This window comes from Streptomyces sp. OZ13, from assembly GCF_052068155.1.
Classification (GTDB): domain Bacteria; phylum Actinomycetota; class Actinomycetes; order Streptomycetales; family Streptomycetaceae; genus Streptomyces.
The window spans coordinates 168,640-226,310 of the sequence record NZ_JBQHCZ010000007.1 but is presented as its reverse complement, the minus strand read 5'-3'; the positions used below and the strand labels follow the sequence as shown (position 1 = coordinate 226,310).

The window sequence follows — 57,671 nt, the reverse complement described above, 5'->3', positions numbered from 1 at the left end:
GGTCCCCGACGAAGTGCTTGCCGATCTCGGCCTGCTGGGAGAGCAGGGTGGGGACCTCCCGCAGGGTGCTCCGGATCCGCCGGGGATCGTAGAGGCCGGCCCACGGGGCCTTGACGGCGCAGATCAGGCCCGCCAGCAGCCGCCCCGCCAGCACGCCGCTGCTCATGCCCCAGCCGCCGAAACCCGTGGCGACATAGGTGTGCTCGGCACCCGGATGGAAGAGCCCGATCAGCGGCACGGTGTCGCTCGAGTCGTTGTCCTGCGCCGCCCAGCGGTACATGGTCTCCTCCACCGGGAAGTGCGTGTGCATCCACTCGTCGAGGCGTTCGATCCGCTCGGGGACGTCCACCGTGCCGGGGGTGAAGGTCTCCCCGGTCACGATCAGCAGCCGGCGGCCGTCGCCGAGCGGGGCCGTGCGCACCGACCGTTTGGCGCCTTCCTCGCAGATGTACATCCCGGCCGGGTCACGGTCGGCCGGCAGCGCCGCGGCCACCACCAGCTCGCGTCGTGGCGACATCCGGGCGAACAGCAGCGCCCGGTCGAACACGGGGAAGTGCGTGGCGATCACGACATCGCGCGCGGTCACCGTCCGGCCGCTTTCCGTGGTGAGCCGGCAGGGCGAGCCCTCGTGCAGTCCGGTGACCCGGGTCCGCTCGTAGATCCTGTTGCCGTAGGCGGTGAGGTCCCGTGCCAGACCGAGGAGGTACTTGCGCGGATGGAACTGTGCCTGCTCCTCCATCCGTACCGCTCCGGCGACGTCGAAGGGCAGCCCGGTGTCCTCGACGTACGAGGCATCCAGGCCCGCCTCCGCGGCGGCCTCGGCCTCCGCCCTGAGGGCGGAGCGCTGAGCGTCGTCCCGTGAGTAGACGTACGCGGGGCCGCGCTCGAACTCGCACGCGATGCCGAGCGCGGAGGAGACCTCGGCGACGCGTTCCACGGCCGCCTGCTGGGAGCGGGCGTAGAGCCGGGCCCCCTCGGGACCCCTGGTCCGGCGCAGCCGGTCGTAGATCAGGCCGTGCTGTGCCGTCACCTTCGCCGTGGTGAACCCCGTGACACCCGTCGCGATGCGGTCGGCCTCCAGCACCGCCACGGAGCGTCCGCCTTCCCGCGTCAGTTCCCACGCCGTGCTGAGCCCGGCGATGCCGCCGCCCACCACGGCCACGTCGACGGTGATGTCGTCGGTGAGCGGAGGGTGGTCGGTGGCCTCGGTGGTGCGGATCCAGTGCGAATCGGTCGTGCGCGGGTGCGTGGCCCCGGCCGTGCGCGGGGCAGGAGATTCGTTCGACATGCGGTCCGGGTGCCCGGCAACGGGCCGGCGAAGCCTGTCCGCCCCTCGTCGGGCGGGGGTGACTGACCGGAGGCGGAGGGGGTACCCGGGAGAGCAGAAATCCGGCGCCACAAATCCTGCCGGTACCGAACGGACAAGGAGGTGTCAGCCGTGGACACGCGGGCCGACACCGCAAGAACCACCGGTCGCATCCCGGAGAAGGAACGGATACGCACCTGCAGGCCCGCGGTCCTGCCCGGACGCGAATCCGACCGACAGGGGGAGAGCAACCCGGAAGCGAACATCTTCCGGGGCGAGGACTGAACCGACGGTCTGACAGCGTACGGAGGCGCCAGCCATGGACGGATCCGGACTCTCCGAACCGGAAAGGCTGATCCTCGCGGAGATCGAACAGGACCTGCGGGCCGACGAGTTCCTGGACCGGCGGCTGCGGACCATGAGTCCCGGACCGCCGCTCGCGCGGATGACCCACCGGTTCCGGTCGCACCTGCTCGCCGCCGGCGTGGGCGTGCTGGCGGCCCTGACGTTCGTCCTGTTCGCGATGGCGGCATCCACCTCGAAGCCCGTCCTGATCTGGGCGTTCGCCGCCACCTGGGCCCTGACCCTGGTCGGGCTGCTCACGCTCGTCTGCCGTTGGTCCAAGCGGCTGGCGCGGCGCGGCCGTGCCCGGGGCCGCCGGCGCGCGGGGCCGCCGTGATCGGTGACCGGCCATGGGGATAGCGAGGACCGGTCCCGGCAAGCGCCGGGAGACACCTCAACAACGACTGGACCGGCTGTGGGGCGAACTTCTCCGTGAGGTGAGGGTCGCCCTCGCCGGTGTCCAACTGCTGTTCGTCTTTCTGCTCGCCGTCGCCTTCACTCCGCTCTTCCCGCGTCTCGGCGAGGGCGACAGGCTCATGTACGTGGTGTGCCTGCTCCTCGGGGCGGCCGCCACCGGCCTGCTCACGGCGCCGGTGAGCATCCACCGTGTGGTCACCGGCCGCGGGATGAAGTACGAGGCGGTCAAGTGGGCCTCCCGGTTCACCATCGCGGGGCTGGCGATCCTGCTGTGCATGGTGGCCCTCGGTCTGCTGCTCGTGCTGCGCAACGTCACCGCGCTGAGCGACAGGACCGCTCTGATCCTGGACGTGACCGTCGTCGGCGGTCTCACTCTGTGCTGGCTGGTGCCGGCTGTCCTGATGCGTCGCGGGAGCCCCGCCTCGCCGGCGGGGCAGCGCGGGCAGGACGCCTCGGAGCCGAGCGGGCACGCGCCGCGGGAGGCGCGCCCGGGCAGCGACGAGTTCCACCGGCCCTGACGACGAGTACCGCCGACCCCGACGGGGCCGGCGGTACTCGTCGCTGGTGGGCCTCAGCCCCCGTGACCGCCACTGCCGAACGCGCCGCCGCTCTCGTCGGAGTCACGGGGCGGCTTGCTCTCGGGTGCGGGCCGGGAGCCCATGTTGCCGTAGCCGTGGAGCTCGTGAGGTGTCAGTCGCCCCGGCACCTCGTGTCCCTCGGAGAGATCGAACTCGTCGGGCTCCAGGCGGCTCTCGTAATGGGTCTGGTGATCGGGCCGCACCGGCTGCTCCTCGGGCCCCGGCGGGGCGTCGCGCCGCCGTCGCGCGCCGACCTGCCAGACCACGTAGACGAGCAGTACGAGAAGACCGACCACGATCAGTCCGAACACGATGACCGCGGGTGCTCCCTCTCCGGCCGCGAGGACAGTGGCGACGTCCCCCGCCGGCTCGTTGAAAGTGACCATGTCTACCGGGTACCCAATCTCGTCGGTATCACCGCCGGTGGGCGGCCGGACCCCCGAATGGACCCCCTGCTCAGGCGGCGGCCCGGCCCGCTCCGGTGAGGGCCTGAAGCAGTTCGTCCCGGCTCATCGAGGACCGGCCGGGGATGCCGAGGTCGGTGGCGCGGGCGTAGAGGTCCTTCTTGCTGAGCGCGGCCAGGTCCTCCTTCTTGCCGGCGCCCTTGCGGCGGCCGGTCCCGGCGCTTTTGGCCGCTCGGCGCCCTTGCTGCCCTTGGCGCCCTTCGTTTTGGTGCCCTTTGCGCGCCTGCCCTTCGCGGCTCCGCTGCGTGATCCGCCGCCCCGTCCCTCTCCGGAGCGCGCCCGCTCGACGCTGCGGTGCAGTGCCTCCATGAGGTCGACGACGTTGGTCGCTTCGGGAGGCCCGGCCTCCGCGACCACCTCGCGGCCCTCGAGCTTCGAGGCCACCAGCTCGCGCACCCGGTCCTCGTAGGTGTCGTGGTAGTCCTCGGGCTTCCACTCGACGCTGAGCGCCTCGATGAGTTTCTCGGCGGTGCTGAGCTCGCCGGGGCTGATCTTCTCGCGCCGGGGCAGGTCGAACTCCTGCCGCGGGTCCCTGATCTCGTCGGCGTAGTGCATGGTGTGCAGGACGAGCACCGACTCCTGCGCGCGCACCGCGGTCAGGTACTCCTTGCCGCGCATCGTGAGCGTCGCGATGCCGGCCTTCCGGGAACGGTCGAGGGCGCTGCGGAGCAGCTCGTAGACCTTGAAGTACTCCTTGCCGCGCGGGGCGAGATAGTACGTACGGTCGAAGTGGACGGGCTCGATGTCGGCCAGGTCCACGAATCCGCTGATGTCGACGACCTTGGAACGGCCGGGGGAGATGTCGTCGAGTTCGTCCGGTTCGACGACGACGTACTGGCCGTCGCCCATGTCGTAACCCTTGACGACGTCCTCGCTCTTGACCTCGCGGCCGGTGCGTTCGTTCACGCGCTTGTTGCGGATGCGGTCGCCGGTGCCGCGCTGGAGCTGGTGGAAGTGGACGGTGTGGTCGTCCGTCGCGGTGAAGAGACCCACGGGGAGGGTGACCAGTCCGAAGCTGAGCACCCCTGTCCACATCGCTCTGGCCATCGCCCTTCACCTCCGTGTCGCCACGCGGCCGCGAGGCCCCGGATCCAGTGTCCTCGTGCCACGGCCGAAGCCCCACCTGTGGCACACGGATGCGAATGTGTGTTCGAGGTCGCGATGTCGGCTGCGCCGGGGCGTGCCGGGTCGCGGGGCGCCGAGGATCAGCGGCCGCGCGGGGTGACCAGACCGGACTCGTAGGCGAGGACCACGAGTTGGGCGCGGTCACGGGCGTGGAGCTTGGCCATGGCCCGGTTGATGTGCGTCTTCGCGGTGAGCGGGCTGATCACCATGCGATCGGCGATCTGGTCGTTGGACAGACCCTGCGCCACCAGGGCGACGGCCTCGCGTTCGCGGTTGGTCAGCTCCTCCATCCCCGTGGCGGCGCCCGTGCCGGTGCCCGTGTGGAGCGGCTGGTCGACGTACCGGTTGATCAGCTTGCGGGTGATCGACGGTGCGAGCAGGGCGTCGCCGCGGGCCGCGACCCGTACGGCGTGGAGGAAGTCCTCCGGCACGATGTCCTTGACGAGGAATCCGGCCGCGCCGGCGCGCAGCGCCTCGAAGACGTACTCGTCGAAGCCGTAGTTGGTCAGGATGACGACGTGCACGCCGGCCAGGGCGGGGTCCGCGGCGATGCGCCGGGTCGCCTCGATGCCGTCGACGCCCGGCATCTGGATGTCGATGAGCGCGATGTCCGGCAGGTGCTCCCTGGCCAGAGCCACGCCCTCCAGCCCGTCGCCGGCCTCGCCGACCACCTCGATGTCGTCCTCGAGGTCGAGCAGGGCGCGGAAGCCGCTGCGCAGGAGCCGCTGGTCGTCGACCAGCAGGACACGGATCATGACGTCTGCTCCACGGGGAGTTCGGCCTGGACGGTGAAGCCGCCTTCGCCGCGCGGTCCGGCGCGCAGCCTGCCGCCGAGGGCGGTGACCCGTTCGCGCATGCCGAGCAGTCCGACGCCCGCGCCCGGTGCGGCGCCCGGTGCGGCCTTGCCGTCGTCGTCGATGCGTATCGCCAGGGCGTCCGGACGGCAGTCGATCCGGACGGACGCCGTGTCGGCGGCGGCATGCCGGGCGATGTTGGTGAGCGACTCCTGAACGATCCGGTAGACGGTCCGGCCCACCGCCACGGGCACGTCGGGCCGTTGTCCCTCGATCGTCAGCGTCGCGTCCAGGCCGGTGGAACGGGCCCGTTCCACCAGTTCCGTGACGTGGTCGAGCCCCCGTGGCGGGGTCGTGTCGTCGTCCCGCAGGGCCTCCAGGGTCGCGCGGAGCTCCCGGGTCGCCTCACGTCCGGCCTCCTGGATCGCGAGCAGGGCCTCCGGGACCTGCTCGCCGCGCTTGCGGGCCACGTGGACGGCGACCTCTGCCTGCACCTTGATGATCGAGATCTGGTGGGTGAGTGAATCGTGCAGCTCCCGCGCGATGTGCAGGCGCTCCTCGTCGGCACGGCGCCGGGCGGTCTCCTCCCGCGTGCGCTCGGCCTCGTCCGCCCGGCGCTCGGCCTGCCGCAGCGCCTCACCAGCGGCGCCGGCGGCGACCAGCCAGGCGATCTCGAGGGCGCCCCGGGCCTGCGCGAAGGCCTCGCCCGCGGGCAGGCCGGAGGCCAGGGCCGCGAGGGGGAGGCAGGTCAGCACGGCCACGCTCGCCACCACCGTGAGGGTGCGGTTTCCCGCCCGTACGGCCGCGTACACCGCGAACAGGTACGCGACGGCCGGGACGTCGAAGCCGACCGCCTGGTGGCCCACCGCGCACAGTCCGGTGACGGCCAGGACGGGGACCGGAGCCCGGCGGCGCGCGGCCAGCGCCAGACCCCCGGCCGTCAGCAGCGCGTATCCGAGGGGGGCGAGGTCCGAGGCGGAGTGCTGTCCGGACAACCCGGTGACCAGAAGCGCCGCCGCCACGCCGACGGCGATCGCCCAGTCTGTGACACCGGCCCGGGCGCCGGGCCGCACTGTAATCATGCGCGCACCTTAGCGGGGTGGAGCCGCGGTGCGAGTCCCCCTTGCGGACCAGCGGCCGGCTACCGCGCGCGCAGTACCCGCGCGGCGCCTACGGCGTCCGCGGCAGCCGGCCGCTCGGCCGCGTTTCCGCCGTGGCTACCAGCGGCCGTGCACCTGGGCGCGGATCCGCCGGTCGTACAGATCGCGGACCGCGTCCAGCGTGCTTCCCGGCAGCGGCGGCTCGTCCGCCGCCGCGGCGTTGGCGCGGGCCTGTCCGGCGGAGCGCGCTCCGGGAATCACGCTCGTCACGCCCGGCTGCTGGATGATCCAGCGCAGCGCCGTGCGTGCCGGTGTGCTGTCCGGCCCGGCGAGCGCCGCGAACTCGGCGGCGGCCTCGACGCCGGTCGCGAAGTCGACACCGGAGAAGGTCTCGCCCTGGTCGAACGCCTCGCCGTGCCGGTTGTACGTGCGGTGGTCGTCGTCCGCGAAGACGGTGTCCTTGGTGTACCTGCCCGACAGCAGCCCGGACGCGAGTGGCACCCGCGCGATGATGCCCACGCCCGCCTCGGCCGCCGCGTGCAGGACCTCTTCGAGCGGCTTCAGCCGGAACGGGTTGAGGATGATCTGGACGCTCGCCGTGCCGGGCCTGGCGATCGCCGTGAGCGCCTCCGCGCAGGTCTCCACGCTCACGCCGTACGCGGCGATCCGCTGTTCGGCGACGAGAGTGTCCAGGGCGTCGAAGACCTCGTCGGAGGAGTGGACGGCGGTGGGCGGGCAGTGCAGCTGGACCAGGTCGAGCGTGTCCACGCCCAGGTTCTTACGTGAACGGTCGTTCCAGGCGCGGAAGTTGTCCAGTACGTAGTTCTCCGGGAGCTGTTCGACGCGCCGGCCCATCTTGGTCGCCACGAACACGCCGGCGTCCGGACGCTCGCTCAGATACCGGCCGATGAGCTGCTCGCTGCGCCCGTCGCCGTACACATCGGCCGTGTCGAAGAAGGTGACGCCCGACTCGACGGCCGCGTCGAGGACGGCGATCGCGTCCTCGTCCGCGACGTCGCCCCAGTCGGCGCCCAGTTGCCAGGTGCCGAGTCCCACCACGGAGACGTTCCTGCCGGTCCTGCCCAATACCCGCTGTTCCATGCGCCGCATCCTATGCGGCGCGCCGCCGGGTCACCGGGGCGCCGCGGTGCTCTCCCGCTCGATCAGCTCCGGCAGCGGCACGTGGACGGAGCGGGCCGCGCCGCCGTCCAGCAGGGCGGTCAGCTCCTGAGCGGCGATCCGCCCGAAGGTCACCGGGTCGCGGGAGAGTGCGGTGAGGAAGGGATGGACCATGCGGCACAGCACCGAGTCCTCCCACGACACGACCGACACATCGCCGGGGACCGAGAGGCCGAGGCCGGTGACGACCGCCGCACCGGCGGCCGCCATCACGTCGTTGTCGTACACCAGCGCCGTCGGCCGGCTGCCCGAGGTGAGCACCCGGCGGGTCACGGCCGCGCCCTCGGTGTCGGAGTAGTCGGTGGGCACCGAGCGGACCTCGGCCAGACCACGGCGCTCGGCCTCCGCGCGCAGTGAGCGGATACGCCGGTCGGTGTGGGCGAGCGAGGACAGGCCGGCGATGTGCACGATCCGGCGGTGGCCGAGCTCGTGCAGCCGGCCCACCACGTGGGCCATGGCCCCGGTGTCGTCGGCCCGCACCTGCGACAGGTTCGGATGTTCCTCCGGGAGACCGCCGATGACGACGCCGGGCAGGCCGAGCTCGTCCAGCAGCGCCGGCCTCGGATCCTCGGTGCGGGGGTCGACGACGAGAACGCCGTCGACCCGGTGCTCCGCCCACCAGCGCCGGTAGACGGTGCACTCGGCGTCCACGTCCTCCACCACTTGGAACAGCAGGCCGAGTTGGCGCTCCGAGAGGACCTCCTGGATTCCGGAGACGAGCTGGAGGAAGAACGAGTCCACGCCCAGGGTGGTGGCGGGCCGCGCGAGGACCAGCCCCACCGTCGCCGCGCCCTCCCCGGACAGCGCGCGGGCGGCGGTGCTCGGTCGCCAGCCCAGCTGCTCGGCGACCCGGCGGACCCGGTCCCGGGTGATCTCGGAGACGCCGGGGCGGTCGTTGAGCGCGAACGAGACAGCGCTCTCCGAGACCCCGGCGCGCCGGGCGATGTCCTTCATCGTCGGCCGCCGCGCGGGTGCGCGTCTGCTCGGCGGAGTGTCCTTGGCGGACGGGGTGCTGGCAGTCACCCGGACCCCCTTCCCGTGGTCCCCCGGCCCGTCGGCGAACCGGGCCGTGCGCATCTTATGGCCTGCGGCGGGCAAGGTCGAACGATCGCCGCCCATGACTAATGCGCTTGAGTCGTACGAGCCTAAAGCGCATTAGTCGATCAATGCAAGATGGCCGATTGAGGCGGCTGACCTGGGGTGACTCGCATTTGAAGGGATTTCGTCGGCGAATCTGTTGACTTTCTCCGGCGGTGCAATGCAAGGTCTGCTGGGCAAACGGCCGCCGCCTCGCTTCCGCGGCGCCGGCCGCCGTTGCCCGTCACGCGTCTGGTCCGAGCAAAGGAGCCGTTCACCGTGCGCATCAACCGCAGGGCAGTCGCCGCTGCCGCCGTCATCGCCGTCGTCCTGCCGCTCAGTGCGTGCGGGGGTTCGGAGGCGGGCTCCACCGACGCCTCCGGCAAGGTGGAAGGCAGGATCACCTTCCAGACCTGGAACCTCCAGGCCAACTTCAAGGACTACTTCAACGGCCTCATCGCCGACTTCGAGAAGCAGCACCCGGGCACCGATGTGAAGTGGGTCGACCGGCCGGCCGAGGGCTACGCGGACAAGATCAGCGCCGACGCCGCCGGCGGCACCCTGCCCGACGTCGTGAACGTCTCGCCGGACCTGGTCGCGCCGCTGGCCAAGGCCGGCCTGGCGCTCGACCTGGACAAGGCCGCCCCGCAGTACAAGAAGGAGTACCTTCCGGGCGCCTGGGACGCGCACCGCATACCGGGCGCGGAGGGCACCTACGCCTTCCCCTGGTACCTCAACACCGGCCCCCTGTTCTACAACAAGCGTCTTCTGAAGGATGCCGGTCTCGACCCCGAGAAGCCGCCCACGACGTACGACGAGGTCTTCGACGCGGGACTGAAGATGGCGCGGCAGAGCAAGGGCAAGGTCGCCGCTCTCGCCAACGTGCCCACGATCGAGGACTTCGGCCGCTACGGTGTCCCGCTCATGAACGAGGAAGGCACCGCCTTCTCCTTCAACGACCCCAAGGGTGTCGAACTGCTCACCCGTTACAAGGAGTTGTACGACGCCAAGGCGCTCGACCCGCAGGCGCTCACCGCCACTCCGGAGTCCTCGGGGCACAAGTTCCTCACCGAGTCCGTGGCCATGAACCCGGGCAGCGCGCTCGACCTCGCCAACTTCAAGAAGCAGGCCCCGAGCCTCTACAAGAACATCGGCATCACCGACCAGATCACGAGCACCGGCAAGGCCAACATGTACGTCATGGGGGTCATGGTGAACGCGCAGAGCAAGCAGAAGCCCGCCGCCGTGGCCTTCGCCCACTTCGTCACCGACGCCACCCGCCAGATGGAGTTCGCCAAGAAGGTGGCCATCTTCCCCAGCACCGCGGGCTCCCTCGACGACCCCTACTTCACCGAGGAGGACGGCACCGACGAGACCAGGGTCAGGGTCGCGGCCGCCGAGTCCCTGAAGACGTCCGTCAATTACACGCCCGTGCTGTTCAGCGAGCAGATGAAGACCGAGCTGCGCAACGCCGTGGCCCGGGCTCTGCAAGGGAAGCAGAGCCCCCAGGAAGCGCTTGACAACGCTGTCAAGGCCTGCGACCGGCTGCTCCGGCAGAGCTGATCGGCACCTGCCATGAAGACTTCCACCGCCTCCGGCACGATCACCTCCGACGCCGCCCCCGCGGGCCCGCCCGTCCACGGCCCCGGGCCGGGCTCCGCGGGGCGCCGCCCGCACCGCGGCATCCGGCGCCATCTGCCGTACAGCCCCTGGCTGTTCGCGGCACCCGGACTGCTCGTCGTCGGCGCGTTCAGCCTGTACCCGTTCCTGAGCACCCTCGTCAACGCGTTCACCGACCGCCGCACGCTCGTCCCCGGCGAGTTCGTGGGCCTGGCGAACTTCCGTGAGCTGCTCGACGACGAGATGTTCTGGATCGGCCTGCGCAACAGCACCCTGTACGTGCTCGGAGTCGTCCCCGCCCTGGTGATCCTGCCGCTGCTGCTGGCCATGCTCGTCCAGCGCCACATCCCCGGCATCACCTTCTTCCGCTCCGCCTTCTACACCCCGGTCGTCGCCTCGATCGTCGTGGTGGGGCTGATCTGGGTCTGGATGCTCGACGACCGGGGACTGGTCAACTCGGTGCTGGAGGCGGTGGGGGTCGGCCGCGTCGGATTCCTGAGCGACCAGTGGCTCCTGCTGCTGAGCGCGATGGGCGTCACGGTGTGGAAGGGCCTCGGCTACTACATGATCATCTATCTGGCGGCGCTGGCGAACGTCCCGCGCGAACTGCACGAGGCCGCCGCCGTCGACGGCGCCGGGCCCGTACGCCGGTTCTTCACCGTCACCGTCCCCGCCGTCCGCTCCACGATGGTCCTCGTCGGAGCCCTGTCCTCGGTCGCCGCGTTCAAGGTGTTCTCCGAGGTCTATCTGATGGCAGGTCCCTCCGGCGGCCCGGCCGGCGAGGACACCACGCTGGTGATGCTCGTCCAGCGTGTCGGCACCGGCCTCTCGGGCCGCGTCGGCTACGCCTCCGCCATCTCCGTCGTCGTCTTCGTCGTCACCGTCGCGCTGATGCTGCTCGTGCTGCGCGCCGACCGCAAGGAGGACGCGTGAGCGTCATCAACGTCACCGACGCCGACGGCAAGCGGATCCCCGCCACCCAGCTCGTACTGCGCTACGTGCTGCTGCTGGCCGTGCTGGCGCTGACCGTCGGCCCGTTCCTGTGGCAGCTGTCCACCTCGCTGAAGGGCCCGCACGAGGACATCTTCAGCTCCCCGCCGAAGTTCCTCCCCGGCGAGCCGACCCTCGACAACTACACACGCGTCGCGCAGACCATCCCCGTCTGGGACTACGCCCTCAACTCGCTGAAGGTCGCCACCGCCAACGTCGTCACCAACTGCGTGGGAGCCGCCCTCGCCGGCTACGCGCTGGCCCGGATGCGCTACCGGGGCCGCAGGGCCGCCACGCTGGCCTTCATCCTCGCCATGCTCGTCCCCGTCGAGGGCATCATCATCGCCCAGTTCACCACCATGCGGGACCTCGGCCTCAACAACACGCTCCTCGGGGTGCTGCTGCCCGGCTCCATCGGGGCCATGAACGTCCTGCTGATGCGCAACGCCTTCCTGAACCTGCCCGACGAGGTCGAGGAGGCGGCGTACGTGGACGGGGCGAACGTCTGGCAGCGGTTCCTGCGGATCGCCCTGCCGTCGGTCAAAGGCACCCTCGCCGTCGTCGCGATCTTCGCGTTCATGGGCGCCTGGGACGACTTCCTGTGGCCGCTGATCGTGCTGAGCGACCCGGAGAACTTCACCCTCACCATCGGCCTCAACTACCTCCACGGCACCTTCGCCAACGACGAACGCCTGGTCGCCGCAGGCACGATCATCGCCGTGCTCCCGCTGATCGTCCTCTTTGCCTGCCTCCAGCGGTTCTTCTTCCGAGGCGTCGGCGAAGGCGCCGTCAAGGGCTGACAACGGGGCCGCGCGGACCTGCCCCCAGGCGCAGCGCGCGGCCGCGCAGCCACCCGACCGACACCCCACGAGACTTTGGACGTCGCCGCCTCATGAGCTCCGCCCCGCCGCGCTTCGGCGCCAACTACACGCCCAGCCAAGGCTGGTTCCACCACTGGCTGGACTTCGACCTCGACGACGTGCGCGCCGACCTCGACTCGATCGCCGGCCTCGGACTCGACCACATCCGGGTCTTCCCGCTCTGGCCGCTGTTCCAGCCCAACCGCGCCCTCGTCCGCCCCCGTGCCGTCGAACAGCTCGTGCAGCTCGCCGACGCCGCGGCCGAGCGGGGCCTGGACGTCAACGTCGACGGCCTCCAGGGCCATCTGTCCAGTTTCGACTTCCTGCCCGCCTGGACGCGGACCTGGCACCGGCGGAACATCTTCACCGATCCCGACGTGGTCGCCGGACAGGCCGAGTACCTCAGGACACTGGCCGCCGCCCTCGCCGACCGGCCCAACTTCATCGGCATGACCATCGGCAACGAGATCGCACAGTTCGCCGCGGCACCGCACCCGGATCCCGACCGCATCACCCCCGCACAGGCAGGCAGCTGGCTCGACCGCCTGCTGGCCGCCTGCGAGGAGGGCGCGCCGGGACGGATGCACCTGCACGCCGAGTACGACGCCTCCTGGTACCAGGACGACCAGCCCTTCACCCCTGCCCACGCCGCCCGGACCGGCGCGGTCACCGCCGTGCACTCCTGGGTGTTCAACGGCACCGCGCAGCGGCACGGCGCCACCGCCACGGCCACCGAGCACCACGCCGCCTACCTCGTCGAACTGTCGAAGGCCTGGGCGCTGGAGCCGCACCGCCCGGTGTGGCTCCAGGAGGTCGGTGCGCCCGCGCCGCACATCCCGCCCGAGCACGCCGCCACGTTCACCGACGCCACCGTCGCCAACGCCCTCGACTGCCCGGACCTGTGGGGCGTCACCTGGTGGTGCTCCCACGACGTGTCCCGCTCGCTCGCCGACTTCCCCGAACTCGAGTACACCCTCGGCCTGCTGACCAACGACCGCCGCGTCAAACCCGCCGGACGGGCCGTCGCCCGGATCGCCGAGGAGTGGCGCCGCCGCGAACACCGGCCCGCCCCGCGCAGCTGTGCCCTCGTCGTCGACGCCGGTGACGACGAGCGGGCGCCCCGGCGCTCGGTCTGCGCCCCCGGCGGCCCCGTCTTCGAGGCCTTCGCCCGGCTCACCGCCGACGGCGCCCGCCCCACCACGGTCCTCGCGAGCCGCGCCGACGACCCGGACCACCTCGCCGCCCGCGGCATCACCGAGGTCGTCACCCCCGAACAGGCCGGTCTCCCCGGGGGACCGGCCGCCCGCACCGCACCGTAAGCCGTCCACGACCGATACGGAGCACACGACATGGCCCCCCACCCCAGCAGACGAGCCGTCCTCAGGGCATCCGCCGCGGCGGCCCTCGTCCCCGTCCTCGCACCGGGCACGGCCGCCGCCGCGAAGCGGAACGCGCTCGGCGCGCCGTACGCCTCCTACTGGTACCCGGACTCGCTGCCTTCCGGCAGCCCCGGCGAGGGCATCACCTGGCGCAGCCTCAGGACCTGGCGCGCACAGGACGACGCCGACCTTCCGTTCAACAGGGCGGCGGTCCCGCTCGCGCGCCGGTTCACCCCGACCCCGGCCAATGCCACAGCCCGCGCCGGCCAGGCCCGGATCCAGTCCCTCGTCTCGTTCGCGCCCACGGCCTCGAACCCGTCCCAGGGCGCACCGACCGCCGACTACTACGCCACCACCCACTGGGGCTACGTCGACGAACTGGTCTTCTGGGGCGGCTCGTCCGGCGAGGGCCTGATCCTCGCCCCCAACGCCCCCGTCGTCGACGCCGCCCACCGCCACGGTGTGCCGGTGCTCGGCAATGTCTTCCTGCCGCCCGTGGCCTACGGCGGCGATCTGCGCTGGACCCGTGATCTCGTACAGAAGGACTCCTTCGGCCGCTTCCCGCTCGCCGCGCAACTCGTCGCCGTCGCCGTCGCGTACGGCTTCGACGGCTGGTTCGTCAACGCGGAGACCGGCGGCGGCGACAGCGCGCTGGCCGCCGACATGCGCGGCTTCCTCGCGGAACTGAAGCGTCTCGGCACGGCGAAGGACCTACGTGTCACCTGGTACGACTCGATGACCGTGAGCGGCTCCGTGACCTGGCAGGGTGCGCTGAACGAGCGCAACCGTCCCTTCTTCGAGGCTGCCGACTCCATGTTCGTCGACTTCCGCTGGTCCCGCTCCACCCTCGCCTCCTCCGGGCAGCTCGCCGACCGACTCGGGCGCAGCCGGTACGAGTTGTGGGCCGGGGTCGACGTGGAGGCGAGCGGCTGGAACAAGTCCGTCGACTGGGACGCCATCATCCCCGGGAGCGGCGACGACATCGTCTCGCTCGGCCTCTACCGCCCGGAATGGACCCGCAACCACCTGCCCGCCGGCCGCACGCCGGAGCAGTTCCACGCGGCCGACGACCGCTTCTGGAGCGGCCGGTCGCTCGACCCGTCGCGGCCGGACACCGCCGACGCCTGGCGTGCCCCGGCGCTCGCCGTGGCCGACCGCTCCACCGTCGCCGGCCTGCCCTTCGCGACCGTGTTCAACACCGGTCACGGGCTGCGCTGGTACGAGGAGGGCAAGGCGGTCTCCGACGCCGGTTGGAACCACCTCGGGCTCCAGGACCGGATGCCCTCACGCCAGTGGGTCGTACGGACCGAAGGCACCCGGCCCAGGGTCGCCTTCGACTTCGGCGACGCCTGGCACGGCGGCAGCAGCCTTCTCGTCGACGGTTCCCCCGACGCCCCCGTCACCGTCGACCTGTACGCCACCCGTCTGCCGCTCGGACCGGACACGGTCGTCGAGTTCACCCACCGGGCCGACGCGGGCCGGGTCACCGTCGAACTCGCCCTCGCCACGGCGGAACCCGCCGCACCCGGCGAACCCCACCCGTACACGTATGTCCCCGTCGGGGCGGCCGAGGGCGGCTGGACCACCCGGACCGTACGGCTGAGCGGCCTGTCCGGGACCGTGCACGCCCTCGGCGTCCGGCTCACCGGTGCCGGCGGCCCCGTGCGCTGGCGCCTCGGCGCGCTCGCCGTGCACGACGGCGGCGAGCGGACCCCGGCCGCCCCCGGCGCACTGCGGATCACCGACGCGACGGACGAGGGCATGCGCTTCGTCTGGCAGGCGGCGCCCGACGCCGTCGACGAAGCAGCGGCGGCCGTACGCCACTACACCCTGCACCGGCTGCTGCCCGACGGCACACGGCGCTTCCTCGGCGCCACCTGCCAGCGCGCCTTCTTCGCCCGTGACCTGCGGCCCGAACCGGGCGAGCGATCGGCCCGGTTCGAAGTGCGCGCGGTGGGGGAGCTCTACACCACGTCCGCTCCCGCGACCGTCGTCCGTCCCTGGTAACACGCCCCACCCCCGACACCCCCGGAGCACCCTTCATGCATGACGACCGCACCCTCGTCGAAGCCCGCCTCAGGCGTGTCCTCGACGAACGCATCCGCCCCGCCGTGTACCCCGAGTCCGTGCCGCTCGACGTCTTGGTGTGGAACGCGCCGGGCGAGCCCGTCCCGGTCGAGGAAGGTCTCGCCGCCACGCCGGAGCCGGTCGCGGTGGGCGACATGTGGGGTGCTCCGTGGGGCACCAGCTGGTTCACCGTCACCGGCACGGTCCCGGGCCGGTGGGCGGGCCGGACCGTCGAGGCGCTCCTCGACCTCGGCTTCGACGAGAACATGCCCGGCTTCCAGTGCGAAGGCCTCGTCTACCGCCCCGACGGCACCCCGGTGAAGGGCCTCAACCCGCGCAACCAGTGGGTCCGCGTCGCGGCGCCGGCCGAGGGCGGGGAAGAGGTCCGCCTGCACATCGAGGCCGCTTCGAACCCCGTCATCCTCGACTACCACCCCTTCCTTCCGACGCGGCTCGGCGACAAGGAGACCGCGGGCAGCACCCCGCAGTACCGGCTCGCCCGCATGGACCTCGCCGTCTTCGACGAGACCGTGTGGCAGCTCGTCCTCGACCTCGAGGTGCTCGGCGAGCTGATGCACGAACTGCCCGCGGACGGCGCCCGCCGCCACGACATCCTGCGCGCCGTCGGCCGCGCCCTCGACCGTGTCGACCTCCAGGACGTGGGCGGCAGCGCTGCCGCCGCCCGCGCCGAGCTCGCCGGCGTCCTCGCCACGCCCGCCCGGCCCTCGGCCCACCGCATCAGCGCCGTCGGCCACGCCCACATCGACTCCGCCTGGCTGTGGCCGCTGCGGGAGACCGTGCGCAAGGTCGCCCGTACGACGGCCAACATGACGGCCCTGCTGGAGGACGAGCCGGACTTCGTCTTCGCCATGTCCCAGGCGCAGCAGTTCGCCTGGATCAAGGAACACCGCCCGGAGGTCTACGCCAAGGTCAAGAAGGCGGTCACCGACGGCAGGTTCGTCCCCGCCGGCGGGATGTGGGTCGAGTCCGACACCAACATGCCCGGGTCCGAGGCGATGGCCCGTCAGTTCGTGCACGGGAAGCGGTTCTTCCTCGACGAGTTCGGCATCGAGAACGACGAGGCCTGGCTGCCCGACACGTTCGGCTTCGCCGCCGGGCTGCCGCAGATCATCAAGGCGGCGGGCTCCAAATGGCTGCTGACTCAGAAGATCTCCTGGTCGCAGACGAACAAGTTCCCGCACCACACCTTCCAGTGGGAGGGCATCGACGGCACGCGGATCTTCACCCACTTCCCGCCCGTCGACACCTACAACTGCTCCATGAAGGGCAGCGAGATCGCCCACGCCGAGAAGAACTTCAAGGACAAGGGGATGGCCAGGCACTCGCTCGCGCCGACCGGCTGGGGCGACGGAGGCGGCGGCACCACCCGTGAGATGGTCGCCAAGGCGGCCCGCCTGCGCGACCTCGAGGGCTCGGCGACGGTGACGTGGGAGACACCCGCGGAGTTCTTCACCAAGGCGGAGGCCGAGTACGCCCACCCGCCGGTGTGGGTCGGCGAGCTGTACCTCGAACTGCACCGCGCCACCCTCACCAGCCAGGCGAAGACCAAGCAGGGCAACCGTCGCAGCGAGCATCTGCTGCGCGAGGCCGAGCTGTGGGCGGCGACCGCCGCCGTCCGTACCGGATTCGGCTACCCGTACGAGCAGTTGGACCGGATCTGGAAGACGGTGCTGCTGCACCAGTTCCACGACATCCTGCCGGGCTCTTCCATCGCCTGGGTGCACCGGGAGGCGGAGAAGACGTACGCGGCCGTCGCGGCCGAGCTGAACGACATCATCGGCACGGCCCAGCGTGCCCTCGCCGGTGATGCGACCGCCGGCGGGGAGCTGGTGTTCAACGCCGCCCCGCACGAGCGGCACGGCGTCGCCGCCGGCGGCGCGGCCCGCGCCGCGGAAGGCGGCACCGCGCAGCTCTCCGAGCGCGACGGCGGCGGTTTCGTGCTCGACAACGGTCTCCTCCAGGTCGAGATCGACGGCCGCGGCCTGGTGGTCTCCGTCTACGACATCGGAGCCGAGCGGGAGACCGTGGCACCGGGCAGTGCCGCGAACCTGCTCCAGGTCCATCCCGACTTCCCCAACATGTGGGACGCCTGGGACGTCGACGCCTTCTACCGCAACACCGTCACCGACCTCACGGACGCCGACGAGGTCACCGCCGCCGGCTCGGGACCGGCCGCTGCGGTCCGCGTCGTCCGCTCCTTCGGCGACTCGAAGGTCACCCAGCTGATCGCCCTCGCGGCGGGCGCCAAGCGCCTCGACATCCACACGGAGGTCGACTGGCACGAGACCGAGAAGTTCCTCAAGGCGTCCTTCCCCCTCGACGTCCACGCCGAGCGGTACGCCTCCGAGACCCAGTTCGGCCACTTCCACCGGGCCACACACACCAACACCAGCTGGGAGGCCGCCAAGTTCGAGGCCTGCAACCACCGCTTCGTCCACATGGAGGAGCCGGGCTGGGGTGTCGCCCTCGTCAACGACTCGACGTACGGGCACGACGTCACGCGCACCGTCCGCGCCTTGGACGCCGGGACCACGACCACCCTGCGCGTGTCCCTGCTGCGCGCCCCGCGTTTCCCCGACCCGGAGACCGACCAGGGCGTGCACCGCTTCCGCCACGCCCTCGTGCCCGGCGCCTCCATCGGCGACGCCGTACGGGAGGGCTACCGCATCAACCTTCCCGAGCGCCGCGTTCCCGGTGACGCCGAAGTCGCGCCGCTGGTCACCGTCGACAACGACGCGGTCGTCGTCAGCGCGGTCAAGCTCGCCGACGACGGCAGCGGCGACGTGGTGGTGCGGCTGTACGAGGCGACGGGCGGGCGGGCCCGGACGCGGGTGACGCCCGGCTTCCCGGCCGCAGGGGTCTCGGCCACGGACCTGCTGGAGCGGACCCTCGCAGACGTACCCGCCCCCGAACTGGTCGACGGCGGCGTGCCGTTGAGTCTGCGGCCGTTCGAGCTGGTCACGCTGCGGCTGGTCCGCGCCTGACCGTTCGGCGGGCAAGCCACGCGCGACGGCCCGCCGGTCCCCCTCCTCGGGCGGACCGGCGGGCCGTCGGGCCTGCCGGGAGCAGCCTCAGCGGCGGCCGAGAGAACAGTCGGTCAGCGGATCGCGGCCGGCACCGGGCATGGCCACGGTGTGACCGGCGGCCGGCTCCCTGCCCTGCCCGATCCACTCCTCCATCGCCGTGAACGCCGCGCGGTGACAGGGCGTCAGCGGGCGCAGCCGGTCGGGGAACACGTCGTACAGGGAGTCGACGTGGGTGCCGCCCTCGACGCGGTAGTAGCGGAAGAGGCTGTCACGGCCTGCCTCGCGCACCATGCGCGCGTACACGTCGGACCCCTCACCGATGGGCAGCAGCACGTCCAGCGTGCCGTGCAAGGTGATGAGCGGCTTCCCGATCCGGCCCGTCAGCGCGATCCGGTCCACGGCCCTGTGCACCTCGGGCGGCCGGGAGGCGTAGTCGTAGTCTGCGTCGCACGCCGGTGTCCCCGGAGCGCAGAACGGCGTCCCGGCCTCCGTGGCACCGTCGAAGGCGGGGTCCAGTTCCTCGCGGTAGATCCGCTGCGTCAGGTCCCAGTAGTACTGGTGGTGGTAGGGCCACAGGAACTCCGAGCCCGCGGGGTACCCGGCCGCCACCATCTCCCGGTGCGCCTGCGCGGCGCCGGCTCCGCCGGCCGCGTACACCGGATAGCTGCGCAGCGCGGGCGGCAGGAACGTCAGCAGGTTCGGGCCCTCCGTGCGCCACAGGGTGCCCTCCCAGTCCACCCCGCCGTCGTACAGCTCGGGGTGGTTCTCCAGCTGCCAGCGCACCAGATAGCCGCCGTTGGACATGCCGGTGGCCAGGGTGCGCCGCGGTGGCCGGTGGTAGCGCTGGGCCACGACCGCACGGGCGGCCCTGGTCAGTTGGGTGACCCGTTCGTTCCACTCGGCGACGGCCTCTCCGGGCCGCCGGCCGTCCCGGTGGAACGCCGCCCCGGTGTTGCCCTTGTCGGTCGCGGCGAAGGCGTAGCCGCGGGACAGCACCCAGTCGGAGACGGCCCGGTCGTTGGCGTACTGCTCGCGTACCCCGGGGGAACCTGCGACGACCAGGCCGCCGTTCCACCGGTCGGGGAGCCGGATGACGAACTGGGAGTCGTGGTTCCAGCCGTGGTTGGTGTTGCCCGCCGAGTCGTCGGGGAAGTAGCCGTCGATCTGGATGCCCGGCACACCGCTGGGCGTGGCGAGCCCGGCCGGGGTGAGCCCCGCCCAGTCCGCCTGGTCGGTGTGCCCGGACGCGATCGTCCCCGCCGTCGTCAACTCCGCCAGGCAGGAGAGCTCCTGGTGTCCGGCGCCGGGCACCCGCAGCGTCTGCTGCCGTGCGCAGTGGCCCGGCTCACGGGCCTCCGCGGCGGGGACGGCGGTCAGGCCGAGCAGCAGCGCGGCCCCTGCGACCACCCGTACGGCACGGCCGAGTCGGCCGGACCGTCCGCGGTGCTCGGGTGAGATGCCTGGCGGCAGGACGAACGGCACGGAAGGGCCTCCTGAGATGAAGTGGCGGGCGGGGCGGACGTCCGGGGCACACGTGTGCCGGGACGGTCGAAACGAAGGAGCTCAGGGGCAGTTGCCGTCGGCGATGACGTAGTGCCCGGCCGGTGACTCCTTGAGCGTGTGGGTGACGAAGGTGTTGTAGAGGCCCATGTTCTGGCCGGAACCCTTGGCGTACGTATAGCCGCCGGCGGTCGTCGCCCGGCCCGCCCGGACATGCGCGTAGTTGCTGTCCGTCCAGCAGACCGCCGCCGCCCCCGTGGTGGACGCGGTGATCTGGGCCGAGCGGGCGCCCTCCGCCCCGGCCGCGTCACGGGCGGCGACCCGGTAGGTGTGCGTGGAGCCCGCGGCGAGAGAGGTGTCCGTGAACGAGATGCCCCGCGGGGTGGCGACCCGGGAGCCGTCGCGGTACACGGCGTAGTCCGCGGCGCCGTCCACCGCCTGCCAGGCCAGGGCGATCGACGTGTCGTCGGCGCCGGTCACCACGAGCCCGGCCGGGGCGGGCAGACCGCCGGGATCCGGGTCGCCGCCGCCCGCCAGTCCGAAGAACCCGGTCACCCAGTGGCTGGAGCAGATCGAGTCGATGAAGTGCGCGGTGCCCGTACGGCCGCACTGCTCGGGGCCGCTGCCCGGGTCGACCGGCGTCCCGTGTCCGATCGCGGGCACCCGGTCGACCTCGACGGCCACCTGCCCGTTCCCGTCCAGATACTGCTCCCTTCGGGTGCCGTTGGCGCCGATCGTCGACGTTCTGTCGGGGGTCTGGCCGATCCCGTGCACGGCGGTCCACTGGTCCCTCAGCTCGGCCGCGTTCATCGGGGCGACCGTGGAGTCGTTGTCGCCGTGCCACACGGCCACCCGCGGCCACGGTCCCGTGTACGACGGGTAGGCGTCCCGGACCCGCTGCGCCCACACGGCCGGCGTACGGTCCGTGCCCGGGTTCATGCAGACGAACGGGCCGGTGTCCCGGGTGCAGTCGTACGGCATGCCGGCGATCACCGCACCCGCCTCGAAGACGTCCGGATAGGCGGCGAGCATGACCGACGTCATCGCGCCCCCCGCGGAGAGACCGGTGACGAAGGTGCGACCCGCGTCGGCGCCGTACGCGGACTCCGCGTGGGCGACCATCTGCCGCACGGAGGCTGCCTCGCCCTGTCCGCGCCGGTTGTCGGACGTCTGGAACCAGTTGAAGCAGCTGTTCGCGTTGTTGGCGGACGTGGTGCCCGCGAAGACCACCAGGAAGCCGTGCCGGTCGGCGAAGGTCGTCAGGCCCGAGTTGTCGGCATACACCTGCGCGCTCTGCGTGCAGCCGTGCAGGGCCACCACGACGGCCGGTTCCGGCGCGAGCGACGCCGGCCGGTACACGTACATGTTCAGATTGCCCGGGTCGGCACCGAAGTCGGCCACGTGTTCGAGGGCGACGGCGGCGTGCGCGGCGGGAGCGGGGGAGACAAGCAGTCCGCCCGCGACGACGGCGAGCGCCGCGCCGAGCCGCCCGGCGGCCCGGCGCAGCCGGCGGACGGTCCGTACGCGCATCGGTTCGGGCGTGCTTCCACACGGCGGCATCCGGACCTCCCACAGGTGACGAGACGATTCCGGTCACAGTAGGAACGGTCCGTGCGCCGAGGAATGGTGACGCCACCCATAGCCGCGCCCGCCGACGGCGGTGCGCGCCCCCTTGTGCCGCCGGGCCCCCGGCTGCTAAGTCCAGTCCGCCGGGACAGGGCCTAGATGAGCACCGATCCGAGGACGACCGGCGCGCGTGCCGGGTCCGCCGGGCCGGGAGCGAGGCCGTTCGTGCCGCCGGGCTGCTCCGGAGCCGGCTCCTCCGGCCCTTCGGGAGCCGGTCCGTCCGGGGAGTCGGCGCCCGACTCGGGCGCCGGTTCCACGGGGGGTTCCTGCGGCTCCGACGGGGGCTCTTCGGGTGGCGGTTCCGACTCGGGCGGCGGCGCCGGCGGCGACTCCTGCGACGGCGGCTCCGGCGGGGGCGGGGCCTTGGGCGTCTCCGCCGGTGGCCTGCCGCCGTCCGTCGGGGAGGCGTCATGGGAGGGGGAGGGCTCGCGGGAAGGCGGCTCGGTCTCCTTGTCGCGTGTGCCCGTGTCGCCGGCCGGCCGCTTGATCCACTTGTCACCGTCGCGGAGCACGAAGTCCTTGACGGGCTTGTCCGCCGGAGCGACGACGACGACCTTCGAGGGCCGGTAGCCGGGCCAGGCGTCGCCGACGGCACGGGGAATGTCCTTCTGCGCGACGGGCGGGAGCAGCGGATTGCCGCAGGCGCAGCGGACCCTCGGCACACCGCGGTCGTCGACCAGCACCGCGGTGCCCGCCTGCAGCACGGCCTGATAGGCCCTCGGCCCACCGTCCTTGTAGCCGTGGTTCGTCACCCGGGTGTCCATCCGCAGCTGCACCGGGGTGAGCGAGCGCAGATAGTCCGGGACGCGCGACGGTTCGATCCGGTGCACCTGCGCGAAGGCCCGGTTCTTGGCCGGGTCCGCGCCGAGGGCGGTGATCTGCTTCTCGACGTCGCAACTGGCCGCCTTGCGGCTGCCCCCGTACAGCCCCGGCGCCGACCCCTCGACGCTGCGGGTGACATTGGGCGACGCGGTCATGGCTCCGTCCGGCTCGGCGGCCGGCGTCGACGCGGGCGGCGAGCTCTCCTTCGCCGTCGACTCGGTGAACGGATCGGGCCCGGTCGCTCCGGCGGCCTGGAGGAAGACCTCGCTTCCGCCGCCGGACGCGCCGGACCCGCCCGACCCGCTCGGGCGGGTCAGCACGACGGCGAGCACCACTGCGGCCACCAGCGCGACGGCGACCGTCGCGATGCGGGGGACGGACCGCCACCAGGGCCGGCCCGGTCCCCCGTCCCCTGGCCCGGGACCGCCGGGACCGCCCGGTCCGCTCGGCGGACCCGCGGCGCCGCCCGAATGGCTGCTGCCCGCGGGACCACCGGGTGGAGGCGGCGGTGTGGGACCGCCCGGCCGCGAGGGGCCGGAGAGTGGTCCCGGAGGTGGGCCTGTCGGACGGCCTGGGGATGGCGGTTCGGCACTCACAAGTCTCTTCTTCCCGGGCGTAGGAAGGCGGAAGAGATGATTCGTCTGTTCTGTCACTCGATGTGCCCATTGTCTGCCCGGTACCCGTGCGAGCCGCAAGCCGACGCGGTCGGCCCCGCCCGGGAAGCGCGCCGCGGCCGCCGTGCATAGCGTGGCAGCGTGAGTCAGCAGGCATCGAGCAGCCCCGGCGGCGCGACCCGGCCGCCCCACGGCTGGGTCCATGCGCTCGCCGCGGTACTCGCCGGCCTCGTCGTCATGGCCGTCACCGCGGCCCTGGGCCTGTGGGCGGCGGGCGCGAGGGACCTGCCCGACGGCGGCTTCCTGCCGGTCGTCGCGGCCGTCGTCGTGATGGCGGCCGGCGGCACCGTGGAGGTCGCCGGGGAAGCCGGTGTGATCGCGGAGACAAGGGCCGGACTCACGGCCCTGCCCCTCTCTGTGGCACTGGCCGGAGCGCTCACGGTGGCAGCAGGCTTTCTCCGGCCGCTGCGCCACAGGGCCGTCGCCTCCGCCGGCGAACTGGCGGGCTGGGCCGCCCGGCTGGCCTTCCTCTGGCTGCTCGCCCTCATCGGTCTCGGCGCGCTAGCCCGCCACACCTTCACCATCCCCATCGAGGATCCCACCGGCGGATTCCTCGAGGAATTCCTGGACGCCACCCCCCGCGTGGGATTCCGCACCGACGTCCCGCTCACCCTCCTGTTCGGCCTGCTCTGGCTGGCCGGTGTCCTGGCCCTCGCGGTGGCCGTGTCGCGCGGCAGCCCGCTCCCCGCCCGGCTGCTGCGCTTCCAGGAGTCGGTGCGGCCCGCCGCGTACGCCATGGTCGCCATGCTGCTCACGCACGTGGCGGTCGGCGTGGTCATCGCCGTCGTCGTGGCACTGACCCGTGACAGCACCGCCGACACCTTCGCCGTGATCTTCCTCGGGCTGCCCAACCTCGTCTGGCTGGCCTTCACCCTCGGCCTCGGGGCCTCGTGGGAGGGCAAGGTCGAGGGCCCCTTCGGCCTGCCGATGCCGAAGCTGCTCGACGAGGTGCTGCGCACCGGCGACATGACGACACTCGACCTTTCGGCGCTCGTCGAACGCGACGGCCGTGCCTGGTGGCTGCTGGTGGCCGCCATCGTGCTCGTGCCGGCGGCGGCCTTCCTGATGGCCGTCCGCTCACCGGCCGGCATGCGGCTCTGGCAGCACGCCGTCCACATGGCCGTCGCCCTCGTGCTGACCGTGCTGACCGTCTGTCTCCTCGTCAGGCTCTACGCGCACTACGGCCTCTCCCTGCTCGGCATCGGCGACCTCGGCGGCGACCTCGCCGGTGAGGTGGCGCTGCGTCCGAACCTTTGGCCCGCCCTCGGTCTCGCCGCCGCGTGGGGACTGGTCACCGGCGTGATCGGCGGACTTCTGGCGTCGCACGTCCACCGCCGCGGCCAGGTCGAGGTCCCACGTCACTGACGACCGGACCCGCCCGTGGCAGGGAAGACCGGCAGCGCCCACCGCGGCGGGTCCGGCGGGGGAGCGGTCCTTCCCGGCGCGAGCGTGCCGCGCCCGGCCACCGCCGTCGCCGGGTGGCGGCCCTCGCCCGGTCCCGTGGACGCCGCGGCCGTCGCCGCACGCAAGGCCGCCACGAACTCGCCGCACGAGCCGTAGCGGTCGTCCGGACTCTTGGCGAGCGCCCGCGCCATGACGTCGTCGACGGCTCCGGGCAGATCGGGCCGCTTCCCGGTCAGCGGCGGTGCCGGATCGAACTGGTGCGCCCAGAGCAGGGCCATGTCGTCGTCACGCTGGAACGGCGGGCCGCCGGCCAGCGTCTCGAACACGACGCAGCCGAGGCTGTAGACGTCGCACCGCCCGTCGACCGGCCGACCGGAGATCTGCTCCGGAGCCACGTAGTCGAGCGTGCCCACGAACTGACCGACGGTCGTGAACCCGGTCAGCGACAGGGACTTCTTCGTCAGACCGAAGTCGGTCAGATAGACGTGCTCCGGATGGTCGCTGTCCGTGCCCTCGGCGACCAGGATGTTGCCGGGTTTGACGTCCCTGTGCACCAGGTCGTGGGCGTGCGCAGCGTCCAGTGCGGACGCCACCTGCGCGGCGATGCGCCCCGCCGCGACGGCGGGCAGCGGGCCCATGCGGTCGAGGAGCACCCGCAGGTCCTGCCCGGCGACGTAGCGCATGGCGATGTAGAGCAGGCCGTCCGTCTCGCCCGCCTCGAAGACCGGCACGATGTGCGGATGGTCGATCGACGCGGCGACGCGCGACTCGTGCGTGAACCGCTTGCGGAAGGTGTCGTTACGGGCCAGTTCGGGAGCGAGCAGCTTCAGGGCGACGGTGCGGTCCAGGCGCAGATCCCGCGCCCGGTAGACCACCGCCATACCGCCCCGGCCGATCTCCCGCTCCACGAGATAGCCGGCCACCTTCTTGCCGACCAGCTCGGACGGCCTGCCGCCGGGCATCCCGGGAAGCGGCGGCATCAGCGCTCACCACCACGGGCGGACGGCCCTTCAGGGTGGTCCACGACGCGGGTGGCGTCGGGGTCTTCGGGATGGTCGACGACGCGGGTGGCGTCGGGGTCTTCGGGTCGGTCGACGACGCGGGTGGGGTCGGGTGGGTCTTCGGGCCGGTCGACGACGCGCGTGGCGTCGTGCGCTTCGGGGTGGGCGACGACCTGGGTGGCATCCGTGCCCGGCGTGTCCGTCGCCAGCACCTGCTTCGGATCCGGCGGGGGCGGGCCGGATCCGGACGCGCCGTCGGCGTCCGCGTTCGCGCCGGTGTCCGCGGGCGGCTCCGGCTCCGCGTGCGACGCCGGGCCCGACGAGGTCGCGAACGTGCTGAGCCCGAGCCCGTCGCAGTAGACCCACCGCTCGTGCTCCGCGTCGTACAGCCACACCGACTCGCCGTCCACGACGAGGCCCGCCCGCAGCCCTCTGGTACGTCCACGGAAGGTCTCACCGTCGGACAGCCCGTCGGCCAGGTCGTCGGCGGCACGCCGGTAGCGGGCCAGGGTCTCGGCGACCCGGGCCAGCTGCGGCCGGGGGTCCGCGGTCCGGGCCAGGGGCCGGTCGACGGCCGGGGGTTCCTGCGGCACGGCGACCAGCAGACGTCCGTCGACCCACGCGGACCAGCCGTTCGCGCACACGATCTGCCCCCAGTCGCCGCGCCGCTCGGCGAGCTGGACCGGCAGCAGTGGGTCGAGCGGTGTCGTGGGCCGGGACACGTCCGGCGCCTCCCACGCGGGCATGCCCCACGGCGGCACGACATGTGTGGCGCGGAACTCCCAGGCTGCCATGGCGGGCCCGGCCTACTTCCGCATGACGGCGGGCTCGTGCCGCCGCAGCAGGCGGGCGACCAGGCAACCGAAGAGCACCGACAGCACCACCAGCATCCCCATGTCGAGCAGCCACACCCCTGCCGAGTGCTCGAAGAGCGGATCGGCCGTCAACTCGCCGGGGACGTTGCGGCCGAGGTCGATCGTTCCCGCCATCGCGCCGAGGGCCCACCGGGACGGGACCAGCCACGCCAACTGCTCGATCACCGCCACGCCGTCGAGCTTCAGGAGCGCGCCGCAGAAGACGACCTGCACGATCGCGAGGAGCACCAGCAGCGGCATGGTGACCTCTTCCTTGCGCACCAGGGCGGAGATCAGCAGCCCCAGCATCATCGCGGTGAACGACAGCAGCGCCACGGCCAGGGTGATCTCCGGCAGAGGTGGCAGCAGCACTCCTTCGCCGCCCGGCGAGCCGAGGTCGACCCCGGCCAGGGCGACGAGGGTCAGCACGATCGCCTGGAGCACCGTGACCGTCCCGAGGACCACCACCTTGGACATCAGATACGCGGACCTGGACAGTCCGACGGCCCGTTCCCGCTGATAGATCGGCCGCTCCTTGACGAGCTCCCGCACCGCGTTCGCCGCGCCCGTCAGTACGGCACCGACGCAGAGAATGAGGAGGGCGTTCAGTGCCGTCTCCCGGTCGAGTCGGCTGCCGGCCAGGGCGCGGGCCATCGCACCCATGACGAACGGCAGCGCGATCATGATGACGAGGAACGTGCGGTCCGCGCTCAGCGCGGCCGTGTACCGCCGCACCAGCGTCAGCAGCTGGGCGCTCCAGCTCTGCGTCTTGGGCGGCGGGGGCACGGGCCCCGGGGCCGGCCCGGCGGGCAGGCGCGGCTGTGCGGTGGCGCCGACGATGTACTGCGCGTTGAAGCGGGACTCGCGGTACATCTCCGCCCAGTCCCTGCCGCGGTCTCTCTCGAAGGCCTCGAACGCCTCGGGCCATTCGGCGAAGCCGAAGAAGCCGAGAGCCTGCCCCGGCGGCCCGTAGTAGGCGATCCTGCCGCCGGGCGCGAGGACGAGCAGCCGGTCGCACACGTCCAGGCTGAGCACGCTGTGGGTCACCACGACGACCGTGCGCCCGTCATCGGCCAGGCCGCGGAGCATGTGCATCACGGAGCGGTCCATGCCGGGGTCGAGCCCGGACGTCGGCTCGTCGAGGAAGAGCAGGGACGGCTTGGTCAGCAGTTCGAGCGCCACGCTGACACGCTTGCGCTGGCCGCCGGACAGCGAGTGGATCGGCTGGCCGGCCCGCTGCTCGAGCCCGAGCTCGCGGATCACCTCCGTGACCCGGGCCTCCCGCTCCGACCGATCGGTGTCCTGGGGGAACCGCAGTTCGGCGGCGTAGGAGAGGGCGCGGCGTACGGTCAGCTGGGCGTGCAGGATGTCGTCCTGCGGCACGAGCCCGATGCGCCGGCGCAGCTCCGCGTAGTCGTGGTAGAGGTCGCGCCCGTCGTACAGGACGGTGCCCCGCTGCGCGGGGCGCAGCCCGGTGAGGGCGTTCAGCAGCGTGGACTTTCCCGCGCCGCTCGGCCCGACCACGGCGAGCAGGCACTTCTCACCGACCGGGAAGGAGACATGGTCCAGGAGGGTCTTGCGGCCCTCGTCCACGGTGACCGTCAGGTCCTGGACGTCGAGGGACACCTCGCCGGTGTCGACGAACTCCTGGAGTTCGTCGCCGACCAGCACGAACGCGGAATGCCCCACGCCCACGATGTCGCCGGCCCGTACCGGGGCCCGGTCCACGGGCAGGCCGTTGAGGTAGGTGCCGTTGTGGCTGCCGAGGTCGACGATCTCGTACGTGCCGTCGGGCCGTGTGCGCAGTTCCGCGTGCCGGCGGGAGACCACGAGGTCGTCGACGACGAGCTCGCTGTCGGGCGACCTGCCGATGCGCACGGCGCGGGCGGGCAGCGGCCGCACGCTGGTCGGGCTGCGGAAGGTCCCGGTCGCGGCGGGCACGGGCACGACGGGCGGCGGTCCCGGTTCGGCGGCCGGTCGCCGGCCGGCCGACGGGTCGACGGCCGGTGGTGCGAGGTCGGCGAGTACGGCCCGCGGGCCGTCGGCGGCGCTGCCGAAGCGGATGACACTGCCGGGGCCGACTTCCCGCACGTGGATCCGACGGCCCTCGGTGTACGTGCCGTTGGTGCTGTTCTCGTCCGCCACCGTCCAGTGCCCGTCGTCGGCCCGCAGCACGGCGTGGTGCCAGGAGACGCGTGGGTCGTCGATGACGATGTCGCTCAGGGGATCACGCCCGACGTGGTACGCCCGGGTCGGATCCATCACCGTGGAGCCGGTATCGGTCTCCATGACGAGTGCGGGCGCAGTCGGCGTGCCAGGCCGCTCTGCCATGTTCGGATTCTAGCGATATGTGCGGTTCTGCGCCCCTGCGGCCGCCTCCGGGCCGGCGGGGGCGCAGAGAGTCCTGGGCCCCCAACGGGCCGTTGGTGTCGCGTGTTGCGGTGAACGGGTGGCCGGTGCACTCTGATGGTTACCCAGAAGCGACACAGGCTCACTCTTCGTACTCGGGGGCCACATACGAATGACGGGCCGTCGCGGTGAGGAGCCACGGTCATGAACGTTCCGGTTGCCTGCCAGTACAGAATCGAAGTACCGGCTTCCCCAGAGCGCATTCCTCAGATCCGGCGCATACTCGCAGCGCATCTGAAGTACTGGGGCCTCGACGCCCATGTCATGCCGGTCTGCAGCGCCGTCGACGAACTCGTCGGCAATGTCGTCCAGCATGTCGAGGGCGACAAGACATGTGTGGTGGAGCTGCGTTGGGCCGGGCGCCATCTCACCACGTCCGTCTCGGACCGAGACAGCACCCTTCCGCGGCTGCACACGTCGTCCCCCGCCAAGGGCGGACTCGCCAGGGTGGCGATGCTCAGCGACAGCTGGGGCACCTGTGCCACCGAACACGGCAAGGTGATCTGGTTCAGCCGCCGCGTCAAGGAGCCGCAGCGCGTGAAGTCCGGTCCGCACGTGCCCCAGCCGCCGGTCCGGGAGTTCCGGCCGCTGCCGCTGGAGGCGGTGCCCGCCGAACCGTTCGAGGCGCCCTCCCTCGCCGTCCCCGCGGGGCGGTGACGCGCGGATGTTCCGTACGGCTCGGACGCCGCCGGACGCCCTTGGGTGTCCGGCGCGGCACAGCCGCCGGCGACCGTCGCTGCCGTGCGAACGGTCCGTGTGTGTGCCGGACCTGCCCCGCGCAGTGCCTCACGGCCATGGGTCCTGCCCATGAAGGGGGCCCTGCCCATGACGGCAGGGGTCCCGGCGTACCGGATGTGTCCGTACCGCGGGCCGTCCCCGGCCGGCGCTGACGGCGGGGAGCACAGGCCGCCGGTCCGGACTCCGCAGCGACTTCGAGGTCCTTGAAGCAGCCGGTCGTCTCGAGCGGCCGGTCGTGCCGGGCGCGGCCCGTACTTCGCCACGGGAGCTGCTGTGCCGGCGGACCGGCCTCGGACCCGGCGCCGGTGCACCGGGAAAAGGCCCCCGCCCGGGTCCGACCCGGGCGGGGGCCGTCGCCGTTCACGCGGCCCTCCTGCCCTCCCGTTCCGCGGGATGCAGCGTCGCGAGCAGCCGGAAGAAGTCCGCCTCGTTGCCCGCGAGGCCGACCGCGCGCAGGGCGTCGTCGGCCTCCGCCATCGGGACCGTCAGCAGCGGGACCGCGAGCGGCGCCTGCTGCGGGTCGGCGAGCACGGCCCTGGTGGTCTGGAGCAGGCGTACGTACGCCTGCGCGGCGGCGATCTCGGAATCGTTCATCTCGCGGTTCCCCTCCTTGAGGTGTCGGACCGTCAAGCATCCACCGAGCCACTGACAACGACGGAGGCCGGCGGTCCGCCCAGGGGTGGCGGACCGCCGGCCGAAGGCCGTGGGGGAAAGGCCTAGAAGACGCTCACGCCGTACGCGCTCAGCGCCTCGGTGACGGGCTGGAAGAACGTGGTGCCGCCCGAGGAGCAGTTGCCGCTGCCGCCGGACGTCAGGCCCAGAGCCGTGCTGCCCGAGAACAGGGCGCCGCCGCTGTCGCCGGGCTCGGCGCAGACGTTGGTCTGGATCATGCCGTACACGACGTCGCCGTTGCCGTAGTTGACGGTCGCGTTGAGGCCGGTGACCCGGCCGCTGCGCAGACCGGTGGTGCTGCCGCTGCGCTGGACGGTCTGGCCGACGGAGGCGTTGCCGGCGCCGGTGATGTCGCGGTAGCTGCCGTTGTAGAGGTAGACACGGCCGTCCGCCGCCGAGGCGTTGGAGTGGCGGATGATGCCGTAGTCGTTGTTCGGGAAGCTGGAACCGGTCCGCGTGCCGAGCACCGTGGTGTTTGCGGAGTTGGTGTACCAGGTGGAGCCGATGTTGGTGCAGTGACCGGCCGTCAGGGCGTAGTAGGTGCTGCCGCTGCGGACGTTGAAGCCGAGGGAGCAGCGTCCGCCGCCCGCGTAGATGGCCTGGCCGCCCGCGATGAGCTTGCTGAAGGTGCCGGGGGTGCGCTTGATCTCGAGGACGCCGGCGCGCTCGCCCGCCGCCTTCTTGATCTTGGCGATCTCGGCGGCGGAGACGGTGGAGTCCGCCGTGACGACGACCTTGCCGGTCTCCTTGTCGGTGTACCAGGCGGTGCCGGGCACGTCGGCGCCGAGCACCGCGTCGTCGGCCTGGGCGAGCTGGGCCGTGGTGGCCCGCGCGGAGTCGGCCGGGTCGGCCAGCGCGGACGGGGCCGCAAGCGCGGAGGCGGCCACGAGTGCGGCGGCGACGGCGGTCAGCCGTGCGGCTCTCGAGACGCCGGTGAGGGGGGCGAAGCGCTTGATCTTCACTGCATCCTCCGGTGGGGGATTCCGGGGCCCGCTGGGTGGGCGGGCCCGTCCAACGCCGGCTGCCGGACCGTGACGGAACGTTCAACGTCATGATCCTGACAACCGCCGCGGAAGGAATCCTGCGGCTCCCGGCAGTTGCGCGGCAAGATCGCCTTTCGGCCGCTCTACGCGCGTCCGGCCGTCGTGCCGACGGCGCCGTCCGCGCCGGCGCCCGGCGGGGCCACCGGCCCCGCCGCCGGGCGGCCCGGGGCGGAACGGGAGGCGGTGCCGCGTCCGGCGGCAGAGCAAATGCTGCGAACATTTGCTGACCGGCCGTCAGGAGTGGAGGGTGTCCGGCCGGAGCAGTCACGCGGCGGGGGAGCGCTCCCGCGCAATAAGCGGAATGGCGCACGCCATTTTGGCTGCTCAGTGTCGATGGGGCGTGATCCCCGGGTGACGTGCCAGGACGTCCGCGGCCCGCTCTTGCCCACTGCAACGTTTCAGTCCGGCCGTGGAAGCGTTGCAGTGGCTCCCGCACATCCCGGCCGCCCGCGCGCCCCGCATCCGCAGCCGGTGCGCAGCGCCCACCGGCGGCGCGCCGGGACGCCGGCCCAGGACGGCGGGCGCACCGCCGCAGCGGCGGAGCTGAGAGGCCGTCACTCCTTTATGCCTCAATCAATCCTGTTCGCCCAGCGCCCTTGGGTGTCCGGATCCCGACCGTCGCTGTGGATCCTCGGGTACGGGTGGCTGCCATGTGCGCACGGAGGCGACCACCGCCCTCGCGTACCGGGCGGGACGAACGCGGCGGCCGCCCCCCTCGTGCTCTTCGCCCGGGTGCTACGAGGCCGGGGGGCCGGGCCGCTGCCCGGTCCGTACCGCCGGCCCGGGTGCCGGCAGGACGGTGGCGCCCGCCCGGCGGTCCGGGACGTCCCCGCCGGAGGCCAGCAGCACCGGCCGCTTCGTGCTGTCGCGCGACGGCAGGAACGCGGCCAGCACCAGGCCGGCGAGCACCGCAGCGGTGGCGATCAGGAACGCGATGCGGAACCCCTGCATGGAGGGCACCTCCACCGCGCCGTGGCGCACCGAGGTGTGGGCGAGCACCATGCCGATCACCGCGCTCGACACCGACGTGCCGATCGAACGCATCAGCGTGTTCAGTCCGTTGGCCGCACCCGTCTCCGACGGGTCGACGGCGCCCATGATGAGCGTGGGAAGCGAGGAGTAGGCCAGTCCTATGCCCGCGCCCACCACCACGGAGACGACGACCGTCTGCCACGCCGCGCTCATCATCCAGATTCCGGCGCCGTAACCGGCGGCGATGACCAGGAGGCCCAGCATCAGCGAGACCTTCGGGCCCCGCCGGGCGGAGATCCTCGCGTACAGGGGGGCCACGAACATCATGGTGACTCCCAGCGGGGCGACGCACAGGCCGGCCACGACCATCGACATCCCCAGACCGTGGCCCGTCGAGCGAGGCAGCTGCAGCAACTGGGGGAGTACCAAGGTGATGGCGTAGAACGCGACCCCCACCATGATCGAGGCGAGGTTGGTGAGCAGCACCTCACGCCTGGCCGTGGTCCGCAGGTCGACCAGCGGCGCGGGGCTGCGCAGCTCCCACACGCCCCACAGACCCAGCACGAGCACCGCCCCGCCGAACAGGCCGAGCGTCGTGGCGGACGCCCACCCCCAGTCGCCGCCCTTGGTGACGGGCAGCAGAAGGAGGACCAGACCGGCGGTCAGCCCCAGCGCCCCGAGCCGGTCGAAACGCCCCGGCGCGCGCAGCGGCGACTCCGGTACGACGAGCACGGTCAGCAGCATGGACAGCGCGCCCATGCCGGCCGCGGTGAAGAACAGGGCGTGCCAGTCGGCGTGCTGGGCGATCAGCGCCGCCGCGGGGAGCGCGAGGCCGCCGCCGACGCCGATCGAGGAGCTCATCAGGCCCATCGCGGAACCGAGCCGCCGCGGGGGCAGCAGGTCGCGCATGATGCCGATGCCGAGCGGTATCGCGCCCATGCCGAACCCCTGGAGCGCCCGCCCGACGATCATGACCACCAGGTCGTCGGTGAAGCCGCAGAGCAGCGAGCCGGCCACCATCACCGCCAGGCTCGCCAGCAGCATCCTGCGCTTGCCGTACAGATCGCCGAGGCGGCCCATGATCGGCGTCGCCACCGCGCCCGCCAGCAGCGTGGCCGTCAGCACCCAGGTCGCGTCGGCGGCCGAGGTGGTGAGCAGCGCCGGCAGGTCCTTGATCACCGGGACCAGCAGGGTCTGCATCACCGCGACCGCGATGCCCGCGAACGCCAGGACCGGCACGATCCCCCTGGTTCTCGGCTCCGGGTCGTCCAGGGAATCACCCAGGGGCTGGTCGGCTGTCGACTGCGGCATACCTGCGGCCTCCGGGCGGCGGTCGTGGCGGAGCGCCGGGGTCCGTCCCGGCGCTCCGTTCGCTGACGACGGCGGGACAGGGTGCCCGCCGCCAAGTGTGTGCACAGTGAACCTTCTCACCGGTCCCCGGTATTCCGTGCCTGAGGCTCCGATGTTCCGGCCGGCGGCACCGGGGTACCCGGCGTCGCGCACGGCCCCGTACGCCGGAAGGGGCATCCGGCCCAGGTCCGGTCGCACCCGCCGGGCCCCGGGGTCACGCTGGAGAAGGACCCGGCCGGGTCCGGGCGCCATGACGGCGGCGCGCCGGAGGCAGAGCGAAGGGCGTCCGGACCGCCCGCCGCCTAGGCCGTCCCCGCCGCCGCGCGGACCGTCGGGTGCGCCGGCAGGGGGCGACGAGTGCCCGGCGGCGCGCCGGGAAGCAGGAGCAGCACGCACGGGGGACACGTCCCGACAGACAGGAACCACGGTGAACAGTGCACAGGAATCCGCGACATCCGTCGTGGTGACGCTCACTGGCTGCTCGCGGGAGGACGCCGACGCGGTCTTCCGGGCCCTGAGCAGGTCCTTCGAGTCGGACCGCGCGGCCGACGACACGCCCCAGTACGTCTCGGAGGGCCACGCGACCGTGTGGACCACGACCTTCGACGTGGCCAGCACACGCAATCCCGCCGAGCCGGTCCGGCTCGCCGCACCCGTCACGGCCGAGCTCCAGGGCGGCTACTGGGCAGTGGACCAGATGCAGGTGACGCTCGCCGCCGCCTTCGACCTGGTGGAGCAGGGCATGGCGGCCGGCGACCAGGAGAAGGACGTCCAGCTGCTCCTCAACAGCGGCGTCCACCAGGAAGAGATCTGACAGCGGCGTCCCGCCGCACGAGACCTTGAGGAGGAGGCCTTCATGCCCATCGCCACGGTCAACCCCGCGACCGGCGAGACACTCGAGACGTTCGACGCGCTGGGCCCCGAGGAGATCGAGCGCAGGCTCGACCTCGCCCGCGCCGCCTTCGGCCGGTACCGCACCCGGTCCTTCGGCGAGCGTGCCGCCCTGCTCAACCGGGCCGCGGACCTGCTGGAGGGGGAACAGCACGACATCGCCCGGGTGATGACCACGGAGATGGGCAAGCCGATCGGGGCCGCCCGCGCGGAGGCGGCCAAGTGCGCCAAGGCCATGCGGTGGTACGCGGCCCGCGCGGAGGAACTGCTGGCCGACGAGCACCCGGCGGCCGGTGACGTCGAGGACTCCGGAGCCGTCAGGGCCACGGTCCGGTACCGGCCGCTCGGCGTCGTCCTCGCGGTCATGCCGTGGAACTTCCCGCTCTGGCAGGTCGTCCGCTTCGCCGCCCCCGCCCTGATGGCGGGCAACGTCGGACTGCTCAAGCACGCGTCCAACGTGCCCCGGACCGCGCTGTACCTGGAGGACCTCTTCACCCGCGCCGGATTCCCGGAAGGATGCTTCCAGACGCTGCTCGTCGGCTCCGACGCGATCGAGTCCGTCCTGCGGGACAGCCGCGTGGCGGCGGCGACGCTGACCGGCAGCGAGGGCGCCGGCCGGGCCGTCGCCTCCGTCGCCGGCGACGAGGTCAAGAAGACCGTGCTGGAACTCGGCGGCAGCGACGCGTACATCGTCATGCCGTCGGCCGACCTCGGCCGCGCCGTCGGCACCGCCGTCACGGCCCGCGTCCAGAACAACGGCCAGTCCTGCATCGCCGCCAAGCGCTTCATCGTGCACGCGGACGTGTACGACGAGTTCTGCGACCGGTTCACGGCCGCCATGAAGGACCTCACCGTCGGCGACCCCATGGACGAGTCCACCGACGTCGGGCCGCTGGCGAGCGAGCGGGGCCGCGCCGATCTGGAGGAACTCGTCGACGACGCCGTGAGCCACGGAGCCACGGCACGCTGCGGAGGCCGCCGTCCGTCCCACCTCGACCGCGGCTGGTACTACGAGCCCACCGTCCTGACCGAGGTGTCCGACCGGATGCGCATCCACCGGGAGGAGGCGTTCGGACCGGTGGCCTCCGTCTACCGGGTGGCCGACGCGAAGGAGGCGCTGGCCGTCGCCAACGACAGCCCCTTCGGCCTCAGTTCCAACGCCTGGACGCGCGACGAGTCGGAGGTGGAGCTCTTCTCCCGGGACCTCGAGGCGGGCGGCGTGTTCTTCAACGGCATGACCGCCTCCCACCCGGCGCTGCCGTTCGGCGGCGTCAAACGGTCCGGCTACGGACGCGAGCTGTCCGGGCACGGCATCCGGGAGTTCTGCAACGTCACGACCCTGTGGCACGGCGAGGAGACGGAGAAGTAGACCATGGTGCAGTTCGGGTACACGATGATGACCGAGCAGGCCGGACCGCGTGAACTGGTCGGCCATGTGGTCGGCGCGGAGGAGGCCGGATTCGACTTCTCCGTCATCTCCGACCACTACTTTCCCTGGCTGGCCTCGCAGGGCCACGCCCCGTACGCCTGGAGCGTCCTGGGAGCCGCGGCCCAGGCCACCTCGCGGATGCCGCTGATGACGTACGTGACGTGCCCGACCACCCGCTACCACCCGGCCGTCGTGGCGCAGAAGGCCGCGACGGTGCAACTGCTGTCCGAAGGACGCTTCCGCCTCGGACTGGGCTCCGGCGAGAACCTCAACGAGCATGTCGTGGGCGGCGACTGGCCCGCCGCGCACGTACGCCTGGACATGCTGGAGGAGGCGGCCGGGATCATCCGCCGACTCCTCGACGGCGAGCATGTCACCCACCACGGCGCCCATTTCGACGTCGTCGACGCCAAGCTGTGGGACGTACCCGCCGAGCGTGTGCCGATCGGTGTCGCCGTCTCCGGCGACAAGTCCTGCGCCGTGGCCGGCCGGACCGCCGACCTGGTCATCGCCACCGAGCCGAAGAAGGAGCTCCTCGACGCCTTCGACCGCCACGGCGGCACGGGCAGGCCCCGCGTCGGCCAGCTGCCCGTCTGCTACGACACCGACCGGGACGCCGCGGTGAAACGGGCGCACGACCAGTTCCGCTGGGCCGTCGGCGGCTGGCGGGTCAACGCGGAACTCCCCGGCCCCAAGTCCTTCGAGCAGGCCACCGAACTGGTCACGGAGGACGACGTCGCACAGACCGTCCCGTGCGGCGACGACGTCGGCACCTTCGTCGACGCGGTCCGCGCGTACGTCGACGCGGGCTTCACCGAGGTCGCCCTCGTCCAGGTCGGCGGCGACCAGCAGGAGCCGTTCCTCGAATGGGCGCGGAGCACACTGCTGCCCGCGCTGCGCGAACTGTGAGGGTGACGCCGTATGAACGATTCCGCACACACCGGATCCCACACCCCCTCCGACGAGGAAGTGGCGATGCGACTCGTACCCGTCTGGCTGGCGGAGGCCACCCGTAACGACGCCGGCGCCGCGGAGCGGGCCGTGGGTGAATGGGAGCGGCGCGCCCTGTCCGCGGAGTCCGCGCGCGAACTGGCCGACTGGGTCACCGCCCGGGTCACCGACACGGCCTTCAACACGGACAAGGGCCCCGCTCCGGACGCCCCCGCACGGGTCAGCGTCTCCGACAAGGCGGCCGTCCACCGGTGGCTCGCCGCCCACGGGCACCACGTGTGACCCGGGTGCTCGCAGATTTCCGAACGGCGGACGGCCCCGTGCCTCGAGGCACGGGGCCGTCCACGTGCCCGCGCGGACGCGCCGGTCAGACGTTGGGGACCTTGAGCTTGTCCCAGCTCGTCCTGCCCGGAATGCCGTCCGCGTCGCTGCCCGAATAGCCGAGCTTGCGCTGCCATGCCGCGTACGACTTGCGGTCCGCCTCCGACCAATCGGGGCCCGGGCCCACCTCGTAGCGGCCGCAGCCCTCCGCGACCAGACGTCTGCCCATCGCCGTGATGATGGCGCTGCGTCTGCCCACCTGGAAGAACGCCGCCCCGGGGAACGGCTCGTAGGTCGGCGCGGGCGGCGTCGTCGGCCCCGACGGTTTGCCGCCGAGCCGTTCCTTGATGCGGCTGCGCATCGCGTCCATGGTGAAGCCGCGCGGGTCGACCTTTCCCGGCTGCCACTCCTTGTGCCCGATGACCGAGCGCTGCGACCAGCCGTGGGCACGGCAGATCGCGGCCGCGGCCTTCTCGATCGCCTCCAGCTGCGCCGCCGGCCACGGGTCCTTGCCGTCACCGAGGTTGACGCATTCGAAGCCGTAGAAGTAGCGGTTGCCGTCGGTGTTGGCCTCGTTGTCGGCGGGCAGCGTCGCCGACTCGTTGATCACGGCGCGCAGCACGTCGTCGTCGCCGAGGCCGGCGTGGTTGGCCCGGCCGTTGCCGACCAGATACACCGTCCCGTCCTTGGCGATCACACCGTGGCACAGCGGGCCCGGCAGACTGGAGTGGCCGTTGTAGCAGAGCTCGACGGAACTCGAGGTGCCGGAGGTCACGGTGTGATGGATCATCACACCGTTCACCGGTCCCCAGGGACCCTTGTGGTTGCGGTTGTGCGTGCGCCAGCTTCGGTGCTCGACGACACGCAGTCCTTCGTTGCGTAAGGCTCTGAGCAGTTTGTCGGCGGACAGCGGGGTTGCCATCGTGGTGCTCCTTCCCGGCGGACCGTCAGTTCTCGGACCGTCCCTGATCGTTTTGCCCGTTGGCGGGTCCCGTCGAACCGCCCGACGCGGCACGCTCCGCGGCGACGGCCTCCTGCTCGGCGCTCTCCTCCGCGGCGAGCGCCTCCGCGTCGGCGGCGGGCAGCGGAGCGGCCAACGGCCCGAAGGCCAGCCGGAGATCGGCCACCGAGCCCTCGCCGAGGACCCAGGCGAGCGGGGCGCGGTGCACCCGCACCCCGTGCGGGGAGCGCAGCAGCGGACGCCGGGCGGCGTCCACCGGCCACTCGACCGAGCCCGTCGCCGTGCGCGCCGGCACCGTCCAGAAGTCACCGGAGCGGTAGGTCCTGCCCGCTTCGAAGTACACGAACACCCCGTCCTCCAGGGGCAGCCAGACTCCCTCCTCGATGCGCAGCGCGCCGCCGCGGGACTTCGACGCGGCCGTCCTCGAGCGGCCGGAGCCCGCCGGGCGGGAACCGGGACGGTGGTCCCAGCGCCGCAGATACGGGGCGAGTTCGGGACGCCTGCCCACCGACGGGTCCGGTTCGCCGGACAGCCGCACCCGGCGGCCCGGCAGGTCGAGCTCCTCGACCCGCAGCAGCGGCAGCGGTTCCCGGCGGCTCGTGTAGGCGGTGTCGACGAACTCGACCCAGTCGCCCACGTTCAGGCCGAGCTTGTCGTCGCTGCCGAGCGAGCCGAGCTCCACCCATGTGCCGTCGAGTTCGTCGACCGGGAGGGTCACCGACCCGTTCTCCCTGGACCACTTGAACGTCGCCTCACCGGCCGGGCCGCCCCCATGGACCTCCACCCGGTAGAGCTGGTTCTCCGGTCCCCGGTAGCGGGCGTCCGGACGCACCAGGCACGGGTCCTCGTCCGCCCGGTCCGGGCGTTCGCTGCGCGCCGCCATCCGCGCCGTCGGCGCCTGTGCCGCCTCCCACTTGGCGAAGGCCTCGCGGACCTGGTCCTTGGTGGCCCCGTCCTCGAGCTCCAGCTCCGAGCCCGGCACCGGGACGACCTGCCACACCACCTTCCGGCGGGCCGCGGTGTCCGGCATCGCCGTCCCGAGCGCGACCTCGCGCAGCAGCGGGTCCTCCGCCGCCGTGACCGTCCGCTCCCACACCTGGAGGCAGGCCAGGTACGGGAACCGGGTCGGCAGCCGGTCGCCGGGGCGCTCCGGGTCGCGGTGGCCGTCCGGCTGGTCCCAGTAGGTCCAGGTGGCCGGCGGGGCGGGCGGCTCCGTCGCAGCGTCGCCGGTCTCGTCCTCGTCCGGCACGGGTACGCCGGGAGCGGGCCGGGTGGCATCGACGAGGATGCCGTCGACGTAGTAGCGGCCCCCGCCGATGGACAGGTCGTCGAGCTCCCGGCTGCCGCCGAGGAAACGCACCTCGAAACCGGTCGCGCCCTGCGGCCCGCCGTGTGTGCCGATCAGGTCGGACAGAGCGGTCCGGGCCTGGTGGAGCTGGATCGCCGCCTGCTCGTTGGCGTCGGCGTCCAGCTGTACGCGGCCCTGCTGCGCGATCACCGCCGAGTAGTGCCGCTCCGGCCGGAAGGTGTCGCGCGAGATGTCAGCGTGCATGGGTTCGGTGTCCCCCTCGGGTAGTTCGGAAGAAGTCGTCTCAGGTGACGGGGATGATCCCGGCGTCCGTCCCGGCCGGGGTGTACTCGGCGAGCCGGGCCCGCAGGCTGTCCTCGCGCTGCGGTTCGTACAGATCGTGGAAGACGCCCATCTCGGAGCCGTCGTCGGCGCCCCGGCGGATCTCGGGCGGGCACGCGTCGGACAGCCGGCCGTAGGCGGGTGTGCCGTACCGCTCACTCGTGAACAGCGGCCGCAGCGGCTCGCCGCCCGCAAGGTCGGGTTGGCAGCGGTGCCGGCGTGGAGTGCGGGAGCCCGGCGGCACGTACGAGTACCGCAGGCAGCCGACACCGCGCCGGGCCACCCGCATCTGCCCGGTGAAGACGCTGTTCTCGCCGATCTCGACCGCGTGCGTGTGCACCTCCCCGATCACCGTCGTGCGATGGGCGTGCAGCACGGCGTGCGCCAGGCGGCAGTCCGGCGCGGACAGCGCCTCGCGGTCGTGGCCGGTGGCGTCGAGGACGCTGTCCCGGATGTGGATGGGCAGCGGATCGTGGTTCACCTCGTCGCCGATCACCTCGATGGTGCCGAGGATGCTCCGCTCGATCTGCACACAGGCGGTGGTCCGCTCCAGGACCAGGCTCGGCTCCTCGGGCGAGTGCGGATCGCACTCCGGCTGCAGCGACCAGCCGGGCACCAGCGTGCAGTGCCGCAGCACCACAGTGCCGACCGGGCCGCTCACGTTCAGCCCGCGCCCGGTGATCAGCAGCCCGTCGAGGACGATCCGCGGCGCGTCCCGTCCCGGCGGGCAGTCGTCCTGGGCGCGGATGTTGAGCGCGTCGGGACGGTTGCTGTACCAGTCGAGCAGCCGGATCACCGGACGGCAGCCCTCGGCGGCCCGCAGCTCCAGCCTGTCGCCGCGCTCCAGGTCGAAGTCCAGCTGCTCCTGGTAGGCGCCGCTGTGGGTGATCTCGATGACGCCCTCGGGGCCGCAACGGCCGGCCCGCCGGTCGCCGCGCCACTCCTCGTACGCGTCCATGATCTTCTGGAAACGCTGCCCGGGGCCCACCCGGTAGAACTCCGCCGCCGGCGAGGTGTCGCGCTCGCGCGGGTACTCGCCGCCGCCGGTGTCGTCCCCGAACGCGTAGTGGTAGGTGACCCACACGCCCTGCCGCGGCGCCGAACGCGACCCGAAGGCGATCCGCCCGAGCTCCGGGTCGACCGCCACCTGGCCACGCCGCGGCCGGTACCGCCACTGCGAGAGGTCCGCCACGACGATGTCCGACATCGGAACCGGCTCGTCCTGGCCGTCCCGCCAGATCGTGAAGCTCTTGCCCGGACCGTAGTGGTCCGCGAGCCGGTCGGCGAGCTGCCGGCGCCGGATGTACGCGGGCACGTTGTCGACCGTCGCGATGTGCGTCGCGGACGGCTCGGGCACCGGCTTCGTCACCAGCGGGCTGTCGTTGCCGAGGATCGAGAACGTGTACAGACTGCGCGCCCGGTCGATGCAGTACGCCGGCGCCCGCGTCACGTGATACGGCTTCAGCCGCCACACGAACAGCCCCACACCGGCCGGGGACAGACCGCCCTGCCGCCGTTCCGAGGCCGCCCTGCGCACATCCACGGACCGGGCCGTGGACGTGAACGGGGTACCGGCCAGGTCGAGTTGCGCTCCCTCGCGCACGTCGGCCAGCCGGCCGCGCTCCAGCCGGCCGCGCTCCAGCCGGCGGGAATCGGCCGCGGACGACCCCGACCCGTACAGCCGCACCGGCTGGTGGTGCGAGACCAGCCGGGAGAACTCGACGGCCCTGGCGGGCCATCCCGCGATCCCCTGCGCCATCTCCTCCAGCAGGTGCAGCGTGCCCTTGCGGCGCCGGTGGGCGACGGTGGCGGCCACGTCACGGCGCGGGGCGAGCGCCTCGGCGAGCCGCCGACGCGACTCCTCCTCCCCGCCGGCGCCGCCCAGGCCGCCGGTCGGAACCCGCTCGTACCCGGGCAGCGGCGCATAGCCCACCAGGTCGCCGAGATACGGCAGCACCCAGGGCGCCGCCGTCTCCACGAACAGGTCCTCGTACCCCTGCTCGACGCCGTCCCGCACCAGATCGACCTGCTCGGCGATGACGGCGAGCAGCGCACGCAGCGGCTCCCCGCGCTCGGCGTCGCGCAGCCGGTGCCACTGCGGCAGCAGCTCCGCGAGACCGTCCGGTTCCCTGCTCATGCGGTGACCTCCGTCAGAATCAGCGTGTCGGGCACCTGCGGTGTGAGCAGGGCGAGTTGAGCCGGCCGGACACCGCGGAAGACGAACACCCGCCGCCCCTTCTCCAGCCGCCGGGTGTCGGTGATGTCCGGGTTCAGACGCAGCAGTTCGGCGAGCGGGATGCCGTGGCGGCCCGCGACCGAGGTCAGGGTCTCGCCGCCGTCGGCGGTGACGCGGTGCACGACCTCGTCGTACTCGGCGTGCCGGGCCGGGACCGTGGCCGCCGGCCCGCCGAGGCGCTGCGCCAGGCCGGCCAGTCCTTCCGGAGTGGCGGAGGCCGGGACGCCGCCGAACACGTCGACGTCGACGTGTTCCACGCCCGGCACCCGGTGGGCCGTCGCCATCACCTGCGACAGCCGCGCCGGCCGGCCGAGTTCCCGGCTCTCCGGGCCGAACGTGCGCAGCAGGGCCTGCCGGAGCCTCGGCTCCACGACCGTCCAGGTGTGGTCGGGCGCGACCTTCACCTTCGCCGCGAGGAGCAGCAGCACCAGCTCGCGGACGTCGACCCGCACCGGCAGCCGTCCGTCGCCGTACCGGGCCAGCGAGGACCGCAGGGCCCGAAGGACGTCGGAGTCACCGGCGACCGGGATGTCGTCGACGCCGGCCACCGTCACGTGCAGCACCTGGCGCCGGCCGTCGAAGACCTCCCGGGCGACGGCCCGGCCGATGCCGGCCCGCGAGCGGGCGAAGTCCTCGTAGTCCTTCACCGACACCAGCCGGTCGAGCGCCGACACGGCCAGCGGGACCGTGCGCCGGGTCAGGCCCGGCCCGTCGGCGTCCGCACCGCCCGTCGCGGCCTGCGGGTTGGTCACTCCGGTGACGCCGAGCGGGCGGGTGACCGCCTGGGTGATGCGGTTCGCCCGCACGTTCGCCGCCCGGCCGGTGCCGAAGCGGTAGCGGGCCCGCACGTTCTCGCTCCCGGTCGGCAGCCGGGCGCCGTGCACCCCGTCGCCGAAGGTCACCGTGGTACGGCCGTCGGCCGTGGTGCCCGTGACGTACACACGGTCGCGCGGTCCGCGCCCGGCGAGGCTGTCCACCTCGTGCCACAGCAGCCCGTCGACGCGGATCTCCAGCTCCGGTGTCGCGCCCAGGGGATTGCCGGCGGGCAGCCAGGTCAACGGGGACTGCCACAGGGCGAACGTCTGGTTCGGCCGGTCCGTGTTCCCGCTGCCGATCGGCTCGTCGCGGCTCTCGCCGTGCGTCGCCGCCACCACGTTGCCCAGCACGCGCACCGTGTCACGGCGGTAGCGGTACGCCAGCTTCGAGGTGAGCCGCAACCGGGTGTGCACATGGTCGCCCGGCAGCCGCGGATCGATCACCTGCTCCACCCCCGCGACCACCACCAGCTCCGTGCCCGCGACTCCCGAAGCGCCCGGGGAGCCGGGCAGCACGTCCGTCCGCTCCCCGGAGACGATCAGATGCCGTCCGGGCCGCAACCCGTCGTACAGCTCGGCGAGTTCGATCTCGTCGCCGTGCACGTCCTCGCCGAGGGGCTCGTCGGCGGGGCGCAGCGGCTGCCCGTCGGCGTGCACCGTGGTGTCGCGGATGTTGGACAGCAGCACATCGTGCTCGTCCAGCCACGGATCGGCGAGTGTCAGCTCCGTACCGCGGCCCGTGATGCCGTAGTTGGTGTACACCGCCGTGCGGACCGCGGTGACCCGTGTCGTGACGAACCTCAGCTTCTCGTCGCCCGGGATCCCGTCCGGGCCTTCCGCGCCCTTGCGGGGACGCTCGATCGCGACCCAGCTGCCGACCGTGATCGAGTCCCGGACCGAGTCGAGGGGCAGGACATGGCGGTTCGCGGGCTCCGGCACCGTCGCGATGCCGATGACGACGTTCGCGGGCTCGCTGCCGACCGTGTAGGACACCGTCAGCTCGAAGTCACCGTGGCGGATCTGGTGGTGCTCACCGGGGGCCAGGTGCCAGGCCTTCGTGTCACCGTTGTTCACCGCCACATGGACCCGCCCGTCCTCACCCGGACGCGACACGAACAGCGTCCGGTCCGGCAGACCGTCGTGCAGCTGCGCGGTGACCCCGGGCTCCTGCGAGTCCGCGGGCCTTCGGCTCAGCCAGCTCAGATCATGGTCCTGAGCCGCCCGCGTACGCAGTGTGATCCGGCCGGGACCGAGGTCGAACGACTTCTCCGACGGCAGGTTCTCCGACACCTGCACCGACGAACCTGTCTCGGTGTGCTGGAACTCGGCGCGCACCGGCACCCGTCCCGCGGGGTCGTACACCACCCGCATGGTGGTGAGCGCCGCACCCGTCAGCGGCCAGTCCGCCTGCCGGATCACCCGGCCGCGCTCGTCCTGCACCGGCCGCAGCGGAGCGGTCGCACCGAACGGCGCCCCCGTGAAACGCATCGCCTGGAGCTCGCGCAGCAGCGCGGGCTCCGTCGGGGACGTCTGCCGCCATGCCGCGTACATTCCGTCCGCCACCCGCGGATCGAGCGCCCCGAGCAGCTGCGCGCCCAGCTCCGAGCCGGCGACCGGCAGCCGGCCCGCCGCCCGACGGATGCCGGCACCGGGCCGTACATCGCGGGTGCGCAGGGCCGGCAGCACCGCGCCCAGCGCCCGGAGCGCCGACGCTCCCTCCGACGGGCGCGTCCCGTCGGGCGGGGCCGGACGGGACGGCTCCAGGGCGGCCGCCCGCTCCCGCAGCTCGCCGACCATCGCCTCCAACTGCTCGAACCAGGCCGCCACGTCCTCGTGGGCGGCGGCCACCACCTGAGCCTCCGCCAGCCGGTCGTGCGGCTCCGCGAGACGCGCGGCGAACGCGGCGGGCGTGCCGATCGCGTCCAGATCGGCCCGCAGAGGCGCCAGGACCTGGGCGTCGAACTCCGCGATGTACCTGCTGACAGGACGTGGATTGGGGTTGGCCGGCGTCGGTTCCCCGTCCTCGACCTCCCGCTCGTCCTCCGTGATCCATTCGCGCAGCTCGTCGACCAGCTCGGCCAGCATCGGCGGCGCCGACTGCGGCAGCCCGATCGCCGTCACGTCGTCCTCGCGGTCGGTGCGGATCCGGGCCACCGGCAGCAGCAGCCGCCGTCCCTCCGGCCCGCCCTCCTCGCCCGCGAAGACGAACAGCAGCCGGTCGCCCGCCGTCAGCACGGTGGACGTTCCCGACACGAAGATCTCCGAACGCCGTGTCAGGTCCTCCGGCGTCAGCAGCGACGGCCGCCGCCTGCGCACCGACAGCGTGTTCCACGACGCCCGCGCCGTCAGGTCCTCGCTCGTCTCGAAGACCTGCGAGTCCTCGCCGGACGTCGTCGGCACGCTGTTGCTGCGGGCGCCCCGCGGAATCACCACGGAGACGTCCGGGTCCCGCGGATCGCGGTCGAGGGAGTACGCGAGGTGGGTGTCGGCGGCGATCCCCGGCCGCGGCCGGTGCCCCACCAGCCGGCCCAGCAGAACCAGCGAACGGTGTTCGTCGGCGGTCCGCAGATACGCCTCGTCGGCGATCCGCTCCGAGTGGAAGGTGAGCAGATCACCGACCACCGCCCACGAGTCGAGCAGGCCGATGGCAGGATCGTCGGGCGTACGGGCGGTCAGGCCGCGCAGCGCCGGATAGGCGGGCGAGGCCAGCCGGTCCAGCATGGCCGCCAGGAACGAGCCGTACTCGCCCACCCGGTAGTCCAGGGCGCTGCGGCCCGGAGGGTTGTACAGCGCCCTCGGCGCGTGACGCTCGTCGTGGCCGCCGCAGCCGCAGCCGCACGCGCCGGTCATCGCGCACCTCCGCCGAGCTCGATGGACAGCCGCCCGTTCTCGGGCCGGTCGGGGTCGTTGTCGCAACGCGCGATCTCCAGCGGGCCGAGCCGCAGCACGCCTGCCTCCAGTGCCGTGTGGTCGATGTGGTCCGGATACGAAGCGGTCGGTTCGAAGAGCCTCTGGAGCCGGGTCACCCGCACGCTCTCCACTCCCTGTACGGCGGCCGCCGCGGCCACCAGGCGGCTCAGCCGCACCGGTTCGCCGAACGTCAGCGCGTCCGGGTGGAAGAAGCCGAGCCGCCCGCCGGGAAGGCGCCGGCTTCCCAGCAGCCGGTACAGCTCGGCCAGGATCCGACCGTGCTGATGACCGGGCGCCGCGCACACCTCGATCGCGACGTCCAGCGGCACACTGCGCGCCGGACCCACCACCAGGTCGTGCCCGATACGCCGGCAGCCCTCCAGGGCGTGCGCCACCGCGTCCAGCAGCTGCGGGCCGGCGTCCCCGGCCGCCGCCGCGTCGACGGCCACATGCGCCTCCTGCACACTGCCGGTCCAGCGGATCTCCGCCGCCGCCCGCTGCACACCGGGCACGGCCGAGGCCAGCGCGGCATAGTCCTCGGCGGTGACCGCACGCAGCCGGGAACGCTTGAGACCGAGCGGCGCCAGCTGCCGCACCTGCTCCAGCGGCTCCGGCTCCGTGCCGCCCACCGCCGGCAGCGGGTTGCGCACACCGGCGACAGGCATCGCCCCGCCCGCGTCCGACGCGTCCGGATCACGGCACAGCACCAGATGGTTCACGGCCTCCGCGCCGACATTGCCGGCCGTACCGCCGCCGAGCCGGTAGTGCAGCTTCAGACGGGCTCCCGGCCGCGGCCGCGCCCCGTGCCGGCCGTCGCCGAACCGCAGCGCGATCCGGCCGTCGTCCTCCAGCTCGCCGACGAAGTGCCGCTCCCGCGGCCCACTGCCCAGCAGGTCCCGCCGCGGCGACCACACATCGTCCCCCTCGACGACCCTGACCGCCGGCAGGGCCTCCCGCGGATCCTGCCGCAGCGCGGCGGCCGGGCCCCGCAGCTCCGGCTCGTCCGGATGGAGACCCGCCGCGTACGCCGGGCCCCAGGTGTGCGCGACCTCCCAGGCGATGCCGCCGTCCAGCACCGCGCCCGCACGGGCCCGCGCCGTCAGCACCTCCAGCCGGCGCAGCTTCCCGGCCAGCAACCGCTCACTGCGGTGCAGCAACTCCCGCAGCGCCGCCACCGGATGACGCCGCAGCTCGAAACGCTCCAGCACCTTCAGCCCGAACAGCACCGTCAGCTCGCCGATCTCCGCCTCCGTGAGACCGTCGCAGTCACGGGCGCTGCGCCACAGTTCCACCAGCCGGTCCCGCACCCGCCCCGGGACGGCGGCGAGCCGGTCCGCCTGACCGGCGGACACATGCGCGGACAACGGGAACGGCACGGCCTGCACGACGGGGGAGCGGTGCAGCACCGGACGGAACCGTCGCCGGATGCCCGGATACACCAGCTGCGCCAGCAGCGTCTCGAGTGCCTCCGCCTGCTCGTACGCCGTACCCGGCACCACCTTCTCCCGCCGGCGGCCCGCGAGTTCGAGACCGAGTCCCGCCCGGAGCGTCTCCTCCTCGCCGGCGACCTCGAACAGCTCACGTATCTGACCGGCGGTCAGCAGCCCTCCCCGCCGCGCCCGGTCCAGGCGGGCGCCGATCAGATCAGCGACCGCGTTGCCCGCGTCCTCGTCCCGGCAGCCGAAGCCGGACGGGTCGCACGAACCGAGCACGGCCGGTTCCGCGGGCACCGTCACCGTCTCCGGGGTGCCGCCGCAGAAGGTGAGGGAACGGCCGTGGTCGACCAGCGTCACATTGCCGCGTGCCACGCTCACGTCGGCGACCGGTTCGCAGTTCCTGCCGCCGCGGGTGGACAGGCACACGGGGAATGTGAGCGCGTCCTCCTGCGCCCAGGTCACCTCCAGCACCGGCTGATCGCACAGCGTGTCCACGACAGGGGTCACGGAGGTGAGCCGAACGGCCTGCCGGTGCGCCGGATCGGCGTCGCCGGGCGTTCCCGAACGCGGTCCGCGCACCTCCTCGATCAGCAGCAGGTCGCCCGGCGCCAGCCGCAATGCCCGGCGTGTGCACTCCTCGTCGGCCCAGTCGTCGCGCAGCGTCGCCGACGTCGCCCCCTTGGGCAGCGAGCACACCTCCTCGCCCCAGGTCCAGAACCGGACCGTGTTGTGCGCGGGGCGCAGCACCAGCGGCTCGCCGGCCACGACCGGTTCGAACACCTCGACGGAACCGCGCTCGTCGAGGACCGCCAGCTCCCGGTCGTCGATCACCGTGCCGATCTCCGGCCGGTCCCGCGGGCCGAGCCCACGGACGTCGACGGCCGCGAACCGGAACGTGCCCGGCAGCAGCGTCAGTTCCCGCGCCACCTCCACCGTCACGAACGTGCGCGCGTTGCAGCCGTCGTGCATCGGGTAGTCGATCAGCCGTACGTGCCGGCGCACCGACACCCGCCGCCGGGCGGTGTCCAGGTACGCCTCCGTCGCCACCGCGTCCTGCTGGTAGCTGATCCGGTCGCCGGTGTGCGCCAGCAGCTCCACCAGCGTCATCCCCAGATCCGCCGGGTTGCGCTCCACCCAGTCGGGAGTGGTCAGCGCCAGGCGGTCGAGGATCAGCTGCCGGATCGAGTCGTAGTCGCGGGCGGTGTAGTCGATGACCGGCGCGGCGACCGCCACCGGCGCGTCCCCGACGCCGGGCGGGCAGTCGCCCGGCTCGTCCTTGCAGTCGAACGGGGTGGGACAGTCGACGCGGAACGAGAACCCCGCGGAGAAGTACCGCTGGTCGAAACCGGGGAACGGCTCGGTGCCCGGCCGCCCGTACGGGTCCGTGTCCACCACGGAGAGCCGGTAGCGGCCGGTGTCGCCGGTCCGGTCGAGCGTCACCAGCAGCCGGTCGTCCAGCTCCGGGTCCTCCTCCCGCTCGACCGAGACGTCGACCGCCCGGATCCCCGTGATCCGACGCCCGCCGTCGATGCGGATGTTCTCCGGGCACAGCCCGTGCGGGGCCTTCCCGAGGAACGTCACCGTGAGGGTGAGACCGTCGTCGCCCACCTCCACCGCGTCCACGCCGCCGAGCCGCGCCGCGCGCACCTTGCCCCGCCTGCCGTCGGTGCGGCAGACCAATTCCTCGCTCACGCCGCTCATGCGGGCCCGCTCCCCTCGAACACGTCGTCACGCCGGCTCCCCGTGGAGCGCACCGTGTAGGACAGATGGACCCGCACCACGTTCTCCTCGCTGACCACGTCCAGGGCCTCCACCTCGATCACCTCGCCCAGTACGCGCTGGAGCGACGCCTGCACCGACAGCTCCAGCGCGGAAGCCAGCTCGGGACTGTTCGGCGTGAAGACCAGATCCAGCAGCCCGCAGCCGAAGTCGGGCCGCATCACCCGCTCGCCCGGGCTGGTGAACAGCAACTGCTCGATGAGATCCCGCACATGCTCGTCGTACGCGGCGTGCGCGGTACGACCGCGCCGGTCGCTGCGGAACGGGAACGCGATGTCACCGCGTCGTCGGACCGTCATCCGCACATCACCCCCCGGCGGTCCCCGGAGACGACCGCCGGCCCCTGTGGCACGAGCGCGGCGTCGAAGCACTGCGCCGCCGTGGTGTCCAGGAGCACAGCCACCCCGTCGACCAGCACACCGCGCTCCGGCGGACTGAAACGGACGCTGGTGCACGGGCGCGGAACACCGTTCACGGTGTGCGCGCAGCCGGCCACGGCGAACACGTCGGACGCCGTGCGGACGGGCTGCCCGTCGACGAGCACGTCATTGGCCGCGCCCGCGGCGAACGCCCGGCCGCCGTGCGGACAGTGCAGCACGGAGGCCGCGCTGACGCAGGTTCCTGAGGCCCCGGAGTTCCCCGAGGTCCGTGAGTATCCGGACAAGACTCTTCTCTCCCCGTTGTCGGTCACTGCTTGCCCGGCACGATCAGCCGGCCGTCGTTGACGTTGACCTCTGCGCCGCTGAGCACGATCGAGGCGCCCTGGCCGTTGGCGATCGTCACGCCCTTCTCGTCGACCTGGATGTACGCGCCGCTCTCCGCCTGGAGCCTGATGCCGTGGCCGCCCGGGACGTCGCCCATCACCAGCTTGTGCTTGTCGGACGTCTGGATCACCACGTTCTGGTGCGCCGGACCGCCCGTGAGCGCGTCCGGCGGCAACTCCGCACTGTCCCCGTACCAACAACCCGTCCAGATCGGGTAGCTGGGGTCGCCCTGCTCGAACTCCACCCACACCCCCGCCCCGCTCGCGGGCACGACGTACTGCCCCGAGCCCGGCCCCGTGAACGGCAGACACGGCAGCGCCCAGGTGGAGGTCTCGTTGCCGAGAACGTCCGGCACCTGCACCGTGACGCGGCCGATCTTCAGCGGATCGTCGTTGCTCACCACCCGCCCCCGGAACTTGCCGAGAAACCGGTTGTTCGGTCCTGCAGCCATGCGTGGTTACTCCTGGTCCCCTGGTCCTTGGTGCGCGCCTACGGCCGCACGGTGCCGCTTCGGGCGATGAGCCCCTCGCGCGAGAGCGTGAAGTTCTGCTGGTACGAGCCGGGCCTGATGTTGTGCGTCACGGACTTCACGTAGTAGTCGCCGTCGTACGTCACCCCGGCGCCGCGGACGCCGACGAGCTCGCGCGGCCGCAGGATGTACCCGTGCCGGTTGACGTCCAGCGAGCCGGAGCCGGAGATCGCGTCGGCGGACAGCGCGGCACGCGCCAGCAGTTCGGCCTGTGCCTGCTCCGACTCCATCTTCGCCGTGCCCGACAGCCGCCGACGCCGGAGCGCGGGTGTCGCCCGGCGCCCCAGCGGCGGACGCAACGGCCCGATGTCGGGCTGCGGGAGCAGCAGGCTGTCCCGGGTGGTCATGTTCTGCACCCGTGCCTGCGGCTCCTCGCGGGCCGTCCCGTCGTACGCGAACGTCAACTGGTCCACCGTGGAGTTGGCGTCCATGTTCACGTTCAGGGCGTGCTGACGGTCCCCGATCCGGCGCTCCGGGCCCCACACCGCCGTGGAGACGCCCGGGCGCGGGCCGGGCTCCAGATAGAAGATGTAGCCGTTGGCCCGGGCCAGTTCGGTGATGTACCCCAGGTCGGTCCCCGTCTGGTACTCGACCCGCAGCCGCTCGCGCGGCGGCTGCTCGATCTTCTCCTGGTAGACCCGCGGCTCGATCCCGTAGTCGGCGTACTTGGCGAGGATCCGGCCGACCCGCTGCGACGGCCGCATGTTCGGGTACCGGTCGGTGTACTCCTCGAGGTCCATCAGGATCGACAGGTCCTCGCCGGTCACCGTCAGCGTCGAATGCCCAGGCTGATTGCTGGCGCCGACCTCCTGACGCACGATCAGCCCGTCGAGCAGCACCTCCGGGGTGCCCTTCACGCTCACCGACAGGATCACCCGGGTCTTCGGGTCGAAGAACCCCTCCGGCAGCAGCCGCCGGGACAGCGCACCCGTCTTGGTGAGGTCGAACGCGAGCTGGAAACCGCTGCGTTCGCCGGCCGTCGCCGTGATCTGCGCGGACAGCAGCGCCTCGACGACCTCCGGCGGCACGGGCCGGGTCAGCCGGGGCCCCGTCTGCAGGGTGATGTGAACGGGCCCCTGCCCGACCGGCTGCTCAGACATACCGGTCCCCGTGGACGGGGAAGCCGCCGGCGTGCGGGATCCGGATGTCCCGGCCCGCCTCGCCGGTCAGCTCCTGGGGGTCCAGCACCGGATTGGCGTCCGCGATCTGCCACCACTGGCCCGGGTCCCCGAAGTAGCGCTGCGCCAGCAGGTCAGGACGCTCGCCGCTGCTGACGGTGTGCGTCGCGGACTCGTCGTCGGCGCGCTCGTCCCCGAGCGGGGGCAGCAAGCGGCGCTTGGTGTAGCGCACTTCGGTGCCGTCGGGGGTGCGGTGCACCCCGATCTCGGCGTCGTGGTAGCGGCTGGAGCGGGGGTAGGGGTGGGCGCCGGGTATCGCGTCCATGGCGCTCTCGTACGGCTCGATCTCTGCCATGTCCTTCAGGCCCTCCCCGTGATGCCGCTGATCCCGTTGCGCCCGGCCAGCCCCAGCGCGGCGAGCCCGCCGCTGCGGGCGGCCCGGGCGAGCTGCTCCTTCTGCGCGAGATGCGCCATGTACAGGTCCGCGCCGCGGTGGCCGGCCGGCAGATCGCTGACGCTGAGCACCTTCATGCCGATGCTGAGGCTCGCCCGGATCGGATTCAGGTTCACGTCGAACGCGGACTCGTTGATGGACAGCTCGGTGAGCCGCACGGGCATGACGCGCTTGGCCCCCCACGTGAAGAGGGTGAGCGGCATCTCGATCGGGCTGATCTCGATGGTCCCCTTCTTGGTGAGCCGGGACGCCTCGCGCAACTGCGCGGTCGTCGGATGCACGAGCATCTCGAGGGTCGCGAGCTCGGGGTGGATCCCGTCGGGAGCGGCGACCTCGAACTGATCGGTGGCGTCGATCTCGGCGGTGAACTTCCACGTCTCCTGCGCGGGGCCCTTCAGCCGCAGGGCCTCGTTCCGGTCCCCGGACCCACTGCCCCCGCCGCCGGCATCACCGGACCCTCCGGCGGCCTGTGGCGAGAGACTGCGCTCGAGGGTGTCCGGGTTGAACTGGAGCACGATGATGCGCTGCGGCGTCCCGCGCTCGGGGTCGACGACGACGATGCCGGAGCGGATGGGCTTGGGGATGTCGGCGTAGCGGGTCACAGGCGCTCCCGGAGGCGGGCCTTGAGGTCCGCGTAGTCGTGATCGGGGAAGAGTCGTGGGAAGACCTCGAGCATTTCCTTGAGGCCCTCGGCGACGGGCGTGAAGCCTTCATCACCGAAACCTGCGTCACAGAACAGGTACTGCCAGCCGATGGTTCCCTTGGTCACCATCAGCGTGTCCAGGTACGTTCCGTAGTCGAGTTCCATCTCCATGGCGCCCTGTCGCATGTCGAAGAACCAGATCTCGGGATCCGTGGTGCCGGGCGTGGCACGCAGCCCGGCCATGCGTCCGCTTCCCGTCTGAGGCGTGTTGTCGAAGATCCGCAGCTCTTTGTAGAGCGCGCGCTCCCAGTCGTCGGTTCCCTCCCAGGTGTGCGACATGAGCCTTCTGCTGTACACGTGATTCAGCTGGAATTCGCCGACCAGCTCAGAGCCCTGGTCTGCCGATTGCCAATATGCTGCAATTTTTTCGAATCGGAAGAAATTTCGCCGAACCTCTGGACCGAACGGCAAGTTATAGTCCTCGGCAAGACTTCCGAAGACGTACTCAGGGTCGTCCAAATACTCCGGCACCTCACCGAATTTGGCCTCCCATACCGTCAGTGCGGAGGAAATTTGAATCTCCTCGAAAGCTTTTGCGCAGAGCGCTTCGAACGGAAAAGGTTGATTCTTGCCGTCGGGATTCATAATTCCTCACACCGTCAGTTTGACCTTATCCTGCGCGATCAGGTCATCAAGCTTGTCGAGCATGTCCGGCAAGCCGGGCATGAAGTCGGCCCCCCGCCTTCCCTTCCAGGTCCGGAGAACCGGCCCGATTCCAAGTAGGGTCTTGAACTTCCCTGCGTCTTCACGTGCGTCAATGACGTGCCCGGCGAGCCTCTCGGAGCATTCGAGCATGCCGGCGATGGTCGTCGCACCAGCCATGTTGATGAAGAGGGTCCCCCCTTCGTCCTTGTCAGGGGGCTCAACGTGCCGGGCATACTGTTTCTCCGTGCCTTTCCGGGTCCAATCGCTCCGCTTCTTCCCGGTACCGCGAACCTTCTCGTATCCGCCGTACGCGGCATGGATATAGCTGGGGAAGTCGGCGAAGTCCTTGGTACGCGAGTACCCGAACCGGGCCTCCGTCTTGTACCAGATGATCTTCTGCTGCTTGGGGATGGCGCCGTAGGCCTGATCCTCGATGTTCTGCCGGAACGGGATATTGGTCTGCGGACCGCGTGCGGGCACGAGGTTGTTGCCGGTGGCCTTGCCGCCGAGCCGCTCCGGCAGGAGATGCATCCTCACCCAGGCGGAATTCTCACTCAGACCGTTCTTCGTGATGTAGTCCCAACCCGGCGGCTGCCCCTTCTTCGCCATGGAGGCATCCTGGCCCGGTCCACCGAACACCGTCTTCGCCGAGGTCCCGAGGTACTCGGAGAAGTGTCCCGCACTCCCGCGACCAGGCTTGGCGACATCGAAGTCCGGCCATTTGGGGTCGGGGATGTCGTTGTACTCCCGCAGCCTCGCCGCGTTGGCCAGCTTCACCATCTGCTTCCTCAGGGCCCGACGGCGGGACTTGTACTTGTCCCGGTCCGCCTTCTTCACCTTCGCCGGAATTCCCTTCTGAATTCTCGTGGCGCGGTTGTACTTACTCACGGCGGCCTTGAGATACAGCTCTTGGTTGTCCCGCTCGGTCGACGGCTCCTGCTTCGCGATGTCCTCTCGCCATTCGGCAATGAATTTGGTGACCTCTTCCGGAATGCTGTGAACGTAAAGACCTGCGTCCGTGCCGCGACCGTGGAACCTCAGCACGTGCCGCTCCCCGTCGTCGGCGTCCGCGAACGGCACGTCCGGCAGGTCGACCGACTCGGTCCCGTCGTCCCGCCTGTCCCGGCGGTTCCTGCCCGGGGTGCGCGAGCGGTCGTCGTCCCGCCTCCGGTCCCGCCGGCGCCGCCACAGGTCCTTGAGGCGGCGCAGCCGGTCGTTCAGGCGGTTGCCGAGCTTGCGGCGGGCCTTGCCGCGGAGCCTGTCCGCCGCGCGACGCGCCCTGCTGCGGGCCGACTTGACGGTCTGGCGGGCGCGCCGGGCGCGGCGGCGGTCCTTGTCCCGCTTCCTGTCCCTGTCGCGGTCCTTGTCCCGCTTCCTGTCCTTGTCGCGGTCACCGTCGCGGTCCCTGTCGCGGTCCTTGTCCGGGTCACGGGGGCGGTCGTCGTCCTTGCGGCGGTCGGGGCGGAGGGTGTCGCGGGCCGGGCCGCGGCGCGAAGGGCTGTCGTCCTTGTCGTCACGGGTGGAGCGCCGCTCCCCGTCCCGTATCCGCTTTCGAGCCGCGTTGACCTCGCGCCCCTCCTCACGCCGCTCGTCGTCGTCCCGACGCCTCTTCGGCCGGGTCGTGTGCGAGGGCTTCTTCTCCGGTGACGAACGCTTGCCGGGGCGCGGCCGGGCCGGCGGGCGGGACGTCTTGTCCGGCGGTGGCTTGCGCGTCGTCGGGGTGTCCGTGTCCTTGTCGCCCGGCTTGTCGGAGGACTTGTCGGGCGTGGTGCGGTCGTCACCCTTGGACTCGTCGTCCTTCGGCTTGCTCGGCGCGTCCGGCGGCGGGGCGTCGGAACCGTCCGGCTTGTCCTTCTTCTTGCGGATGTTCTTCAGCATGTCACCGAGCTTCTCGGCCACCTTGCCCATGAACTTCCCGACGCCTTCGATCAGGAACTCGTAGATCAACTCCAGCAGCGCGACCACACCCGCGGCCACCGCCTTCGCGAAGGGCTGGGCACCATTGCCGCTCTTGACCGACTTCAGGAAGTCCATGAACAGGCCGAAGGCAGCGAGGATCTCGCTGAGCGCGCCCCACGCGGTCTTCAGGGCGTCGATGATCGCCATGACCCACCCGGCACCGGGAATCAGCTTCGCGACGACCTTCTCCACCACGAGCACACCGATGATGACCGGGAGTTGGGGCAGCGCCTCGTCCCACGCCATCTGAGCCATCTGTTCGACGGTCACTCCGCCGGAGATCAGTTCCTGGAACTGGTCCATCGGGATACCGATGATCTCTTGGACCTTCTGGTTGAACCATGCCTTGACCGCGCTCGTTACCTCGTTGAAGAGGTGGTCCCTGGCACCGGAGTTCGCGGCGGCCCCCGCCTTGCTGATCCAGTCGCCCGGGTCGGAGACGATGTCGTTGAAGATGGCCGCCCACTCGCCCAGGCCCTCCACCACGGCGGCACCGAACTCCAGCGCCCCGACGGCAGCGGTCTCGGCGACCTCGACGGCTGCCAGCATGCCCGTCTCCAGGACATCGAGCCCGGCCAGTAGCGCCCCGCACAGGCCGTCGAGCAGTTTCCCCGCGACTTCCTTCAGCCCGTCCGCGAACTGGTTGACCTTCTCGACGGCCCAGTCGCGCGCACCATCGATGGTGTTGCGCCACTTGTCGCGCATCGCCGGGTAGTCGGCGAGAAGTTCGTCACCCAGAGCGATCAACACATCGGCGAATTTGTTGATCTTGTCGATCACCCAATTGCGCGCGTCGTCGATGAGTTTGAAGACCTGCTGCTTGAACTTGTCGATGAGGTCGGTGACGATCTGCCGCGCCTTCTCGAAGACGCTCTTGATGGCGTTCTTGAGATCCTCGAAGAACTGTTTCAGCTTCTCGATGGCGTCTTCGAGCCAGTTGTCGGCGTCGTCCTTGCCCTCCTCCTGCTTCTTCTCCGCTTCCTTTTCGGCGTTGGACTGCTCGTCCGCGATCTTCTTGTTGTCGTCCTCGGTGCGCTTGTCGACGTCCTTGTCGGTCTCTTCTTCCTTGCCCTTGATGTCCTTGCGGACCTCGTCGTACTTCTTGCCCTTCTTTCCGTCGATCTCCGAGGTCTTGTCGTCCTGCTCCTTGCGCCACTTGTCGCGCGAGTCGGAGATGTCGGAGCGACCCTTGTCACGGGCCTCGGCTTGCTTCTCGCTGCTGGCGTCGACCTCACGCTTCAGGTCCTGGTCGTGCTTCTGCCGGTCGTCCCGCGCCTTGTCGTCCTTGTTCTTGCGCTCCTGCGACATCTTCTGGCGGCCCTCGCCGAAGCCGGCCTGAATCTGCGGTCCGCGGTCGTGCTCGGCCACCGCTGAGGCGGACTCGATCGGCACCCCGCCGCCGGACATCGTGCGACCGGCACCCTTGGCGTTTCTGCCGTTGCCGCCAGGCACCTTGCCGGTCAGCGTCTCCTGGGGCACATCCGGATAGATCTGGTCCTCGCCCATCGGGCGAGCCGCGTCCGCCCGACCGGATCGGTGCAGTTCCGTCTTTCGCTCGTCCAGCTTCTGGGCCTGCTCGTCGGTGCGTTGAGGGTCCGAGTCGTTCTCGAGCGGGAGCCTGGGAGCGTCGCCCACCTTGGCGTTCTGCAGACCCTCGTCCTTCGTCGGGAGCCCGAGGATCGAGTCGATCAGGTCGTCGAGCGGCAGGATCTCCTTCAGGAGCTTGCCGAACAGCTGGGCGCCGATCGTGACGGCGATGTCCCACCAGCTCGGCTCAGGCACGTTCGCGCCCGGAACGTCACCTTCCGGCTTCTGCTCACCGGAGATCTCGGGTGTACTGCCCGGAGCGGCTTCGGTCCGCGCCACCTTGGCGTTGGTGTACGTTCCCGGCGCCGACGCCGTCGGGCCACCCGGCACCGTTCGCGGGGAGCCGGACGGGCGCTGCTCCTTCGGCGGCGCCTTGCGCAGGGCAGTGCGCTCCTTGTCGACGGACCGGCCGACCGCGCTGTTCACTCCCCTGAGCGTGTCCAGCATCTGATGTGGCTTCAAGCCCGCTGCCGTGGCGAGTCCCGCCTCGGGCGTGGCGTTGGAGACATCAGGTGCGGCGGCTTGCTTCTTGGCCTTCGCCGGCGCGGACGCGCCTGCCCGGGCACCGCCACCCCGTGCCGGGGCGGCGGACGAGCGACCGCCGCCTCCACGGGCTTCTGTTCGCCGCGCGTTCCGCGCGACCTGCCGCGCAGCCTGCCGCTTGCCGCGTGACGGCTTGGACCGGGCGGCGTTCACCGTGCCCGAGCCCGAACCTCCTTGGGCATTGGGTGAGTTGGTCTTCGCTTCCGTGGCGGACATGGGTGAGGGGCCGTTGCCCGATGCCAGTTGCGGAGCAGGACCGGACCCGGAGCCGGACCCTGGTGTAGAGACCTTGTCCGGTCCGCTCTCCGGTCCCGGCGATGTGGCGTTGCCGTTGCCCTCGGTGACGCCCCGGTGGTCGGGAACGGGGGCCGGCTTGACCTCGGGGGTGCCGGCGCCGGTGCCGCTGTCGCCGGCCCCCGTTGTGTCCTCGCCCATGGCGGCGGGCTTTCCGCCCCCCTTGTCCGATCCGGCGCTCGGCTCCGTCTCGCTCTTCGCCGGGGCTCCGGCGGGCTGAGAACCCTGCTTCGCGGTGCCCACGGCCTGGCCGCCACTGTCCACCTTCTTGCCGGACGTCTGGGCCGAACCGGCGTCCTGGGTCCG

At 71.9% G+C, this 57,671-nt stretch carries 43 protein-coding genes (2 of these 43 only partly in view); 14 read left to right on the top strand and 29 right to left on the bottom strand.

The annotated features are described in order from the left end of the window. Window positions 1-1,288 carry the 5' portion of an FAD-dependent oxidoreductase gene (locus ACTMTU_RS18915; protein WP_441264648.1) on the bottom strand. It extends 290 nt beyond the left edge of the window, so the window shows 1,288 of its 1,578 coding nt (coding positions 1-1,288); the start codon lies at window positions 1,286-1,288; the stop codon falls past the left edge of the window. 337 nt (window positions 1,289-1,625) lie between these two features. Between ACTMTU_RS18915 and ACTMTU_RS18910 the strand changes: the two genes are divergently transcribed. Continuing rightward, on the top strand, window positions 1,626-1,985 hold the full coding sequence (locus ACTMTU_RS18910; protein WP_441264647.1) for a DUF3040 domain-containing protein: 360 nt from the start codon (window positions 1,626-1,628) through the stop codon (window positions 1,983-1,985). A gap of 13 nt (window positions 1,986-1,998) precedes the next feature. Next, window positions 1,999-2,583, top strand: coding sequence for a DUF6328 family protein (locus ACTMTU_RS18905; protein WP_441264646.1), 585 nt, complete (start codon window positions 1,999-2,001; stop codon window positions 2,581-2,583). A gap of 53 nt (window positions 2,584-2,636) precedes the next feature. On the opposite strand, the gene ACTMTU_RS18900 is transcribed toward ACTMTU_RS18905, so the two are convergent. The 6 genes from ACTMTU_RS18900 to ACTMTU_RS18875 form a co-directional block, all read right to left on the bottom strand. Next, a complete protein-coding gene (locus tag ACTMTU_RS18900; RefSeq protein WP_307704849.1) occupies window positions 2,637-3,029 on the bottom strand; it encodes a DUF6479 family protein in 393 nt (130 codons plus the stop codon). A 123-nt stretch (window positions 3,030-3,152) separates the two neighbouring features. Continuing rightward, window positions 3,153-4,154 carry a non-homologous end joining protein Ku gene (gene ku, locus ACTMTU_RS18895; protein ID WP_441264645.1) on the bottom strand — a complete coding sequence of 334 codons (1,002 nt, stop codon included), beginning with the start codon at window positions 4,152-4,154 and terminating at the stop codon, window positions 3,153-3,155. A gap of 158 nt (window positions 4,155-4,312) precedes the next feature. Further along, window positions 4,313-4,987, bottom strand: coding sequence for a response regulator (locus ACTMTU_RS18890; protein WP_441264644.1), 675 nt, complete (start codon window positions 4,985-4,987; stop codon window positions 4,313-4,315). Continuing rightward, window positions 4,984-6,108: a histidine kinase gene (locus ACTMTU_RS18885; RefSeq protein WP_441264643.1), complete on the bottom strand. Its 1,125-nt coding sequence runs from the start codon at window positions 6,106-6,108 to the stop codon at window positions 4,984-4,986. Before ACTMTU_RS18885 ends, ACTMTU_RS18890 begins: the two co-directional genes overlap by 4 nt. 135 nt (window positions 6,109-6,243) lie before the next feature. Next, window positions 6,244-7,236 carry an aldo/keto reductase gene (locus ACTMTU_RS18880; RefSeq protein ID WP_441264642.1) on the bottom strand — a complete coding sequence of 331 codons (993 nt, stop codon included), beginning with the start codon at window positions 7,234-7,236 and terminating at the stop codon, window positions 6,244-6,246. Window positions 7,237-7,257: 21 nt separating this feature from the next. After that, window positions 7,258-8,259, bottom strand: coding sequence for a LacI family DNA-binding transcriptional regulator (locus ACTMTU_RS18875; RefSeq protein ID WP_441264715.1), 1,002 nt, complete (start codon window positions 8,257-8,259; stop codon window positions 7,258-7,260). Between the two features lie 402 nt (window positions 8,260-8,661). Here ACTMTU_RS18875 and ACTMTU_RS18870 point away from each other — a divergent pair, with 402 nt between their 5' ends. From ACTMTU_RS18870 to ACTMTU_RS18845, 6 genes are all read left to right on the top strand, one after another. Continuing rightward, the gene (locus tag ACTMTU_RS18870) at window positions 8,662-9,945 is read left to right on the top strand and encodes an ABC transporter substrate-binding protein (protein WP_441264641.1); all 1,284 of its coding nucleotides are present in this window, start codon (window positions 8,662-8,664) and stop codon (window positions 9,943-9,945) included. Between the two features lie 12 nt (window positions 9,946-9,957). Further along, window positions 9,958-10,935: a carbohydrate ABC transporter permease gene (locus ACTMTU_RS18865; protein ID WP_441264640.1), complete on the top strand. Its 978-nt coding sequence runs from the start codon at window positions 9,958-9,960 to the stop codon at window positions 10,933-10,935. Next, entirely contained in the window at window positions 10,932-11,792 is an 861-nt protein-coding gene (locus ACTMTU_RS18860) for a carbohydrate ABC transporter permease (protein WP_364594585.1), read from the top strand. Before ACTMTU_RS18865 ends, ACTMTU_RS18860 begins: the two co-directional genes overlap by 4 nt. 92 nt (window positions 11,793-11,884) lie before the next feature. Then, window positions 11,885-13,171 carry a glycoside hydrolase 5 family protein gene (locus tag ACTMTU_RS18855; RefSeq protein WP_441264639.1) on the top strand — a complete coding sequence of 429 codons (1,287 nt, stop codon included), beginning with the start codon at window positions 11,885-11,887 and terminating at the stop codon, window positions 13,169-13,171. A 30-nt stretch (window positions 13,172-13,201) separates the two neighbouring features. Next, window positions 13,202-15,238, top strand: a complete 2,037-nt coding sequence (locus tag ACTMTU_RS18850; RefSeq protein WP_441264638.1) for an endo-beta-N-acetylglucosaminidase — start codon at window positions 13,202-13,204, stop codon at window positions 15,236-15,238. A 35-nt stretch (window positions 15,239-15,273) separates the two neighbouring features. After that, window positions 15,274-18,303: an alpha-mannosidase gene (locus tag ACTMTU_RS18845; protein ID WP_441264637.1), complete on the top strand. Its 3,030-nt coding sequence runs from the start codon at window positions 15,274-15,276 to the stop codon at window positions 18,301-18,303. 87 nt (window positions 18,304-18,390) lie between these two features. Here the strand turns inward: ACTMTU_RS18845 and ACTMTU_RS18840 are convergent, their stop codons facing one another. The 3 genes from ACTMTU_RS18840 to ACTMTU_RS18830 all read right to left on the bottom strand — a co-directional run bounded on the left by ACTMTU_RS18840 (window position 18,391) and on the right by ACTMTU_RS18830 (window position 22,889). Then, window positions 18,391-19,827, bottom strand: coding sequence for a tannase/feruloyl esterase family alpha/beta hydrolase (locus ACTMTU_RS18840; RefSeq protein WP_441264636.1), 1,437 nt, complete (start codon window positions 19,825-19,827; stop codon window positions 18,391-18,393). A gap of 81 nt (window positions 19,828-19,908) precedes the next feature. Next, window positions 19,909-21,375, bottom strand: coding sequence for an extracellular catalytic domain type 1 short-chain-length polyhydroxyalkanoate depolymerase (locus ACTMTU_RS18835; RefSeq protein WP_441264635.1), 1,467 nt, complete (start codon window positions 21,373-21,375; stop codon window positions 19,909-19,911). A gap of 191 nt (window positions 21,376-21,566) precedes the next feature. Then, window positions 21,567-22,889, bottom strand: coding sequence for a DUF6777 domain-containing protein (locus ACTMTU_RS18830; protein WP_441264634.1), 1,323 nt, complete (start codon window positions 22,887-22,889; stop codon window positions 21,567-21,569). Window positions 22,890-23,048: 159 nt separating this feature from the next. On the opposite strand from ACTMTU_RS18830, the gene ACTMTU_RS18825 reads away from it, so the two are divergent. Beyond that, window positions 23,049-24,332, top strand: a complete 1,284-nt coding sequence (locus tag ACTMTU_RS18825) for a streptophobe family protein (RefSeq protein ID WP_441264633.1) — start codon at window positions 23,049-23,051, stop codon at window positions 24,330-24,332. Here the strand turns inward: ACTMTU_RS18825 and ACTMTU_RS18820 are convergent. The 3 genes from ACTMTU_RS18820 to ACTMTU_RS18810 are packed head-to-tail and all read right to left on the bottom strand — an operon-like array spanning window position 24,326 to window position 28,557. Next, window positions 24,326-25,351, bottom strand: a complete 1,026-nt coding sequence (locus ACTMTU_RS18820) for a serine/threonine-protein kinase (protein ID WP_441264632.1) — start codon at window positions 25,349-25,351, stop codon at window positions 24,326-24,328. The two genes, ACTMTU_RS18825 and ACTMTU_RS18820, sit on opposite strands and share 7 nt — an antisense overlap. After that, window positions 25,351-26,166 carry a hypothetical protein gene (locus ACTMTU_RS18815; protein ID WP_441264631.1) on the bottom strand — a complete coding sequence of 272 codons (816 nt, stop codon included), beginning with the start codon at window positions 26,164-26,166 and terminating at the stop codon, window positions 25,351-25,353. Before ACTMTU_RS18815 ends, ACTMTU_RS18820 begins: the two co-directional genes overlap by 1 nt. Before the next feature lie 12 nt (window positions 26,167-26,178). Further along, complete coding sequence (locus ACTMTU_RS18810) at window positions 26,179-28,557, bottom strand: FHA domain-containing protein (RefSeq protein WP_441264630.1); 2,379 nt, start codon at window positions 28,555-28,557, stop codon at window positions 26,179-26,181. Window positions 28,558-28,779: 222 nt separating this feature from the next. On the opposite strand from ACTMTU_RS18810, the gene ACTMTU_RS18805 reads away from it, so the two are divergent. Next, on the top strand, window positions 28,780-29,292 hold the full coding sequence (locus tag ACTMTU_RS18805) for an ATP-binding protein (protein WP_441264629.1): 513 nt from the start codon (window positions 28,780-28,782) through the stop codon (window positions 29,290-29,292). 441 nt (window positions 29,293-29,733) lie between these two features. Here the strand turns inward: ACTMTU_RS18805 and ACTMTU_RS18800 are convergent, their stop codons facing one another. The 3 genes from ACTMTU_RS18800 to ACTMTU_RS18790 form a co-directional block, all read right to left on the bottom strand. Then, window positions 29,734-29,967, bottom strand: a complete 234-nt coding sequence (locus ACTMTU_RS18800; RefSeq protein ID WP_053557612.1) for a hypothetical protein — start codon at window positions 29,965-29,967, stop codon at window positions 29,734-29,736. 122 nt (window positions 29,968-30,089) lie between these two features. After that, window positions 30,090-31,007: a S1 family peptidase gene (locus ACTMTU_RS18795; protein WP_441264628.1), complete on the bottom strand. Its 918-nt coding sequence runs from the start codon at window positions 31,005-31,007 to the stop codon at window positions 30,090-30,092. An 816-nt stretch (window positions 31,008-31,823) separates the two neighbouring features. Continuing rightward, window positions 31,824-33,371, bottom strand: a complete 1,548-nt coding sequence (locus tag ACTMTU_RS18790; protein WP_441264627.1) for an MFS transporter — start codon at window positions 33,369-33,371, stop codon at window positions 31,824-31,826. 466 nt (window positions 33,372-33,837) lie between these two features. Here ACTMTU_RS18790 and ACTMTU_RS18785 point away from each other — a divergent pair, with 466 nt between their 5' ends. From ACTMTU_RS18785 to ACTMTU_RS18770, 4 genes are read left to right on the top strand one after another with little or no spacing between them, the layout of a single operon-like run. Beyond that, the gene (locus ACTMTU_RS18785) at window positions 33,838-34,224 is read left to right on the top strand and encodes a hypothetical protein (RefSeq protein WP_441264626.1); all 387 of its coding nucleotides are present in this window, start codon (window positions 33,838-33,840) and stop codon (window positions 34,222-34,224) included. 42 nt (window positions 34,225-34,266) lie between these two features. Continuing rightward, complete coding sequence (locus ACTMTU_RS18780) at window positions 34,267-35,670, top strand: NADP-dependent succinic semialdehyde dehydrogenase (RefSeq protein ID WP_441264625.1); 1,404 nt, start codon at window positions 34,267-34,269, stop codon at window positions 35,668-35,670. 3 nt (window positions 35,671-35,673) lie between these two features. Continuing rightward, complete coding sequence (locus ACTMTU_RS18775) at window positions 35,674-36,639, top strand: LLM class F420-dependent oxidoreductase (RefSeq protein ID WP_441264624.1); 966 nt, start codon at window positions 35,674-35,676, stop codon at window positions 36,637-36,639. Between the two features lie 12 nt (window positions 36,640-36,651). Then, complete coding sequence (locus tag ACTMTU_RS18770; RefSeq protein ID WP_441264623.1) at window positions 36,652-36,963, top strand: hypothetical protein; 312 nt, start codon at window positions 36,652-36,654, stop codon at window positions 36,961-36,963. A gap of 85 nt (window positions 36,964-37,048) precedes the next feature. On the opposite strand, the gene ACTMTU_RS18765 is transcribed toward ACTMTU_RS18770, so the two are convergent. The 13 genes in view from ACTMTU_RS18765 to ACTMTU_RS18705 are tightly spaced (at most 40 nt apart) and all read right to left on the bottom strand, a layout consistent with a single transcriptional unit that may run on beyond the window. Further along, on the bottom strand, window positions 37,049-37,924 hold the full coding sequence (locus ACTMTU_RS18765; protein WP_441264622.1) for a peptidoglycan-binding protein: 876 nt from the start codon (window positions 37,922-37,924) through the stop codon (window positions 37,049-37,051). A gap of 25 nt (window positions 37,925-37,949) precedes the next feature. Beyond that, the gene (locus ACTMTU_RS18760; protein ID WP_441264621.1) at window positions 37,950-39,515 is read right to left on the bottom strand and encodes a DUF6519 domain-containing protein; all 1,566 of its coding nucleotides are present in this window, start codon (window positions 39,513-39,515) and stop codon (window positions 37,950-37,952) included. Between the two features lie 40 nt (window positions 39,516-39,555). Further along, on the bottom strand, window positions 39,556-41,730 hold the full coding sequence (locus tag ACTMTU_RS18755) for a hypothetical protein (RefSeq protein WP_441264620.1): 2,175 nt from the start codon (window positions 41,728-41,730) through the stop codon (window positions 39,556-39,558). Then, window positions 41,727-45,494: a putative baseplate assembly protein gene (locus tag ACTMTU_RS18750; RefSeq protein WP_441264619.1), complete on the bottom strand. Its 3,768-nt coding sequence runs from the start codon at window positions 45,492-45,494 to the stop codon at window positions 41,727-41,729. Before ACTMTU_RS18750 ends, ACTMTU_RS18755 begins: the two co-directional genes overlap by 4 nt. Further along, window positions 45,491-48,691 carry a putative baseplate assembly protein gene (locus ACTMTU_RS18745; protein ID WP_441264618.1) on the bottom strand — a complete coding sequence of 1,067 codons (3,201 nt, stop codon included), beginning with the start codon at window positions 48,689-48,691 and terminating at the stop codon, window positions 45,491-45,493. The genes ACTMTU_RS18750 and ACTMTU_RS18745 overlap by 4 nt, the downstream gene beginning before the upstream one ends. Further along, a complete protein-coding gene (locus tag ACTMTU_RS18740) occupies window positions 48,688-49,068 on the bottom strand; it encodes a GPW/gp25 family protein (protein WP_307704818.1) in 381 nt (126 codons plus the stop codon). The genes ACTMTU_RS18745 and ACTMTU_RS18740 overlap by 4 nt, the downstream gene beginning before the upstream one ends. Then, the gene (locus ACTMTU_RS18735; RefSeq protein WP_441264617.1) at window positions 49,065-49,433 is read right to left on the bottom strand and encodes a hypothetical protein; all 369 of its coding nucleotides are present in this window, start codon (window positions 49,431-49,433) and stop codon (window positions 49,065-49,067) included. Before ACTMTU_RS18735 ends, ACTMTU_RS18740 begins: the two co-directional genes overlap by 4 nt. Window positions 49,434-49,456: 23 nt before the next feature. After that, on the bottom strand, window positions 49,457-49,984 hold the full coding sequence (locus ACTMTU_RS18730) for a phage baseplate assembly protein V (RefSeq protein ID WP_189474513.1): 528 nt from the start codon (window positions 49,982-49,984) through the stop codon (window positions 49,457-49,459). 38 nt (window positions 49,985-50,022) lie between these two features. Next, window positions 50,023-51,162 carry a hypothetical protein gene (locus tag ACTMTU_RS18725; protein ID WP_441264616.1) on the bottom strand — a complete coding sequence of 380 codons (1,140 nt, stop codon included), beginning with the start codon at window positions 51,160-51,162 and terminating at the stop codon, window positions 50,023-50,025. Then, window positions 51,155-51,535, bottom strand: coding sequence for a hypothetical protein (locus ACTMTU_RS18720; protein WP_441264615.1), 381 nt, complete (start codon window positions 51,533-51,535; stop codon window positions 51,155-51,157). The genes ACTMTU_RS18725 and ACTMTU_RS18720 overlap by 8 nt, the downstream gene beginning before the upstream one ends. A 5-nt stretch (window positions 51,536-51,540) precedes the next feature. Then, window positions 51,541-52,236 (bottom strand): hypothetical protein, encoded by a 696-nt coding sequence (locus tag ACTMTU_RS18715; protein WP_307704813.1) that lies wholly within the window; start codon window positions 52,234-52,236, stop codon window positions 51,541-51,543. Further along, window positions 52,233-52,922: a hypothetical protein gene (locus ACTMTU_RS18710; protein ID WP_441264614.1), complete on the bottom strand. Its 690-nt coding sequence runs from the start codon at window positions 52,920-52,922 to the stop codon at window positions 52,233-52,235. The genes ACTMTU_RS18715 and ACTMTU_RS18710 overlap by 4 nt, the downstream gene beginning before the upstream one ends. A 6-nt stretch (window positions 52,923-52,928) precedes the next feature. Beyond that, window positions 52,929-57,671 carry the 3' portion of an eCIS core domain-containing protein gene (locus ACTMTU_RS18705; protein WP_441264613.1) on the bottom strand. The gene runs 2,013 nt beyond the window's last position, so the window shows 4,743 of its 6,756 coding nt (coding positions 2,014-6,756); its start codon lies off the right edge, out of view; it ends in the stop codon at window positions 52,929-52,931.

Coding starts and splice junctions, on each gene's coding strand:
- ACTMTU_RS18910 (WP_441264647.1), top strand. CDS start 1,626: ATGGACGGATCCGGACTCTCCGAACCGGAAAGGCTGATCCTCGCGGAG.
- ACTMTU_RS18905 (WP_441264646.1), top strand. CDS start 1,999: ATGGGGATAGCGAGGACCGGTCCCGGCAAGCGCCGGGAGACACCTCAA.
- ACTMTU_RS18900 (WP_307704849.1), bottom strand. CDS start 3,029: ATGGTCACTTTCAACGAGCCGGCGGGGGACGTCGCCACTGTCCTCGCG.
- ku (WP_441264645.1), bottom strand. CDS start 4,154: ATGGCCAGAGCGATGTGGACAGGGGTGCTCAGCTTCGGACTGGTCACC.
- ACTMTU_RS18890 (WP_441264644.1), bottom strand. CDS start 4,987: ATGATCCGTGTCCTGCTGGTCGACGACCAGCGGCTCCTGCGCAGCGGC.
- ACTMTU_RS18885 (WP_441264643.1), bottom strand. CDS start 6,108: ATGATTACAGTGCGGCCCGGCGCCCGGGCCGGTGTCACAGACTGGGCG.
- ACTMTU_RS18880 (WP_441264642.1), bottom strand. CDS start 7,236: ATGCGGCGCATGGAACAGCGGGTATTGGGCAGGACCGGCAGGAACGTC.
- ACTMTU_RS18875 (WP_441264715.1), bottom strand. CDS start 8,259: ATGAAGGACATCGCCCGGCGCGCCGGGGTCTCGGAGAGCGCTGTCTCG.
- ACTMTU_RS18865 (WP_441264640.1), top strand. CDS start 9,958: ATGAAGACTTCCACCGCCTCCGGCACGATCACCTCCGACGCCGCCCCC.
- ACTMTU_RS18855 (WP_441264639.1), top strand. CDS start 11,885: ATGAGCTCCGCCCCGCCGCGCTTCGGCGCCAACTACACGCCCAGCCAA.
- ACTMTU_RS18850 (WP_441264638.1), top strand. CDS start 13,202: ATGGCCCCCCACCCCAGCAGACGAGCCGTCCTCAGGGCATCCGCCGCG.
- ACTMTU_RS18845 (WP_441264637.1), top strand. CDS start 15,274: ATGCATGACGACCGCACCCTCGTCGAAGCCCGCCTCAGGCGTGTCCTC.
- ACTMTU_RS18835 (WP_441264635.1), bottom strand. CDS start 21,375: ATGCGCGTACGGACCGTCCGCCGGCTGCGCCGGGCCGCCGGGCGGCTC.
- ACTMTU_RS18820 (WP_441264632.1), bottom strand. CDS start 25,351: ATGCCGCCGCTTCCCGGGATGCCCGGCGGCAGGCCGTCCGAGCTGGTC.
- ACTMTU_RS18815 (WP_441264631.1), bottom strand. CDS start 26,166: ATGGCAGCCTGGGAGTTCCGCGCCACACATGTCGTGCCGCCGTGGGGC.
- ACTMTU_RS18810 (WP_441264630.1), bottom strand. CDS start 28,557: ATGGCAGAGCGGCCTGGCACGCCGACTGCGCCCGCACTCGTCATGGAG.
- ACTMTU_RS18805 (WP_441264629.1), top strand. CDS start 28,780: ATGAACGTTCCGGTTGCCTGCCAGTACAGAATCGAAGTACCGGCTTCC.
- ACTMTU_RS18800 (WP_053557612.1), bottom strand. CDS start 29,967: ATGAACGATTCCGAGATCGCCGCCGCGCAGGCGTACGTACGCCTGCTC.
- ACTMTU_RS18790 (WP_441264627.1), bottom strand. CDS start 33,371: ATGCCGCAGTCGACAGCCGACCAGCCCCTGGGTGATTCCCTGGACGAC.
- ACTMTU_RS18780 (WP_441264625.1), top strand. CDS start 34,267: ATGCCCATCGCCACGGTCAACCCCGCGACCGGCGAGACACTCGAGACG.
- ACTMTU_RS18775 (WP_441264624.1), top strand. CDS start 35,674: ATGGTGCAGTTCGGGTACACGATGATGACCGAGCAGGCCGGACCGCGT.
- ACTMTU_RS18770 (WP_441264623.1), top strand. CDS start 36,652: ATGAACGATTCCGCACACACCGGATCCCACACCCCCTCCGACGAGGAA.
- ACTMTU_RS18765 (WP_441264622.1), bottom strand. CDS start 37,924: ATGGCAACCCCGCTGTCCGCCGACAAACTGCTCAGAGCCTTACGCAAC.
- ACTMTU_RS18760 (WP_441264621.1), bottom strand. CDS start 39,515: ATGCACGCTGACATCTCGCGCGACACCTTCCGGCCGGAGCGGCACTAC.
- ACTMTU_RS18755 (WP_441264620.1), bottom strand. CDS start 41,730: ATGAGCAGGGAACCGGACGGTCTCGCGGAGCTGCTGCCGCAGTGGCAC.
- ACTMTU_RS18750 (WP_441264619.1), bottom strand. CDS start 45,494: ATGACCGGCGCGTGCGGCTGCGGCTGCGGCGGCCACGACGAGCGTCAC.
- ACTMTU_RS18745 (WP_441264618.1), bottom strand. CDS start 48,691: ATGAGCGGCGTGAGCGAGGAATTGGTCTGCCGCACCGACGGCAGGCGG.
- ACTMTU_RS18740 (WP_307704818.1), bottom strand. CDS start 49,068: ATGACGGTCCGACGACGCGGTGACATCGCGTTCCCGTTCCGCAGCGAC.
- ACTMTU_RS18730 (WP_189474513.1), bottom strand. CDS start 49,984: ATGGCTGCAGGACCGAACAACCGGTTTCTCGGCAAGTTCCGGGGGCGG.
- ACTMTU_RS18725 (WP_441264616.1), bottom strand. CDS start 51,162: ATGTCTGAGCAGCCGGTCGGGCAGGGGCCCGTTCACATCACCCTGCAG.
- ACTMTU_RS18720 (WP_441264615.1), bottom strand. CDS start 51,535: ATGGCAGAGATCGAGCCGTACGAGAGCGCCATGGACGCGATACCCGGC.
- ACTMTU_RS18710 (WP_441264614.1), bottom strand. CDS start 52,922: ATGAATCCCGACGGCAAGAATCAACCTTTTCCGTTCGAAGCGCTCTGC.